Here is a 55,893-nt window from a genome sequence, read left to right as displayed (position 1 = left end):
GTGATTCCGCTCAGCCAGACCGTCTTCGCGCCGTTCGTCTTCATTCCCACCGTGCTCGTGGTGGTCGTGATGACGTTCATCTTCATCCGCATGCATCCGAAGCCCGAGCACGTGGCGCCGTTCAGCGAGGCGGCCGAAGCCGAAGCGAACGACGCCGGCGCCAGCGACGACCCGCACGCGCGCGTCGGCAACGGCACGCCTTCGTTCGCATCGCGCCTCGAGCAGTCGATGCTCGGCACGCTGCTGCTGATCGTGCTCGGCGCAGGTTATCTGGCGATGGAATGGAGCGAAAAAGGTTTCGATCTCGACATCAACACGACAATCCTGATCTTCCTGCTGATCGGCCTCGCACTGCAGCGCACGCCTATCGCCTACGCGAACGCCATTCGCCGCGCCGCGCGCCAGACCGGCTCCATGCTGCTGCAGTACCCCGTGTACGGCGGCATCATGGGCGTAATGAAGGGCACCGGCCTCGCCTCGATGATCGCCAAGGCCTTCGTCACGATCGCCACGCCGCTTTCGCTGCCGCTCTGGAGCTATCTGAGCTCGCTCATCATCACGCTGCTCGTGCCGAGCGCCGGCGGCCACTGGGCCGTGCAAGGGCCGTTCGTGCTGCCCGCCGCGCTGAGCCTGCACGCCTCGGTGCCGCGCACTGCCATGGGCGTGGCGATGGCCGAAAACGTCTCGAACATGCTGCAGCCGTTCTGGGCCGTGCCGATCGTCGCGATCGCGGGCATTCGCATCCAGCGCGTGATGGGCTATACCGCCGTGACGTTCGCCGTGTCGCTCGTGATCTACGCCGTGGCGCTCTGGCTCGTGCCCTGAGCGTCGAGCGGTTCCGCCGCGAAAGAAGGCGCTGCGCCGGCCGCTTTGCAGCGGTTCGGCAGCGCCTTTTTTCATGCGGCGCGCGTGAGCCGCGCTGGCCTCGCGGCGCGCAAAGATCGGCGACAATGGGCAAGCCTCGACGGCGGCACGCCGCCCCGAATCGATCTGCGATCCGAACCAGGAGACTGCCATGACCGCCAGCGCGCCGCCTACCCCACCCTCATCGTCTTCGTCAGGCTCCGGCGAAGACGGCGGCGAGCTCGATCCGCGTTTCGTCGAGTTCGCGCGCCAGGTATTCGACACCGCGCGCCGCGGCGAATCCAACACGCTCGCCACGCTCATCGAACAGGGCCTGCCGCCGAATCTGCGCAACGAAAAAGGCGACAGCCTCGTGATGCTCGCGAGCTATCACGGCCACGCCGCCGCCGTGCGCACGCTCGTGCAGCACGGCGCCGACCCCAACCTGCGCAACGACAACGGGCAAACGCCGATCGCGGGCGCGGCCTTCAAGGGCTTTGCCGACGTGATCAGCGCCCTGCTGGAAAACGGCGCCGACGTGGAAGGCGCCTCTCCCGACGGCCGCACGGCGCTGATGATCGCCGCCATGTTCAACCGCTCCGATATCGTCGACCTGCTGCTCGCGCGCGGCGCGAACCCGGCGGCGCACGACGCCGCGGGCAACACCGCGCTCGACGTGGCGAACGCGATGGGCGCGGTGGCCACGGCCACCCTGCTCGCCGGGAAAGCCGGCGGCAAAAGCGCGTGAAAAGAACGCGTGAATCATGGGGCGCGATGGGCAGGCACGCGAAACGCTGCAAAGCGCATAACGGCACGCAGCGCCCTGGTGTCACTCCTGGTTTGCATACAACGCGCCGCCAGGCGACGCTATCCATGTAACACCCGTGCGTGCAGCGCCAGTGCGGGGCAGGCGATTTTCCACGAGCCGTGATATCGTTTTGTCATCGGATTCGAAGTCTGCACGCACCCGTCAATCGAACTCTGTTACTTTCGCGAGCGTCGCCATGAGTGATGTACGCCACCATCTGAGTCCGCGCGATCGCGTGGAGCTGCTCTGCTGGCTCACCTGCGGGAGCCTCGGGGCCTACTATCTCAACGAATCCTGGCCCAATGCGGCCTTTCACGTCCAGGCGGCGCACAAGTGGCTCGACCGTCACGCGCGCGAGGCCGACTGGCTCGCGATCGCGCGCCTCGCCGCCATGGCGCAGGATATCGCGCAGCAGCACGCGTGGTTCGTGGACGCGGTCTGGGCGCGCGACGCCGTCGAGGAAATTCTCGACACCGACGACCTGAACTACCAGGCCAAGCTCGTCCTGCAAGTGCTCAAGGACTGCGAACGAGCGCTCGCCGACCGTCGCCCCGCCGACTAGGGATCAAACCGGAACTCCATAAGCGGGGTTCCCCACACAGGCCACGCGTTTCTCCATCAAATGATGGACGCGTGGTGGTTATCCTCAGAACATACTCCCGCTTGCAGCGTCGGCCCTTTCCCCTTCGCCGGCCGCTCGCCCACGCGGGAGAACCCAAATGACTCGCCCCCTCGCCCCGATATTCGCCGCCGCGCTCTTCGCGTTGGCGTCGGCGAGCCCCGCTGCGCTCGCGCAAACCAGCGGCCACGCAACCGCCGTCAACGCCGCCCGACCCCTCCAGCTGCAAAAAGTCGCGAAGCCGGCGCCCAAAGCCCCGCCAACCGCAAAAGCCACCAAGCCCGCTCCGCAATCGCTGCGCTGGCTGATGTCTGAATCTCCATGAAACGAACCGGCGCGCCCGCGCCAGGTTCGCGCTTCGCCCCCCGCCTCGAAGCGCAGCCGTCGCGGCTCAGGACTGCGACGGCTTCGCGCTGTCTGCCGCCGGCGGCGGCGCCGCCGGCGTCCAGCCATAACCGAGCGCCTTGTACAGGCTCACGATCTGCGCGAGTTCCTGGTCCTGCAGCGACGACTGCTGCAACTGCGCGTTGAAGAGACTGCGCTCGGCGTCGAGCACCTCCAGATAGCTCGTATAGCCGCCTTCGAACAGATCGCGCGCGACTGACGTGTATTCCGTGAGCGCGGCCACCTGGCGCGTCGTCGAATCCAGTTGATCGCGTGTGCGCGCGACGCCCACGAGCGCATTTTCGACATCGGCGAAGGCCTGCTGGATCGTCTGCTCGTAAGTGAAAAGCGCTTCCTGCTGCACGGCTTCGGCCTGATGCACGCCACCCGCGATCGCACCGCCCTCGAAAATCGGCTGCGTGACCGCGCCCGCGAACGACCAAACGCGCGCGGGGCCAGTCCAAAGCCCCGAAAGCGCCGTGCTCGCGGCGCCGAACAGTCCCGTGAGCGAAATCTGCGGGAAATACAACGCACGCGCTGCGCCGATCGATGCATTCGCCGAAATGAGCGTTTGTTCGGCCTGCAGAATATCGGGCCGGCGCTCCAGCAGCGTCGACGGCAGGCCGGCGGGAATGGCGGGCGCCGTGAGCTCGGTGATCGACTTGCCGCGCGCAATCGGCCCCGGATTCTGCCCCAGCAGCAGCGAGATGGCGTCTTCCTGCGTTGCGATCTGCTGCTGGATCGAGTACACGGAGGTCTGCGCCGATTGGTACTCCGACTGCGCCTGGCTCACCTGCAACCGCGAAACGACACCGCCCGCATAGCGCTCGTTGAAGAGATCGAGCGCGCCCTTGCGGCTTTCGAGCGTGTCCTGCGCGATGACGAGCTGATTGTCGAAGTCGCGCAGCTGCAAATACGACGTGGCCACGTTCGCGATGATGGCGATGCGCGTGGCCTGCTGCGCAGACTGCGTACTCAGATAATCGGCGCGCGCGGCTTCGGTGAGCCTGCGCAAGTGGCCGAATAAATCGAGTTCCCAGGATACCGTGCCGTTCAGCTCCACCTGGTTGCCGACCACAGGCGGGAAGCCGGGCGCCGGCACGCCACGGCTACGCGACGCACCGAAGTTCGCCGAAACCTGCGGGAACAGGCCCGCGCGCGTCACGACGTAGCGTCCGTAGAACTCCTCGACGCGTGCCGCAGCAATCCGCAGATCCTTATTCTGCGTAAGCGCCCTGGCGACGAGGTCGTTGAGCACCGGGTCGTTGAACTGCGTCCACCAGTCGAGCGTCGTATCGACGGCTTCCGCCTGCGGCGAGGCGTAGCGAAACGTCGACGGCGTCTCGACCGCCGGACGATGATAGTCGGGCCCGACCGCGCAGGCGCCAAGGCAAGCCGTCGCGATGGCGAGCCCAAGCGGACGCAGCGCGCGATTCGTCAAATTCGAACGGGTCTTCATCGCTCAGCCCTCCTGCGAAGGCGGCGCCACGGGGGGCGTGCCGGGATGCGGCGCGGCGTTCGCTTTCTTGCGCGACGAGAGCGTTTCCAGTCCCCAGAAGAACATCGGAATGAAGAAGAGCGCGATCACCGTGGCGCCGAGCATGCCCGCGATCACGCCGGTGCCGAGCGAGCGCCGGCTCGCGGCCGATGCGCCGCTGGCGATGGCGAGCGGCACGCAACCGAGGATGAACGCGAGCGAAGTCATGATGATCGGCCGCAGACGCAGCTTGGCGGCGTGCAGCGCGGCGGCGTACGGCGACATGTTCTCTTTCTCGCGCATTTCGACGGCGAACTCGAAGATCAGGATGGCGTTCTTCGCCGCGAGCGCGATCAGCACCGTCAAGCCGATCTGGAAGTACACGTCGTTCTCCATGCCGCGCAACAAGATGCCCACTAATGCCCCGAAGATCGCGAACGGCACGGCCAGCAGCACGCCGACCGGCAGCGACCACTTCTCGTACTGCGCCGCGAGAATGAGGAACACCATCAGCAGTGCGAAGCCGAACACGAGCGCGGCCGTCGAGCCGGCCTTCTTCTCTTCGTACGCCTGGCCGCTCCATTCAAAGCTGTAGCCTTCGCCCAGCACTTCGTTGGCAATCTGCTCCATCGCCGCGATCGCCTCGCCCGAGCTGTGGCCCGGCGCCGCGTCGCCGGTGATCTTCGCCGCCGGAAAGTTGTTGAAGCGGTTGACGATGTCAGGCCCGGGCACGAAACGCGATGTCGTCACGGCCTTGATCGGCACCATGTCGTTGTTGCGGTTGCGCACATAGAGCTGCTGGATATCGTCCGGGCTCAAGCGGTATTGCGGCTCGGCCTGGATGATCACCTGGAAGAGACGACTGCCCTTCGGGAACTGGCTCACGTACAAGGAACCGAACATCGTCTGGAGTGCAGAGTAGATGTCCTGAACCGGAACGCCGAGCGTTTCCGCCCGCTCCCGATCCACTTCCACGAGCAATTGGCGCGAATTCGTGTTGATGGTCGAATTCACGCCGCGCAGCGCCGGATTCTGGCGTGCCTTCGCAATCACCTGGCGCACCTTTTCCTCGAGCTGCTGATAGCTGCCGTCGCCGGTGCTCTGCAGCCAGAACTCGAAGCCGCCCGTCGTTCCGAGGCCCGGAATCGACGGTGGATTGAGCGGTACGACCACGCCGTCCTTGAAGGTGGAGAACGCCTTGGTGGCATCGCGGATCAAGTCCTGCGCCGTGCCGTTTTCGCCTCGATCCTTGAAGCCCTTGAGCGTCACGAACAGCGTGCCCGCGTTCGACTTGTACTGCGAGTCGATCAGGCTGTAGCCGATCGGCGCCGCCACCGAACTCACGGCAGGCTGTTTCGCGAACCAGTCCTCCGCCTTTTTCGACAGGTCGCCGGTGCGGTCCAGACTCGCCGCGTCGGGCATCACGACCGCGCCGAACAGATAGCCCTGATCCTCCACGGGCAGGAACGACGATGGAATATGTTTGAACAGGCCGACGGTCGCGATCAGCATCACGACGATCAGGCCGATGGAGAGGATCACGCGGCGTATCGCGGTCTGCACCCAGCTGCCATAGCCCTCGGTCAGGCGCTCGAACTTCTCGTTGAACCAGCGGAAAAAGCGGTTCTTCTTGTGCTCGCCCGGCTTGAGCAGGATGGCCGCGAGCGCGGGCGACAGCGTGAGCGCGACGATACCCGAAAGCACCACCGAGACCGCGATCGTCACCGCGAACTGCTTGTAGAGCTGCCCCGTGATGCCCGAGAGGAACGCCACCGGTATGAACACCGCGAGCAGCACCAGGACGATCGCCACCACCGGGCCGCTCACTTCGTCCATCGCGCGCTTGGCCGCTTCCTTTGGAGGCAGCTTGAATTCGGTCATGTTGCGCTCGACGTTTTCGATCACCACGATCGCGTCGTCCACCACGATGCCGATGGCCAGCACCATGCCGAACAACGTGAGCATGTTGATCGAGAAGCCGAACGCCTCCATGCCGATGAACGCGCCGATGATCGACACGGGCACCGCGAGCAGCGGCACGAGCGTCGCCCGGAAACTTTGCAGGAAGATGTACACCACGATGATCACGAGAATCACCGCATCGCGCAGCGTATGGACCACCTCGTTGATGGATTCATGCACGAACTCGGTCGTATCGAGCGCGATTTCATACTTGAGGCCAGGCGGAAAGCTCTTGTTCAGCAGTTCGAGTGTCTGACGCACCTGCTTGGCCACCTGCAGCGCATTCGCGCCCGGCTGCTGATACACGGCGAGCAGTGTGGCCGTCTTGCCGTTGTAGCGGCCGCGCAGCGAATAGTCCTTGGCGCCCAGATCCGCGTGGCCGATGTCCTTGAGGCGCACGATCGCCGCATCGCCCGATGCCGCGCGCAGGATGATGTTGTCGAAATCGGCGGGCTCCGTGAGGCGGCCCTTCGTCGTCACCGGGAAGGTCTGGTTCACCGGTTTGCTGGTCGGCGCCTGGCCGAGCCGCCCCGCAGAGAACTGCTGGTTCTGCTGCGCAATCGCGTTCTGCACGTCGGCCACGGTAATGCCGAGCTTGGCCATGCGGTCCGGCTTGAGCCACACGCGCATCGCATAATCAGCAGAACCGAAGATCGACGCCTGGTTCGCGCCCGGAATACGCTTGAGCGCGTCGAGCACGTAGACGTTCGCGTAGTTCGCCACATAGGCCGCATCGTAGGCGTTATCGGGCGAATAGATTGCGATCACCATCATGAACGCCGACGAGCGCTTCTGGACCGACACGCCTTGCGCGGTCACCGAGTCGGGCAGGAAAGGCAGCGCGAGGTTCACGCGGTTTTGCACGTCCACCTGGGCGAGCGACGGATCGGTGCCGATATTGAAGTACACCGTGAGCGTCATGTTGCCCGTCGACGAGCTCGACGAGTTCATGTACATCATGTTGTCCGCGCCGTTCACCTGCTGTTCGATCGGCGCGGCCACGTTCTGCGCGACGATATCGGCGCTCGCGCCCGGATACGTGGCGCTCACCGTGATGGTAGGCGGCGCGATGTCGGGAAACTGCGCGATCGGCAGGTTGAACATCGACACCAGTCCCGCGACGACGAGCACGATCGAGAGGACCGACGCGAAAATTGGCCGGTCAATAAAGAAGTGGGAGAACTTCATCGTTCAGCCTCCCGCAGCGGGCGAGAACGTGACGTCCACGCGGCGGGATTTGTCGGGCGGATCGTTGGCGACGATCCGCGCCGGTTTGCGCATCTCGATGCGCTCGGATTTCACGCCGGCCACGACCAGCGCGGCACGCACCGTCCCTGCGCGGGCGGCGGCGAGACGCTCATTCGCGGCTTGCGAGCCGCTCGAATCGGTGTAGCCGGAAATCACCACGCGCATGCCCGGCTCCGCGACGAGACGGCGCGCCACGGCTGCGAGCGCGTCGGCGGACTGGGCGTCGAGGCTCGCACTGCCCGACGCGAAGTAAAGCGCGGTGTGTTCGCCCAGCACGTCGGCAGCGCCGGATGCGGCGGCCGGTTGAGCGACGCTCGTGCCAGCGTTGGCTTGAGCGTTGGTATTCGCGTTCGCAGCCGCCGGGCCCGAAGCTCCGGCCGCGCCCGCCTGCGCCCCGCCGCCTGCACCGGCGTCGGGCCCGCCAATATTGACGGTTGCGGGCGGCGTGGCCACGAGGTTCGCCTTGACCGGCGCACCGGGCATGAGCCGCAGCGTATTGTCGATGACGACATGATCGCCCGGATGCAAACCCGACTTGATCACCCAGTCGTTGCCGTTCCACTCACCCGTTTCGACCACGCGCTGCTGCGCCTTGCCGTCCTTGTCGACGGTCCACACATACGCGCCGCGCGGCCCCTGCTGCACCGCCGCCTGCGGCACCGCCACCGCGGAAGTCCGCAGCGCGCCCAGCAGCTTGATACGCACGAACTGACCGGGCCGCAGCGACCCCGTGGGGTTTGGCATGGCGGCGCGAATCAGGTAGGTGCCGGTTTCCGAGCTGAGCGAGGCATCGGTAAACGCGATGTGGCCGCGTTCGGGATAGATGCTGCCGTCGGCGAGCACGATTACCGCTTCGAGCTTGCCGACGGGCGGCAGCTTGAGCGTGCCGTTCTGCGTTTGCGTGCGCAGATCGAGCATCTCGTTCTCGGAGAGCGAGAAGTTGATCCACATGGGATCGAGCTTCGCCACATAGGTGAGCAGGCTGTTGCTCGCATCGATATACGAACCGTCCTGCTTCTTTGCAAAGCTCGAAAGACCGGTGACTGGCGCAACGATCTTCGTATAGCCGAGATTGAGCGTCGCGCTGATGACATTCGCCCGCGCGCCTTCGACCGCGGCGGCGGCCGCCTGCTCCTGGCCGACCGAGTCGTCGAGATCCTTCTGGCTCAACGCGTTCTTCGCGGCGAGCGGACGCACGCGATTGAGGTTGGCCTGCGCGGTGACGAGCCGCGCCTTCTGCTGCGCAAGCTCGGCCTGCGCGGCATCGAGCGCGGCCTCGAAGGGTTTGCGGTCCATGACGAACATCACGTCGCCCGCGTGGACCAGCGAGCCTTCCGTATACACGCGCTTTTCGAGGAAGCCGTTCACGCGCGCGCGAATTTCGACCTGTTGCGAGCTTTCTGTCTGCCCTACGTATTCGAAGACCACCGGCACGTCGCGCAGCGCAACATTGATCACGTCGACGTTTGCGGCAGGTCGTGTTTCAGCAGCAGGTTTATTGTCATGACATGCAACGACGCTTACCAGCAATCCCAGCGACAGGCACAAGCTGGCTACCCGAAATCCGTGAGTCATGCTGTTCTCCGTTGTTATCGACGATCTGCGCTGGACCGACGAACCCCAAATCAGGCGCGCGCGGGCGATCGAATCGAACCAAATCGCCAAACTGACTTTGGTGCTCGAGCGAATACTACTGTTTTTCGGGAGAACGCAGGATCAGGACGGCCAAAAAGTCGCACTCGATGAAAAGACCGGCACTCGCGGAGCAATAGTGTCCGGATTCATTTCGAAATCCGAAATGACGGAATCGTTCGCTAACGTTCGCGTGAAAATGCGCAACGCTTGCGTAGGAACAAAGGGAGAGCGCGGAAAGCGGAGATTGCGGACGCACGGAACGTGCGTCGCGTGGAGGGCGGGCGGGAGAACATCAAGGCATGTCGCAGCCGTCGCAGCAGCGGTTGCGACACGCGCTGCGAATCAGGCGGCGCGATCGAGCCGGCGCACCGAGCCGAACTCCGCACACGAAAGCGTGCGCATCAACAGCGCCATGGCCTCGGCGACACGGCGGCGATCGAGTTCGACGTGCAGACAAGCGAGATCGCTGCGGCGATCGATATCGATTGTATGCACGCCGAGCGCGCTGCCAACCAGACCATGCAGCGTGCAGCGAGCGAGTTGCGCTTCGCTCGTGGGCACGCGCACGACCAGTTGCACTGTCGTGCGATGGGTTGCCGGGTGAAGGGGCTTGCCCGGATTGTGCAGCGAGAGAACGGGCCGCAGCGCGGCGGCGGAGCGGGAACCGCGGGAATTCGGACCCTGCGAGACGATAGACGGCATACGTGTCGTGCGCACGCCGTCGTTCGGGGCGGCGCGCTCGAGTTGAACACGAACCGATTCTAGGCAGCGCCGCGTAAAAGTCGGGTAAACAAACACTGCGCGGCCGCTAAAAGTGCGTAGCGGCAGAAGAGAGAAGCGTTAATCGAGCGGGCGACCCGCCGGCTCGCGAATGAGCGGCAGCGCGAGCAGCGAGACCGCGCCGCAGCCGATCAGATACCAGGCGGGCGCGAGCGGATTGTCGAGCAGCTTGATGAGCCAGGTCGCGAAGAACTGCGCGAAGCCGCCGAAGATCGAAACGCCCACGCAATACACCACCGACATGCCCGTCACGCGAATCGACTGAGGAAAGAGCTCGGGCAGCATCACGATATTGGGGACCGCCGTGAACGCGACGATCGCGCCCAGCACGGCCACGACCGCGAGCACGGTTGGGATGGTCGGCATGGCGTGAATGACCATGAAGGCCGGATAGATCACCGCGATCAGCAGCACACGCGAAACACCCATCACCCACTTGCGGCCCAGGCGGTCGGAGAGCGAGCCGGCGAACGGCGAGCAGACTGCCGTGACCAGCGCCGCGACGAGGGCCGCGCTCATGCCGACCGACATCGGCAGGCCGAGAATCTTGATCGCATAGGTCGACATGTAAAACAGCACGATGTAGTTCGCCGCCGTGCCGCCGATGGTCGTGACGACACCCGCCACGAGCGCCGTGCGATGACGCCCGAAAATCTCGCGCAGCGGCCGCGCCACGTCGGCCACGGGTTCGGCGTCTTCGACTTCGACGGGGTTCGCGAGCGTTTCGTCGAGATGACGGCGGATATATACGCCCACCGGCACGACGAGCATGCCGATCACGAACGGCACGCGCCAGCCCCAGCTTTCGAGCGCGGCCTGCGAGAGCATGGTGGACAGCGCCACGCCGATGAGCGCGCCGCACACCGTGTTCAGGCCCTGGCTCACGAATTGCCAGCTGCCGTAAAAACCGCGCGAACGGTCGTCGGCGTATTCGAGCAGGAGTGATGTCGAGGCGCCCACTTCGCCGCCCACCGCGAAGCCTTGCACGAGACGCGCGAGCAGGATCAGTGCGGGCGCCGCGAGCCCGATCTGCGCATAAGTGGGCGCGAACGCGATGAGCGCCGAGCCGAGCGCCATGAGCCAGAGCGTGAGCGTCATGGCGGCCTTGCGGCCGACGCGGTCCGCAAACGCACCGATCACGATGCCGCCGATCGGACGCACGACGAAACCCACGCCAAAGCTGCCCACGGCGAGCATCAACTGGTTCAGCGAGCCGTGCACCGGGAAGTACAGCGAGCCGATGATCGACGCAAAGAAGCTGTAGACCGTGAAGTCGAAGAACTCGAGCCCGTTGCCGAGCGTGATCGCGAAGATGGCCTTCGCGCGCGAGCGGCGCGTGGAAGCCGGGGCGGCAGCGGCCGGCGCCTGAATCGACGTGGCGTTCATCGGGTGTCTCCTCGTGTGTCTCGTGTCTCGTATCGTGGTGCGTTTACCCGCCGGCTTTGAGCTTCAGCCGCGCAGGAAGCGTTCGGCGAGCTGCACCCAGTATGCCGCGCCGGTGGCGAGGCAATCGTCGTTGAAGTCGTAGCCGGGGTTGTGCACCATGCAGCCGCCCTCCCCGTCGCCGTTGCCGATGATGAAATAGCTGCCCGCGCAGCGCTCGAGCAGGAACGAGAAGTCCTCGCTGCCGGTGAGCGGCGCCATGTCGTGGATGAGGCCGTCTTCGCCGAGCCAGTCGCGCGCCACATCCTGCGCGAACGCCGTCATCGCCGCGTCGTTCACGAGCACCGGGTAGCGGCGCTGATAGTCGATGCGCGCCGTCGCGCCGTAGGCGCTTGCCTGCGCATGCACGAGCGACGTGATGCGCTCCTGCAGCAAGTCACGCACTTCGGGGCGCAGCGCGCGCACCGAGAGGCGCATCTGCGCGGTTTGCGGAATCACGTTGGGCGCGTCGCCCGAATGGATCGCGCCCACGGTGACGATCGCCATGTCGAGCGGCGGCACGTTGCGCGACACGATGGTCTGCAGCGCGAGCACGACGTTGGCGCACACCACCACCGGGTCGATCGCCTTATGCGGCACCGCGCCATGACCGCCACGCCCGTCGATGTCGATGATGACCGTGTCCGATGAAGCCATGAACGGCCCCGCGCGAAAGCCAAGTGTGCCGGTCGGAAAGCCCGGCATGTTGTGCATGGCGAACACGGCGTCGCAGGGAAAGCGCTCGAAAAGGCCTTCGTCGAGCATACGCTTCGCGCCGCCCAGGCCTTCTTCGGCGGGCTGGAAAATGAGGTGCAGCGTGCCGCTGAAGTTGCGCGACTGCGCGAGATTTTTCGCCGCTGCGAGCAGCATGGCCGTGTGACCGTCGTGGCCGCACGCGTGCATCTTGCCGGGAATGCGGCTCGCGTAATCGAGGCCGGTGTTTTCGTGGATGGGGAGCGCGTCCATGTCGGCGCGCAGACCGAGGCGCTGAGCGCCTTCGCCCACCTTGAGCGTGCCCACGACACCGGTGCCGCCCAGCCCGCGGTGCACCTCGTAGCCCCACTCGGTGAGGCGCTGCGCGACGAGGTCGCTCGTGACGAATTCTTCGAAGCCCAGTTCGGGATGCGCGTGGATCTCGTGGCGCAGCGCGATCATCTCCTCTTCGATCGCGGCGATTGCGGCCGGGATAGCCATCGTGTTCATACGAATTCCCTCCAGGGCGAGCGTGAGTGTGAATTCGCTTGAGAATAATGACGTCTCCTTTTGGCCGACAGCCCTAAAATAGTTGGCCCGCCAACCAGAAGTGCGCACTCGGGTTATCCCTATGAAGTTTCATCAGTTCCGCGCGCTCGTCGCCATGGCCGATACCGGCAGCATTCGTGCGGCCGCGCGTGCGCTTGGCATCTCGCCGGCGGCGGCAACGAAAGCGGTACGCGAGCTCGAAGCCGAGCAGCAAATCGCGCTCGTCACGCGCAATGCGAACGGCATCGCCTTCACGGAGGCGGGACAGGCGCTGCTCGTTCATGCGCGGCTGGTCGTGCACCAGATGTCGCGCGCCCAGGACGAACTCGATGCGCGGCGCGGGCGCGGCGGCGGCAAGCTCGCGATCGGGGTGACGCCGTGGCTCGCCCTGTCCTTTTTGCCCGACGCCGTCACGCTGTTTCGCGAGCGCATGCCCGGCATGCAGCTTGAGTTCTACGAGGGCCTGCTCAATATCGTGATGCCGCGGCTGCGCGACGGGTCGCTCGACTTTTCGCTAGGCAAGCCCGGGCCCGCTTCGCTGCATGCGGAATTCACGCAGACGCCGATCTTCGCCACGGAGTCGGCCGTGGTGGTACGCAAGGACCATCCGCTCTCGCATGCGCAATCGCTGAAAGAACTTCAGGATTGCGAATGGTTGCTCAACTGGGACCCGGCCAGCAAGGAGATGATCGCCGACGATGTTTTCCTGCGTCACGGTCTCCCGATGCCGAACAACGTGCATTTAGCGCACTCGTTCGTGGTGGCGATGGGGCTTATCATGAACACGGATATGGTGAGTATTTTTCCGTGGCCGTTGGTGGAAACGCGGTTTGCGCGCGACAATTTGCGTGCGCTCGCGCTTCAGGAGGAAGTGGATCGCACGGTGGTGAGCGTGGTTGCCCGGCGTGGTGTGCCGCTTTCTGCTGCGGCTGAGTGCTTTCTGGAGTGCCTCAAGGAGGCGATTCATGCTGGTGAGGCTTCTGCTAATCCTGAGCGTAGGCGGCTTTATCACTCGCTTGAGTTGCTGATTTGATTGGCCGCTTTTTTTGTCTTTGTTCTGGGTTCTTTGGCCTTTCCTTGTTTTCGCGTCGGTATGCAGGCGTTGCCCCTGTGCGGGGCGGCACCTACTTTCTTTGCGGCGGCAAAGAAAGTAGGCAAAGAAAGCCGCTCAAACCGCTAATGCCTGCCACAGTTCACATCTCGACGTACATGGTGAATGGCTCCGGAGCGTCTGTCACCTCGCACCACCCAACTTAGTGACAAGGCAGTCATTCATCCCGCTGCTCGCTACGCGCGCTGCGGTCGCGTCTGCATGGGAAACCAGATGGCACGCGTGAGCATTCGCGAGAATGCACGCGTACCAATGGTTTTAGGTTATGCCCTTCGGCGCGCGTAGCGCCGCCGGAAGGAAGAGCGCCTTGTCACTAACTTTGAAGGTGCGAGATGGCGGACGCTCCGGAGCCATTCACCGTGTACGTCGAGATGTGAACCGTGGCAGGCGCAGGCGGTTTGAGCGGCTTTCTTTGCCTACTTTCTTTGCCGCCGCAAAGAAAGTAGGTGCCGCCCCGCACAGGGGAAATTACGAAAAACAACGCTGTATCGCCGGAAGCCTTGTCAGGAAAGACTTTGCGCGACATGAACGCGTGTGGGAAAGACATTTTTATTTGCGTTCAGGACAATATGAGGACAAGTCAGGCGGGATTTCGGCGCGAGCGAGTAGCCACCCCGTGACGGCTTTGGACCCATTGCCGCACCAACCACGCGAGGGACACAGTTCATGCTGGCCCGCCGTCGCCACTTGCGTACTAGTCCGGTCGCTTCAACAGACCAAGGGCGGAGTTGATATCAAGGACAGCCTGAGGCAATACTCCGTCGCCGTATTTCCTGTATTGCTCGATTGCCCTATCCAAAAGGCCCACAGCACTGGCTACGCCGTTCAGATATATCAAGCGCTCTTCCAGCGCTTTTCCATCGATGCCTGGAATATTGTGATTTCGGAGTTGCCCCGCATTCTTTTTTACGTCGAACCATGGCGCCGTAAGGCGAACGTAGCGCTGGTTGTTGTGAAGTATCGTAGAGATGCTGCCATGCGCGACGGAGTTACGGGTCACTTTGATTTTTCTCAGGGCATCCAACACCTTGCGCCAAGGCTCTTTAAGTACTTCCAAGTCGGTGTTTTCGACAATTAGCTGCTCAAGTGCGGCACCGAGTACCGTTAGATGGGATTCGAAGCCGCCGAGCGCGTGATAGATGGCGTAAGCGACATGGCTCTCCTGCGGCGAGCAATGCACGACGTCATAGAACAGTCGGCTGCAGGTGTTTTCAAGGTTTGCCCACTGAGACAGAAAACGCAAAATCGCGTCACCGAGGGCCTTTGTCTCGGTTTCGATGCGAGCGTGCTCAACTGCCTGTTTCTCCATTTCCTCGACCGTCGGCAATCCAGCCGGTAAAGGAGGAAATTGCGCCATGAACGCCACCAGTTCCTCGTCGTTATCGGGTAGCAGTTCTTCGGGCCAATTCGGCTGCTGGCAGGGCGCGACAGATTCAATCTTGCCGCCCAAGTCTCTCTTTACATATGGCATGGCGTGCAACTCTCTAGTGAATAGGTTTTTCTGGATTTACCCGTCAGCAGCCCGACCCGCGCGAGCGGCACGGCGGCCTGATTTCAGGTCCGACAGCGTGTTTCGCGCCATCTTCCCCATGACCCGCGCAGCGAATGACAGAACGTTTCGTTCGCGCGTACGTGGAGCAACGTGACGGTTTGCCGACCTTCGGTTTCGGCTTCCGCCAGCTTGACGAGCAATTGACGGTAGAGCCAGCCAAGGCCAGCCGCATCCGTCTTCACCTTCTCGCCCGCGATAACCGTGTAAAGCGTTCGGAAGGCACGGATACGCCCATAAGCCAGCGCGACCTTTTCGGGTAGTTCAACGCCAAGAAGACCGAGCTTTGGCACGGCGCTTTCATAAATCGAATCGTGCGGCAACTCGATGTCCGCGACGCGGATTTGCTTGCCCGCTTCGGCCTGTTCCGCCAGCGTCGTCACGTTTGCTTTCAATTCCTGTATCGCTATTGCGTATGAGCCAAGCTCGCCAGCGATGGCACTTGCGAGCGCCGACCCGTCACGAAAGCGCCGAAAGTCTTCCGCAATGAAGTTGGCGACGACCGCAACAATGACGCTACCTGTGAAGGTAAAGAATGGCCCCCAAAAACCGCTCCAAAATCCGCCCATTTTCGCCCCCGTTATTGATCTTCGTTTATATTTCCGAGTGAATCCGACGTGGATACTTGCAACTTTAATAAATCATTGAGTTCAGAAGAATTAATTAATGCGCATATATCGCTGATATTCCCGATTTCCAGATTTAGAGGGTTATCGCCCGCAGTTTTGGAATCAATGCAAATCCGGAATTCATTTTGATAGCTAAAATGCTTTTGCTTCCAGAATGGAATTTCCCTTATTGGAATTTCGCCGTTGAACGTTTTGTCGTCGTAATATTCAACCAGCCTTCCCCTGAAATAATCGCCCCTTGTCTGAAGATGGTTTTTCATTCTGTCGAGGAACACGGGCGCGGGCGTGATTACAGCATATTCACCAAATTCGAGATTCCGGCTGTCGATCCTAAGCTGACGTTCCAGTTCGGTAACTTCATCTTCGGCGCAATCAATCTTCCCGTCCGTTAAATCGAATCCCGTTGTGTGTACCGCATACAGGCAAAAGATATGCAGGTGATTATGATAATCAACGGACATCGAAACGGGAGCGGCCAAATCCGCATGCGTAATTTCAGTTTCACCGATGCCCGGAACCGAAAATTTGATGCGAAGCCCGTCAGGCTGAAGCCAATGGGAAAGCGCTTCATTCGCATCGGGTCGCCCGTCGCTTTTACCGCTTTCGAGATTCCTGAAATAGCCGAGCCGCTTAAGGTGAAGTTTTCCCTTTATAAAATCGTCGGCATACTGTTTTTTGTTGAAAAATTTTATTAGATGCCAAATCATTTCGCTCACCTTTCGCCACTCCTTGTCTTGTTAAGTGACTTGCCGAATCAGGAACTTGCCTTCGGTATGGTATCGCGCGCCACCCTCAGTGCGGCCGAGAGGTGCGCGAAACGTTCACCCCTTTGACCTTGCGGGCGTTCAGGCATCGGCGCAGTCAATCGCCTGAAAAATAAGGCGCGAGGGTCATTCACGGCTTGCCGCCGAGCAGTCGCAACAGGACAGGGGCAAGGCGCGGGTTCGCGGTCAGCGCATCATGCCACGCGGCGCGGTTGAAGTCGGAAGCGGTCGGCACTTCCGGGCACGTGCCCGGAAGTTCGGCAGTCGGCGCTTCCAGCGATTGCGCGATCAGCACGGCGGCGACTTCTTCGCGGGTGACCTTGGCGGCGTCGGCGCGGCGGTCGATTTCACGAAGGGCGTCGCGCGTGACCGGGACACGAAGCGAAACGCGGGCGGCGGTCATGGCTTGATGCCGTCGCGCCAGCGCTTCGGGTCATAGCCAGCGGCGGCAAGCGTCGATTCGGCCTGTGCGCGGCGGCGGGCGGTTTCGTGTGCAACCGAATCGGGTTGACAGGTGGGCGGCAGTTCGACGGGTGCGACCTTGCGGCGGTCGAGTGCATCGGCGAGCAGGTCACCCGCGCAACGTTCGATTGATTGCCCGCGACTTTCGGCGAGCGCTTCAAGGCGGGCGCGGTTTTCTCGCGTGACCCATGAAATTGTGGGAATCGCCGACATGTTCGCCACTCCATGAAATGAAAAAAGCCGCGACCGCCATTTTAGGCGGTCACGGCTTCACATGGAGCATTCGAAGATGCGCGGCAATCCTACCGGCCCCACGCGGCCTTTCCCATGCGCGCGTCAGCGCTGGAATGCCTGAAGTCCGCCCACGTCATGACGGGTTCAGGTCGGCTCAATCATACGCGAAGGCGGTCACGGTTTGCGCCGGTTGCCGAACAGCAAACGATGCGCCGTCAGCGTGTCGCGGTTCGCCCGCACAAGGTCGCGAACTGCCGGGTGACTGACCCGCGCACCACGGCAACCGGTCGATAGGATGCCTTCGCGCCGGATCGTTGCCGCCGCCACGTCGGCGCGGTCTGACGCTTCACAGAAAACGGTCAGCAGATTGAGCCAGGCCGGATTGTCGCGTTGGTCGTCGGTCGCGTCGCGACAGATAGCGCGCCATTGACGGCGGGCCGAAGGTGAGAGGATACGGGGACTGCGCATGGTCAGATACCCTTGCGGCGCACAATGATTTGCCCTTTCCGTTGCGCGCCGCGTCGGGAAAAGACCCCCAAAAGTCGAGTTTTATTTTTTTAAAAGAGTCATCGCGGTTTCCGTCGAGCGTCGAGCTTTTTTAAAGACTCCCCCCGCCCTTCGGTCAGCCCCGCGCGTCACGGCTTTTGCGGTTGGGCGCCTTACTTCACGCAAGCCCAATCGCCAACACCAAGCGCCTTGGCAACGAGCGCTTCGCCGCCGCGACCATCAGGCAACGTGGTAACCGCGATGCCTTGACCCTGCTTGCGGGCGAGTTCGACCAGCTTGAACAGCGCCGTTGCGTGACGCTCGCCGAAAATGTCGGCGCAATCCGCAACCGTGCGATACAGGCGCATTTGCGCCGGTTCGATGATAAGAGGGGCGTCCATGTTCTTTCTCTCCATGCCGCGCGCGTGTGTGAAGTGCGCGGGTCGGTCAGTTGCAGGTCGGTAGGCGGGCCGGTCGGGTTGACCCGGCCCATGGGTCAGGGTAGGTATGGGCGGCAGGTTTAAAGGTGTTCCTTCGCCTTGGGTGGAAGCATTAGCGCATAGCCGTTCGACAAGCGGACAATCAGGCTTTGCGCCGGAACGCCTTCGTCGTTGTCGACAAACCCCATTCCCGCGATTGCCGCGCCGCCGAGCTTGTCGAGGTGATCGCGCATGTACTTCACGACGTAGTCAAGGCTCGCCGCCTTCACTTCGGACGGCGTGAGTTCGCCGACACTACCGGACAGTTGCCGCGCGATAACTTTTGCCGCTGACTTCATGAAAACTGCCGGGTCGAGTTCAATCACCCGCAGTCGAGTCATTTTCATGCGTTCGGTCATGACGTTCCCCTGTGTCATTGAAGCTTCGGCGACGCCAGCGCAATGCGAACGCGCGCGCCGTCATCGAACAGCACGCTCAGGCGCGCGGTTGCCCGGTCGGCGTCGTCATGGTCAAGCGTCACGTCAACGACGTTGCTGTTCGGGTGAACGACAAGCGCGCTGACGATGGCACGCACGCACGACACAAGCGCGCCCAATTCGCCATCATCTGGCATGCGTTCGTGCGTCGCGACGAATTCGGCGACGGCAACGCGCACACCTTCGGCGAGCGCTTCGGCAATTGCGCCTTCGTTCACGTTCAGGTCTTCGATATCCATGTTCGCCCCTTAGTCGATTGCGCCCGTGACAAGCTTCGCCGCGTCGTCGCGACCGACCCGCCAGTTCGTGAAATGAAGCACACGCAACGCGGTCAAGTTTTCGGCCCACAGCGAACGAATCGTGACTTCACCCGTGTCAGCGTCAACGACTTCGACCGTCGATTGCGTCGCCGCTTCGACGTTCGCGCCGCCGTCGCTCATTGCAATTAGGGGCGGGCACACATAGCCGACCGAGCCACGCGGCACGGGAGCCGTCACGGTCGGAAGACCCGCGCAATAACCGCCTTCGACCGTCAGCGCGCCGTCGCGGCCATAGCCCGCCGCGATCAAAGCGCCCACGTCAAGCGGGTTCACGCAAAGCACGCTTTCCGCAATCACGTCTTCGTCAGCGTCTTCGAACAGGCTTGCGATTGCGTCGGCGACGTTACCGTCTCCGGCGACCGTGCGACCCGCGAACGGGCTTGCGGGCGATGCGCCAACGACGCCATCGTTCGCCGGGTTGAAGAACGTCGCGTCTTCGACCTTCGCGAGTGCGCGGGACAGGTCGCGACGAATTGCGGCGTCAAGGTTCACATCGCTCGCGCGCAGGAATTCCATCGAATAAACGCACATGCCCGCGACCTTCAGAATGTCCATTTCGAACGTCTTGAATGCCTGACCCGACGCGGTGATTTTTTGTGTTTCGGGCGTCCAACCGGCTTGTGCTTCGGTCGTCATTTCGAGAATCGGCGCACTGAACGGCACGTTCAGGAACGGCACGACGGCGGCGACACGACCGAGCGCACTACGGCGACGGGTCAGTTGCAACAGGAACGCGCCCAAGTCGCGAAGAACCGCGCCGTTCGGTTGAACCGAATCCGTATCGACAATGCCGCGCTTCAGAAAATCGCTAACGTCATTGCCCGGACCCCATTGCGCCGCCGCGAAGCGTTGCGCCGCTACCGGGTCGCCCTTCAGTACGGCGGTCGCGCGAGCGGCACGAATCAAAATAAGACTTTTGTCATTCATGTCACACCCCTTCTTCGATTAAGAGAAGACCGGCGACGCTCGCCGGTCTAGGGTGTCATGCTCCACATGAAACAGTTCGGACACCAACGCGTTTTGCGCGTCTTGCGCGAACGCCCCTTCAAATTTCGCCCGGGTCGCGACAGAGATACTCAGCAATGCGACGCAATGCATACACACGCCGCACGCCGACCAGGGTGAACGGCACGCATGACCGACCTTCGTTGGCTTGCATGCGAAGCGCGCTAGGTCCGCTATAGCGCAACAGTGCCGCCGCCGTCGATTCGGACACTTCGCCGGTCGGGAAAACGCGATAGCCGTTGCGCTCGCACCAATCGCGAAGCGTGCGTTCGGTCGCGTCAATGCGGTCGTTCATGCGGTTGCCGCGTTGTCGCCTTCGCGTTGCGCGGTCATTGCTTCGCACGGGTAAACGCGAGTCACGCTCCCATTGCGCGAAACGTAAAACAGGATTGCGAGCGGTCGCGCGTTCTCGTCAACGAGACTCACCCAATATTCTCCGCGCCCGCTTTGCGATTGCACCAGATCGCCACCGCGCGCCTTCACGGCGCGGACAAATGCGGCAACGTCAGCGTCAAGCGCGTTTTCGGCACAGCACATAATCGCGTTGTTGTGCCGTTGCGCCGGTTCAAGATGGTCGTCGTTCATGCGTTGTCCAAAAAGTGATTGACGAGGTTGACTAGTTGTATGTATTGACAAGATTGACCATCCATACAACCCTGTAAGAACAGTCAACCAAGTCAATGCAATCAATCCAATCAATCAAGTTAAATAAGTAAAGCGAGTAAAGAGAAAAGACTCTCTCTCTCTCTCTCTCTCTCTCTAGAGTCCCTTACGGGTTTCTTTCGAGCGCTTCGACCATCTGACGCGCGACAGGCGTCAGGCTTGGCAAACCGCCCGGAAGGGTTATCAGGCGGGTTTCAACAAGGCGGCGAACCATCTGGCTTACCGCCTGTTTCGATACGCCGAGCGTTGCCGCCAGTTCAGAAGGCATGCGATGCCCGCTATGGATCGCGGTCAGATAGCGCATCTGGTCATCGCTTGCCATGTTGTCGCCTTCGCACACGTAACGAAAACGAAGGTCGTCGCCCAGGCGCAAGACGTGGCACGCGTCGCCGCTATCGCGGCCCCGCTGATAAAGCTTCGTCACGTCGCCCTCACGACGAAGAAGAAACAGAACGTCGGCGTTGCCGGTCACGGCTTGCGACCCGCTGATTGCGCTGAACGGGTCACCGTCAAGCGGCGGCGTCTTGACCGTGTGCATGACGATCAGAATCACGATTGCGCGGGCGTTCGCCTGATTCGCGAGCCACTGCAATTCGTCGGTTTCGAAGTCGTACTGTTCGACGCCGCGCGGTTGCATGCCGGAAAACTTCTTCCAGATATCGATGACGACCATCGCAACGTCGGGGCGCGTGTCAAGCAAGTGTTCGAACGCCGCGCGGTTGCCGCGCTTCCATTCGAGAATCCAGCCCATGTCAGGAACGTCGGCAAGGTCAGGATTCAGCTTCAGATAGCGGTCGTAAATACGGCGCTTCGAATTTTCGAGGTCCAGATACAACACGCCGCCGCGAACCGTTTCACGGCCCCAAACCGCGCGACCTGAAGCCTTCGAAAGCCCCCAATCGGCGGCAATCAGCGACTTGCCGCCCTTCGGCTTGCCAGCGATAACGGCGAGTCCGGGCGGCAACAGTCCGGGCACGATATAGCGGATCGGTTCAGGCGGCGACGCGAGCAGTTCGGCGGCGCTAATCACTTTGGGCTCCCAAATTTCAATGTCTTTCGTTTTGCCGTTCGCGTGACGCGCTTGCGCGCGTTCGCGACCGCCTTTCACAAACCCGTCACGCGCGAAAGCGGCTTCATATTCGTCGTCGGCGATATAGGCGTTCACAGTCCCCCCTTCGCTGATTGCGAGCGAAGCCAGTCGCGGGCACTTTCAACGACCAAGGCGCGAACCCAATCGCCGTGTTCGCGCCATTGCGGGGGCGTCATCTTGCGTTCGGCGTCGTGCAACTTCAGCGCAATCGCACGTTCGACGCGTTCACGCAAATGTTGCGCGCTGACGGGCGGCGGTTTAACGTGCGCGTCACAGGTCGTTTTCTCAACGTCGCCCGCCGCCGCGCGGGCGTCTTTTTTCGGGGCGTTCATGACCGCCCCCTACGCAACGTCGGCTTCTTCTTCGATAGCGTCGCGCGTGACGGTCTTGCGCTTCAGGTAGGCGCGCCAGTCGCTCGCTTCAACAAGCGTCTTGTCGCCGAGCTTGACGCACACGGGACCATCGGGCGACTTCAAAATCTTGTAGATCAGACCGCGCGAGCAGTTGTTAGCCTTCGCAAGTTGCGAGACGGTGAACATGACGGGAAGCGCGTCATTGTTTTGTTCGGTATCCTGATTTTCTGCCTTATTACGATTCGTCATTTCTTCCTCGCTATCCGGTTTACAGAAATGCGCATGTGGCGCATGAAGAATCGTCGTGCATGTCGGCGAACCATACAAGCAATGCGGGCGACGCGAGTTCGTTGGAACTTTTTATGTTTTGCGACGATTTTTCGGTAGGGTTTTCCCGTAGAAAATCCCTCCGACGCCCTGACGACGGGCCGACGTGTCGGCAACACGTTCATCGCTTTTTTTTATGTTTTCGATTCGATCTTTTTGTTATGCCAATGTCGATTTCGATAACCGGCGACAGTAGTGACGCAAAAAAGCCCGCCGAAGCGGGCTTGTGCGATACGGGACGGAAGGGGTTTTCCCCTATGCCGCCTTCGACGCGACGGTGGGCGCACCAATTTCGTTCGGCGTGTCAAGTGCCGCCATTACGTCGCGCATGTGTTCGGGCGACAGGTGGCTGTATCGGGCGGTCATGCGCGTGTCGGCATGGCCCAGCACGCGGCTGACGCTGAACAGGTCAACGCCCGCCATGACAAGGCGGCTTGCTGCGTGGTGCCGTGCGTCGTGAAGCCGGAAGCGAAGGCGCGCAATGTTCGCGGCGTCGCGGACTTTGGGCCATGCCTTGAGTTCACGCAGGGGAGCCTTGCCGGTTTCGTTCGGGAACACGAACACGGCTTCGTCAGGACACTGTGCGCGCCACGCGCCCAGCACGGCGAGCGCCTCGCGGTTCAGTGCCAGCACACGGGATTTCGCGTTCTTCGTGTTCGCGCCGGGAAAGGTCACGCGCGCGCCGTCGAGGTCAACGTGACGCCATTGAAGCTTCAGGACTTCGCCGCGACGCGCGCCCGTGTTCAGGCAAAGCAGAACGGCGGGTTTCGTGGCGTCGCCATAGGTGCGCGCGGCTTCGATACGGTGAAGACGGCGGGCGAGCTTGCGCCGTTCGTCGCGAACGGTTTCGTCGTAGGCGTCGAGGGCGTCGCGAAGACGCCGTTCTTCGTCGGGCAGAAGGTAACGGTCGCCGTCCGGTTCCGGCTCGCGTTGCTTCTTCACGGTGCGCATGGGGTGCGCCTCGATGATCTCCCATTCGACGGCACGGCTGAACGCGCCGCGCAGTGCGTTAATGATCCGGTTGCAGGTCGCGGGCTTCGTGCCCGCGTTCAGGCGTTCGGCGCGCCATTTTTCGATATCCCACGCCGTGATCGCGGTCAGGTCGGTGTCGAGCATGTCGGGGAACGCCGCGCGGATCATGTCGGCGTTGCGCGTGCCGCTTCGGCCATGCGTTCGAAGGTGACCGTCATAGCGCTGCGTCAGGAATTCGCCGAGCGTCAGCGTGCCGACCTTTTTCTGTGCGGCGGCGCGGGCTTCGGACTTCGCCAGTCGCACGGCGAGCGGATCGTTTTTCAGGTCGGTCAGCGCGGCGTGCCCCTTCGCCTTCTCGCGGGCGTCGCCGGGTTCAATGTCGGGGTAACGCCCGACCGTGACGCGCTTGGGCTTGCCGGTCGCGTCCAGATAGCGATAGGTGAACGTGACCGTGCCGTTGACCGCGACGCGCACGCCGAAGCCCTTCAGCACGGCGCACGCATATTCGCGCGGAAGCGCGCGGTCGAGTGCGCGCATGAACGCGCGGTCAATCTTGAATTTTTCGTGGTTTGCCATCTGCGTATCCCTTTGGACAATTTCAGGACAATGTACGCATGTGAACTCACACGCGCTAGGCGCGCATAATGCGCACTAAATCCTTGATTTTCAATGGGTTTGTGTCTTACATGATACGCTAGAACACGAAGTAAACAAGACGATTTACCCGCACAGGGGCAACGCCTGCATACCGCCACGAAAACAAGGAAAGGCCAAAGCCGCAAAAAAAACTCAGAACGAAGTCCCAATCTGAAACTGAAACTTCTGATACTGATCACCGGCGTGCCTGACGATCGGGAACCCCAGATCAAGCTTGAGCGGCCCGATCGGCGAGATCCATTCAAGCCCCGCGCCATAGCTGTAACGCAAGCCGTTCGCCCCGGTGCTGCTGCCTTCGGTACCCCACACATTACCGCCATCCACGAAAGTGAATACACGCAGCGTGCGGTCATACCCCGTGCCCGGCAGCGGAAACGTCAACTCGATATTCCCCACCACCATCTTCGATCCGCCGATAGGATCGTTCGTCGTAGTGTCGCGCGGCCCGAGCGAACCCGACTCATAGCCGCGCACCGAACCGATACCGCCCGCGTAGTAGTTCTTGAAGATCGGATACGGCTTGCCACCCAAACCATTGCCGTAGCCACCCTGGAAGTTCAACCCCAGCACGAAGCCGCGCGCAAATGAGTAGTAATACTGCATTTGCGCATCGCCCTTGTAGTACTGCGTGCCCGCCGGCGTGCCGTATTCGGCATTGGCCTGCGCGTAGTAGCCGCGGCTCGGCACCAGCGCGCTGTCGCGGTTGTCGCGCGACCAGCCCACGGTAAGCGGCACCGTGTTCGAGACGCGGCCAAAATCGTTCACGTAGTCCTTATAGGTCTGCGGCGTGTTGGCATCGACATCGAGGCGGTCCTGCTCGACGCCGAGGCCGAAATACACCATGTCGGTCTCGGAGAACGGAATGCCGAACTTCATGTCCGCTCCATAGGAAATGATGCGAAAGCTCGTGTCGTTCGTGCTCGAGTAGTAAAGCGGCTCGGTCGTGCGGTAGTAGACGTCAGTAATGCGTTTGATGCCGTCCACCGTGAAATACGGATCGACCTGCGTGACCGAGAGCGTACGGTATGTCGTGGCCGTATTCACGTTTAGCGAGAGGCTGTTGCCCGAGCCGAACACATTGTCCTGCGAAATGCCCGCCGAGATGATCGGCCCTTCGCCCGAACCATAGCCGAGGCCCAGCGAAAGCGTGCCGGTGGGCTTCTCGGTCACTTTCACGTTCACGTCCACCTCGTCCGGCGTGCCTTCCACCGGCACCGTGGTCACGTCCACGTCGGTGAAGTAGCCAAGGCGGTTGACGCGATCCTTCGAGAGCGCGAGGCGGTTCGAATCGAACCACGAGCTTTCGAGCTGGCGCATTTCGCGGCGCACGACTTCGTCGCGCGTGCGTGTGTTGCCGGTGACGTTCACGCGCCGCACGTACACGCGTCGGCTCGGATCGACCTGCAGCGTGAGCGCAACCGTGTGGTCCTTCTGGTCGATTTCCGGCAGCGCGTTCACGGTCGCGAATGCGTAGCCGTATTCGCCGAGCTTGTCGACGATCGCCTTGGTCGTGTCCTTGAGCTTTTGCGCCGAAAAGCGCTGCCCCGGCTTGACGCCCACGAGCTTCTTCAACTCGGCCTCGCGGTCAAGCAGATTGCCGGCCATCTTCACGCTCGAGATCGTATAGGGCTCACCCTCGTGAATCCCGATCGTCAGGTACATGTCCTTCCTGTCGGGTGACAGCGAAACCTGCGTCGAATCGATATTGAACTCCAGATAGCCACGATCGAGATAGTACGAGCGCACGTTGTCGAGGTCACCCGTGAGCTTTTCCTTCGAGTACAGGTCGTTCTTCGTGTACCACGAGAACCAGTTCGGCGTGGAAAGCTGCATTTCATCGAGCAGCGTGCCGCCGCTGAACGTGTTGTTGCCGATGAAATTGATCTGGCGAATCTTCGCGCTCGGCCCTTCGACCACGGAGAACAGCAACCCGACGCGATTGCGGTCGATCGGCGTGACCGTCGTCGTGACTTCGGCCGCATAGTAGCCGCGCGTGAGGTACTGGCGCTTGAGCTCCTGCTCCGCCTTGTCGACGAGCGCCTTGTCGTAGCTCTGGCCCGGCGCGAGCCCGACCGACTTGAGCGCCTTCGTCAAGTTATCCTTATCGAATTCCTTGATCCCCGCGAAATCGATCGTGCCGATGGCGGCCCGCTCCTGCACCTGCACGATCACGGTGCCGCCCTGCGTGGAAATGCGCACGTCGCTGAAGAGGCTCGTCGCGTAGAGCGCGCGAATGGCGTCGGAGGCCTTGTCGTCGGTGAAGGGCTCGCCCTGCTTGATCGGCAGATAGGCGAACACGGTGCCCGGCTCGATGCGCGTCAGCCCGTCGATGCGGATGTCCTGGACCACGAAGGGCTCGGTGGCGTGCGCCGCAGCGGTCACGCCGATGCCGAAGCCGGCGAGAGTCAGTGCGCGTGCATAGCGCGCCGTGGTAGTTGATGCCGTCATGCGGGAGGTCGAATGTGAAGCCAACGAAGGAGCCGTGAGAGTGCCGAATGCGCCATGACCGGCGCGAGACGCGCGCGGCCGGCATCCACGGATGCGGGGTGTACAACGAGTGCGCCAGGCGAGGCCGGCGCGCCACGCCTATTGCATGCTCGCGCGGCCAGGCAGGCGCATCTTCGCGAGCCCTGTTGCGAGCGAGAGCACCTCGGTCATGTGTACGGCCTGCGCAGGCTGCAGACGGAACGACAGTTCGGCGCCGCCAGGCAGACGAAAACTCACAACGAGATGCTGCACGTCGCCCGACTCACGCCCGACCTCCCAGGCCTCGCAAGGCATGGTGAATTTCACGCTAGCGGTCTTGTGGCGAATGCGCTCGGAGCGGCCAATCGCGTTGGAAAGTGCGGCGAGCAGTTCATGCATCACCGAGCAATGCAGCGCGACGCTATCCGGCTGATTGCCGTTCACCATCAGGTACTGGCCGTCCGCAGTCAGCTCGAAATCGCGCAGGGAATGAATGGCAAGAGCCGGGGACGAGGACATGTGCGTCGCTCCGTTACGAAAGCATCGGCGGAGTCTAGTGCGCTGGGCGCGGTGTGCGCGTTACCCCTGCATTACAGGGATTACTTTCATCAATATTGCGCTGCGGCCCTGTACGGTCGTTTCGCACGCATCCATTTCCGCGCTACGCCAATACCCTGCGTACATGCAGCGGCTTTCGATCTCCTCTCTCTCGCACACTGTCACGGTCACCTTGAAGAATTTTTGGTAACCGTACCGGTTACGTTCGCTTTCTATCGGCAAACACCTCGACGCTCGCCTGTACCGCGAGTGCCTGTAAGGGAAAGCAAGACAAGAGATCGGCGAAGGCACCTGCGCGTTCGATACGCGCGAGCAGCATCGTGGCTGCGCCGTTGCGCACGCAGCCGTTACGGTCGAGAAATTGGCCCCAAAGCGAAAGCGCACGCAGGCGGGCGACGGGCTGCGCGCTTGCGATATAGGCCGCGGGAAAGATCCGCCGGTAAGCGGGCACGTTGTACAGCCAGGAAGTGCCGTGGACGAGCACGTCGCTCGACCCGCGACCGCTTTCGCGCAGTTGCCCGCACAACTGGTCGATCAAGGTCCGCAACTCGCCTTGCCGCTCGGCAAGTTGCCGGGAATTGAGCGGCGACATGCCGTTGTCGGTTCGAGTATTGAAATGCAGGCGCACCCCGCCATGCGGTTCCTGCGCGTAAGAGAAACAGCCAGCCGTCTGGTCGACCGCAGGCGCCGCCTGATGCGTTGGGCAGCGCTGCAGGTAACGCCACGTCCACTCGCACTGCTCAGCAACGCTTGCGTGCTCATCGAGACCATCGAGATAGCCGGCCCACAGCGGGTGCGTGCGATCGAAGGTGCGTCCCGCGCCGAAGCGCACATAAAGATTCGTGCAGTCGAGCAACGCCGCCGCGAGCGGGATGTCCGCGAGGCGCGCCGCCGTGCGCGCGAAACGCACCTGGAGGTCGTAAAACGCGCGTTCGGGTCTCAACGGGCCTAGTCTCCTTCGTCCACGATACAATGCGGCTGCGTTCGATCCGTCCCCCGCTGCCCCTATCCGACATGCAGAATACTACCCGGGCCTTCCTGTTGGGCCCGTTGCTCAAAGGCGTTTCCCGTTCGTTCTACCTCACGATGCGCGTGCTGCCCGCCGGCATGCGCGACCCCGTGGGCGAAGCCTATCTGCTCGCGCGCGCCGCCGACACCATTGCCGACACCGCGCTGATCCCGCCCGAGCGGCGGCTCGCCCTGCTGCTCGCGCTGCGCGAGCGCGTGAACGGCGCGACGAACCATGACACCCTGCTCGCCGATCTCGCGGGAGAGGTCGCGGGCCAGCAAACGCAATCGGACGAGAAGCTGCTGCTCGAATCGCTGGGCAGCGCGCTCGACGTGCTCGCGCAACTCGACCAAGCCGACCGCCAGGCCGTGCGCGGGATCGTCACGACGCTCACCGAAGGCATGGAATTCGATCTACGCACGTTCCCCGACGAGCGCTCGGGCCAGGTGGCCGCGCTCAACACGTGGGACGAACTCGACCGCTACACCTATCTCGTGGCGGGCTGCGTAGGCGAGTTCTGGACGAAGATGACCTACATGCACTTGCCCGGCACGCTCGCGCCCTCGCTGGAACAAACCATGTACACGCGCGGCATCCGCTTCGGCAAGGCGTTGCAGATGGTGAACGTGCTGCGGGACTGCGGCAAGGATCTGCGCATTGGCCGCTGCTATCTGCCCGCTTCGATGCTGGCCCAGGCGGGGCTCACCGCGCAGGACCTGATGCAGCCCGGCGCCTCGGCGCGCGCACGGCCGATCATGCTCGAACTCGTGCGTATCTCGCTCGATCATTTCCGCGCGGCCATCGACTATACGTTCGCGCTGCCGCGCTTTTCGGTGCGTCTGCGGCTCGCCTGCCTGTGGCCCATTCTCATCGGCCTCGAAACGCTCGAACGCCTCGTCGACAACGACGACTGGCTCGATCCCGCGAAGACCTCGAAGGTCACGCGCAACGATGTCTATCGCATTCTTGCCTGCTCCACCGCGCTCGCGCCTTCGAACGCGCTGCTCCGTGTCTGGTTCAAGCGGCTCTTCGCGCGTGTCGAGGCGCGCATCAAGGCCTGAAAAGTACGGTCAAAAAAAAGCGCGCTTCGCAGCGCGCCTTTCGCGACTCGAAACAACGCGCCTCAACTTTTCTCCGCGCGATACAGCTTGATGATCGCCGAGAAGTCGAGCTTGCCGTCGCCGTGGCTGCTCATCGCCTGATACAGTTGCTGCGCAAGCGCCCCCATGTACGCGGGCTGATGCACACCTTTGGCAGCGTCGGTGGCGAGACCCAGGTCCTTGAGCATGAGGTCCGTGCCGAAACCGCCTGTGTAGCCGCGCGAAGAAGGCGCCGTCTCGATCACGCCCGGATACGGGTTGTACGTATCCGAACTCCAGCAGCGGCCTGTGGACGTGTTCATGATGCCGCCCAGCACTTTCGGATCGATGCCGAGCGCCTCGCCTAGCGCCATCGCTTCGGCCACCCCGGCCATCGTGACGCCCAGCACGAGGTTGTTGCAGATCTTCGCCACCTGCCCCGTGCCCGTCTCGCCGCAATGGACGATGTTCTTGCCCATGCCCAGGAGCACCGGCTTCACGCTCTCGTAGTGCGCGGCGCTGCCGCCCACCATGAAGGTGAGCGTGCCCGCCTCCGCGCCGCCCGTGCCGCCCGACACCGGCGCATCGACGAACGCGTTCCCCTGCGCCTGCGCCAGCTTCGCGAACTCCTTGACGCTCGCGGGATCGATCGTGCTCGAATCGATGATCGTCACGCCCTTCCCAACGCCCGCCAGCACGCCGTCTTCCGCAGTGAGCACGCTTCGCACGTGTGCCGCAGCGGGCAGCATCGTGATGACCCACTCCGCGCCGCTTGCCGCCGCCTTCGCCGATGCGGCCTTCTGCGCACCGGCCTCGGCGAGCGCTTGCATCGCGCTCGCGCTCAAGTCGAACACCGTCACCGTATGTCCCGCCTTGAGCAGGTTGAGCGCCATCGGCGCGCCCATGTGGCCCAGCCCGACAAATCCGATTTTCATGAGCCTTTCTCCCTTATTGTTCAGTACTCCATGTTTATCGCGGGCAGCGCTTCAGCGCAGGCTGATCGTCGTGTTCACGCCGTCGCTCACGGTCGCGTCGTCGAACCAGCGCGCGGTGACCGTCTTGGTCTGCGTGTAGAACTGCACGACCTGCTTGCCGTACGGGCCCAGGTCGCCGAGCTTCGAGCCGCGCGAACCCGTGAAGCTGAAATACGGCACCGGCACCGGAATCGGAATGTTGATGCCGACCTGGCCAATGTCGATCTCGCTCTGGAACTTGCGCGCCGCCGCGCCGCTCTGCGTGAAGAGGCCCACGCCGTTGCCGAACGGATTCGCATTGACGATGGCGATCGCTTCATCGAGTGTCCTGGCCGTGAGCACCACGAGCACCGGCCCGAAGATCTCGTTCGTGTAGATGTCCATGTCGGTCTTCACGTTCGTGAACACCGTGGGGCCGACGAAGTTGCCGTTCTCGTAGCCGGGCACCTTCACGTCGCGGCCATCCAGTGCGAGCGTTGCGCCTTGCTTCACGCCCGAGTCGATCAGGCCGAGAATGCGCGTTTTTGCGGTGCGCGAAACGACCGGTCCGACGTCGGTCTTCGCCTCATGGCCCGCATTGACCTTGAGGGTCTTCGCCTTTTCCACCAGCTCGTCCACCCATTGCTGCGCGGCGCCCACGAACACGGCCACCGAAGTCGCCATGCAGCGCTGACCGGCCGCGCCGAACGCCGCGCCGACCAGCGCATTGAGCGCCTGCTCGCGATTCGCATCGGGCAGCACGACAGCGTGATTCTTCGCGCCCATCATCGACTGCACGCGCTTGCCGTGCTCGCTGCCCAGACGATAAACGTGCGTACCCACGGCCGTCGAGCCGACGAACGAAATCGCCTTCACGAGTTCGTGCGTGCAGATCGCGTCGACGACTTCCTTGCCGCCGTGCACGACGTTGAGCACGCCCTTCGGAATACCCGCTTCGATGGCGAGTTCGACGAGCTGCATGGTCGAGAGCGGGTCCTGCTCCGAAGGCTTGAGCACGAACGTATTGCCGCAGACGATCGCCATCGGGAACATCCACAGCGGAATCATCGCAGGGAAGTTGAACGGCGTGATGCCGGCACACACGCCTAGCGGCTGCTGCAGCGTATAGGTGTCCACGCCGCCTGCGACGTTCTCTGCGAAGCCGCCTTGCTGCAGCGTGCCGATCGAGCAGGCGTGCTCGACCACTTCGAGGCCGCGGAAGATGTCGCCCTCGGCGTCGGGCAGCGTCTTGCCCTGCTCGGCGGTGAGCGTCTGCGCGATGCGCGGCATATGCTCGCGAATCAAGGCCTGCAGTTTGAGCATGATGCGCAGGCGCGCGCCGAGCGGCGTGTTCTTCCACGTGGCGAACGCGGCGTGCGCGGCCTTCACGGCCCGATCCACTTCCTCGACGGTCGCGAACGGCACGCGCGCGAGCACTTCCTGCGTGGCCGGATTGACGATGTCGCGCCATTCCTTCGTTTTCGATTCGACGAACTCGCCGTCGATGAGCAGCTTGACGGTGGAAACTTGCGCGTTGGATGCCTGGGTCACTGCGTTCATCTTGAACTCTCCCTGATGGATTCGAACGGGCCGGCCGTGGCCGGATATAGCGAAATATGCGGAGTCGGTGAAATCTTCAATCGCAGCACGCACTCAAGCACGCTGTGCAAATGCATGCGGAGATATCGAGCGTGCCGGGAATGGAACTGGGCGAGGTAAAGGAGAGTCCTGCTGAGCACGGACGCGCCTGTGTGCATGCCTGCGGCGCCCGCGCGGGGAACGACTGCATTTGCATCGTCTGTCTCCATCCTTGTTGTCCTGCGACCGTGTCTGTTTCAGTCGCCTTGTCCAACGAGTATAGTTATTCGAATATCCACGGCATAGAGATGAAAAAGCCCATCCGATATGCAAAAAAACACAACGAGCAGCATGGAGACACTGAACTGGGACGATCTGCGCTACTTCCTGGAAGTCGCTCGCACGCAGCGTGCGAGCGGCGCCGCGAAGCGCCTGGGCGTCGACCACACCACGGTTGCACGCCGGGTGCGCGAGCTGGAGGCAGCGCTAGGCACTGTCCTGTTCGACAAATCGCGTTCGGGCGGCTTCGTGCTGACGGCTGAAGGCCAGCGGCTGCTGGCCTACGCGGATGCGGTGGAAACCACGGTGCAATCGGCCAGCGAGCAGTTCGCGATCGGCGCGCAATCGCTCTCTGGCCATGTGCGCGTGGGTTCGACGGAGGGTTTCGGCTGCTTCTTTCTTGCCCCGCAGTTGGCGCGCTTCACGGGCCAGCATCCCGACATGTCGATCGACCTCTTGCCGGTGCCGCATTTCGTGAGCCTTTCGAAGCGCGAGGCCGACCTCGCGATCATGCTGGAACGCCCCGAGCGCGGACAGTACGTCTACACGAAGCTATGCGACTACCGGTTGCGCCTGTACGGCACGCCGGCCTATCTCGAGCGCCACGCGCGCATACGCACACCCGCCGATCTGCGCAATCACGCCTTCATCAGCTATGTCGCCGATCTGGCGTTCAGCCACGAACTGCTCTATCTCGAACGCACAGCGCCGAACGTGAGCGCAAACCTGTGCAGCACCAGCGTGATCGCGCAATACCATGCTGCGCTGCAGGGCAGCGCGCTCGCCATCCTGCCTTGCTTCATGGCCGAACCGGACCCACGCCTCGTGTCGATCCTGCCCGACGAAGTCGTGGTGACGCGGCGCTTCTGGCTGTGCAGCCGCGAGGACTTGCGCAAGCTCCGGCGCATCACGTCGCTCTGGGACTATCTGCGCGCAGCCGCCGACGCCAATCGCCCGCTGCTGATGGGCGAATCGCCGGAAATGCATTACGTCGAGCCGTGAGCGCAAAGCGCTTTACAGTGTCGATAAGCAATTAAAAAGCCGCACATGCAGTCCACGAACGGGACTGCATGTGCGGCCTTCAGGAAGGAAGACACCCGCTCCGGCGTCGCCGCCCGCACCTCGAAGGGCGATGGGCGCGCGCCGGCTAGCCAATGCTCAGGTCCCAACCGGGCGGATGGTCAGCGCGTTGCGCACCGACGTCACGCCTTCGACGCCCTTGGCGACATCGCCAGCGCGCTGGATCTGCGACGCATCGGGCACGGTGCCTTGCAGCGTGACGGCGCCGTCTTTCGCACGCACGGTGATGTTGGAGACGCTCACGTTCTTTTCACGCGCCAGCGCCGCACGGACCTTGCGGCCGAGCGCGCGGTTCGCTGCACGTGCCTGACGCAATGCTGCCTTCGATTGATTGACGTTGTGCTGGGCTGCGGCCGTCGGACCGCTGGCAGGGGTTTCTGCGGCCGCCGGGGCCGAAGCGTCCTGCGCGTAGACCTGGAACGAGGCCGCCACGAGTGCCGTGGCTGCGGCAAGCTTGAACATCTGAATAGCCTTCATGCAGTTTCTCCTGTTGTCAGTCTTATTGCAGGCCCAGGAATGGGCCGTTAACTACACCATTGACTACAAAACATTCACGCGCCAAACGGCGATGGGGAGTAACAATACCGCAACTATTTCATTCTTGACACGAAGCGTGCCCAACCTGTGATTCCACGCCACACTTCCTGGCGCTTTCCGCAGACGAATACAGTTGATAGTCCAAATAGTGAAGCCATTGCGCAAGCCGGCAATTGAATCGCTTCAAAGCCCGCTTTACGGTCCATTCACCGGCGTTTCATTGCCGTTTTTAAACGTCCGGCGCAATGCTTTCAGCCATGATCCGCTTTGGTGCATGCGATATGAATACAATGACTAATCGCGTAATCCAGAGCGGGATTGAGCCGCTTTATTCAAACAGCAACGCGCATCACTCAAGTAGCGTTGACAATACGATCAGCGGTTAACCCGAATACCCATTGCGCAATACGAGAGGCCGGTATCAATTGGCCAATTGCGCCTTTATCCATCGATAGAACTGCTGGATCGCCGCTTCGCGCGGATGCCCTTCTCGCCACGTGAAGTAATAGTCGAGCGAGGCCGGAATGCGGACCTGCCCCAACTGCACCAGCTCACCGCGCTCGATGAAACCGCGTGCGAGCTGCAGGCGCGCCGTAGCCACCCCTTGCCCGGCCACCGTTGCCTGCAGCAGCAGGCCCGCGTCGTCGAACACCGGTCCGCGCTCTGGCTCGTCGCCGGCCACGCCCGCGGCTTCGAAGAAGTCGCGCCACGAGCGGCGCGAAAAACGCAGGAGCGGCATGCTCGCGAGACCTTCCATGCGAAAGTCGGGATGACGTGCGAGCAAGGCCGGACTGCATACCGCAACGACCTGGTCGTCCAGCAGCTTGCGGATCTGGAAGCCGGGCTCGTCGACCCGCCGATGCCAGATGCCGATGTCGAAAGGATAGGGGTCGGGCGGCGTCACGTCGGCGTGCATGCGCAGCGAGAGGTCGACCATGGGGTGGCGATCGTAGAAGTCGCCCAGGCGCGGAATCAGCCAGACAGATGCGAAATCGGACATTACGCTCAGTTCCAGCCGCGTGACGCCGCTCACGCCGGGGCGCGTGGCGTCGAGCGCATCGCGCAGGTCGTCCAGACTGCGGCGCACGCGCTCGGCCAGCTGCGCGCCCGCCGCCGTGGGGATCATGCGGCTGCCCGCGCGGCGGAACAGCTCGACGCCCAGTTCCGTTTCAAGCGCGCGCAGGTGATGGCTCACGGCGCTGTGCGTCAAATGTAATTCTTCCGCGGCACGGCTGAAACTGCGGCGCCGCGCAGCGGCTTCAAGGGCGCGCAGCGCCTGCAAAGGAGGGAGAGGTCGGGCCATGACGTCAAATTCTACTCACAATGCCGTCTGAAATCTCTCGCTGGCCTCCCAAACGGCAATCGCCAATAATCGACAGCCAGGCATTCAATCCGCTTTCGCCCCCAACATGACCTCACTCAGACTGCGCGTATTCGCCGTATTCGCGCTCGGCTACTTCATTTCGTATCTGTTTCGCGGCGTCAATCTCGGCTTCGCGCCGTTTCTCTCGCGTGAAATGGGCTTCACGGCGACCGATCTCGGCACGCTCACGAGCCTTTATTTCCTCGGCTTCGCGGGCGCGCAAATTCCGGGCGGCGTGCTGCTCGACCATTACGGCCCGCGCCGCGTCACCGCGTGCGTCATGCTCGTGGCGGCGGCGGGTGCGTTGATCTTCGGCGTCTCGCACAACATGGCCGCGATGATGGTGGGCCGGCTGCTGATCGGCGTGGGCGTGTCGGTGTGCCTCGGCGGCGCGTTCAAAGCCACCGCGCAGCACTTTCCCGTGGCGCAGCTCACGCTCGTGAACGGCCTCGTGATGGCCGTGGGCGGCCTGGGCGGCGTGGCCGTGGGCGCCCCGCTCTCGTGGCTGCTCTCGATCGCGCCCTGGCGCGCGGTGAGCATCGGGCTCGCGGTGCTCACGGTGCTCGTGGCCGCCATCATCTGGATTGGCGGGCCGCGTACGCGCGACACCCACCACCAGGCGAGCGTGCTCGAGCAGTTCAAGGGTACCGCGCATATCCTGTGCAGCCATGCATTCTGGAAGACCGCAACGTTCTCGGGCCTCACCCAGGCCGTGTTTTACGCCATGCAGTCGTTGTGGGTCGGCGCGTTTCTGCGCGACGTCGTGCCGGCCGGCACCGCCGATGTCGGCGCGCGCGCGGCCTCGCTCGTTTCCGTGCTGGGCGGCGCTTTCATTGTCGGTAACATCGGCTTTGGCGCGCTCGCGCGCAGCTTCGAGCGGCGCGGCGTGAGCGTCCAGCTCTTTTCCGGCGTCACGATGCTTGTGTTCGTGCTCGTGCAAGCCTTGCTCGCGGCGCGCGTGCCGCTTCCCGCGTCGCTGCTTTGGGCGGCTTACGGCGCGTTCGGGGGCACCGGCATCCTCACGTATGCCGTGCTCGCCGAATATTTCCCGCCGCGTCTGATCGGCCGCGTGAACACCACGTTCACGCTCGTCATCTTCATCGGCATCTTCCTGCTGCAGATCGCGATCGGCGCCGCGCTCGCACACTGGCCCGCACTCGACGGCCACTACCCCGCGGTCGCGCATCAGACCGTGTGGGCCGTACTCGTCGGTCTGCAAGTGCTCTGCGCCGTGTGGTACTTCATGCCGTCGCGGCGTGCCGCTGCACCGCGCCACGCGGTCGAAACACCTTAAGGCGCGCTTTCACACACCGCACCGCGCCCCGACGCGCGGTGCGGCTTTTCGCTCCTGCTCACATCGATAGCACGATTTCTTCCTACTGCACGGGCCACGATCCACTACCATGAATGCGCCCTGCCGTTCACCTTCCCCATAAAACGCAGCGCCTTTGTCGAGAAATGCAAATCTCGAATCATTGGTTGTCCTCATCGGCAAACCCGGAAAAGAATGACCCAACGGCAACGACAGCGAAGCAAGCTCGCCAGTCCGCGCACCCCGTTTCGTCACCCAGATCCGACCTGCCCATGCGTTCACATCGCGTACTGCAGTACCTGCCGCAGTTTCTGATTTTTGCTGCGCTTTCGTTCGTCTCCCTGCATGCTGCGGCCGAGAAGCCCGCCGTGATCCGCATCGGCGTCGCGCAGCAAGGCGCGGGCGACCCGCCCACTTTCGGCGGTTCGACCGCTGCCACAGTGCGCGGCCAGCAGTTGCTCGAAAAGGAATTCGCCGCCGACGGCATCAAGGTCGAGTGGCTCTTCTTCAAAGGCGCGGGTCCGGCAGTGAACGAGGCCATTGCCAACAATGCACTCGACTTCGCGTATCAAGGCGACCTGCCCTCGGTGCTCGCGCGCGCCAACGGCCTCAAGACCCGCATCCTGCTGGAGTCGGGCGTGCGCTCCGGCGTGAAAGTGGGTGTGCCCGCCGATTCCGACATCAAATCGATCAAGGACCTCAAGGACCGGCGCGTCGCCATTTTTCGCGGCACGAATCTGCAACTCGTGGCCGACAACGCGCTCGCGGAGAACCAGCTCGACGAGCGCGCGCTACGGGTGATCAACCTCGACAACGCAAGTTCGCTCGCGGCGCTCGCATCGAAAGGCATCGACGCCTCGGTGAACGACTATCACCTTTACCGGCTGCGCGATCAGGGGCTCGTTCGCATCGTCTACGAATCGCAGCATGACGGCCCGCAATTGACGCGCCAGGCGCATCTGCTCGTGCTCGACGGCTTCGAGAAGGCACACCCCGACATCGTGCAACGCGTGGTCAATGTCTTCGTGCAGGCGGCGCAATGGTCGTCCGATGAAGCAAACCGCGACGCGCTCTTCAAGCTCTGGGCGAAGAGCGGCGTGAGCTATTCGTCCTGGCAAGCCGAATTCGGCGACCAGCCGCTGAAGTACCGCAATTCGCCGCTGATCGATCCGTTCATCGTGGCGCGCTACAAAGCCGTTGCGCAGGACGCGTTGCGCCTGAAGCTGATCCGCCAGCCCGTGGACGTCGATTCGTGGTTCGAGCCGCGCTATCTCGACAACGCGCTGCGTGCGCAAAAGCTCGAACACTACTGGACCCGCTACGACGCCGCCGGCAAGCCGCTGGGCTGAGCACGCGAGAGGAGCCGCATCATGACGGAAACCGCGATCACGATTGCTTCGGACGCGCCGCGTGCAGCAACACCACGTTTCGACACGACGAGCGCGCACGTGCGCTGGCGCAGCGTACTGCGCGCATGCACCTGGCATCTCGCGCCCTGGCTGCTGCCTGCGATGCTGTATCTGCTGTGGAGCGTCGGCTGCGCGCGTGGCTGGATCGCGCCGCAAATCCTGCCTGCGCCGCAGCGCGTTTATGAAACCTTCGTCGACCTCGCCCAGAGTGGCGAGCTTGCGCGCAATACGCTGATCAGCCTGCAACGCGTGCTGCTGGGCTTCGCCGGCGGCACCGCGCTCGGGTTCCTGATCGGTGGTGCGCTCGGGCTCTCCCGCACACTCGAAGCGTGGGTGCTGCCCAGCTTCAACGCGATCGTGCAGATTCCCGTGCTCGGCTGGCTGCCGTTTCTGCTGTTGCTCGTCGGCGTGGGCGAGCCGCTCAAGTATTTGCTCATCGCTCACGCGGCGCTCGTGCCCGTCACGCTCAGCACCATGCAGGGCTTTCGGCAAACACCCGCTGCACTCGATGAAGTCGCTCGCGTGTTCGCCTACACCCGCTGGCAACGCATCGTGAGGCTCGTGCTGCCCGCGGCGATTCCGACGCTCGCCACCGGCGTGCGCCTGGCCTTCACGAAGGCGTGGCTCGCGCTCGTCGTCGTCGAACTCGTGGCGTCCTCGGAAGGCCTCGGCTATCTGATCGTGTATGGCCGCCAGCTCTTTCAGCTCGATCTCGTGATGGCGTCAGTGGTCGTCGTGGGCGCGGTCGGCCTCGTCATCAATCGTCTGCTCGATGTGCTCGAGCGACGTTTGCGGCGCGGCACGCCTTCGGCGTTTCGCGGCTGACGCTGACGATGAATAACTGCCGCCATTGAGGACAAGGGAGAATTCGCCATGAAGATATCGCTTGCACGAGCATCCGCGCGTCCCGATTGCGCCTGTGACGCGGCCACCGAAGCGAGGCCGCGCCGCACTGTCGATTTACGTGGCGCCGCCCTGCCCCTCGTCGCCATCGCGCTGTGGTGGGCCTTGAGCGCCTCGCATCTCGTGAAAAGCGGCCTGCTCGTGAGTCCCGGCGATGTGATTCGCACCGCTTATGAACAAATCGAAAGCGGTGCATTGTTCCGCGCGCTTTCGGCGTCGCTTGCCCGCGAAGCCTGCGGCTTTGCCATCGGCGCGACGGCGGGGTTCCTGCTGGGCGGCGCGCTGGGTCTTTCACGCATCGCCGCACGCGTCGTGGGGCCGAGCTTCGACACCTTCAAGCAGATCTCGCTGTTCGCATGGATTCCGCTCATTTCCGTATGGTTCGGGCTCGGCGACGCCGCCAAGGTGGTCTTCCTTTCGCTCGCGGCGCTGCTCCCGGTTGCCGCCCATACGTGTGACGGCATTCACGCCGTGCCACGCAAATACGTCGAACTCGCGCGGGCGTTGCGCTATTCGCGCCTGCAGCTTGTCCGCTACGTGCTGTTGCCCGCCGCGCTGCCCTCTATTTTTACGGGCCTTTATCTCGCGCTCATCTATTCGTGGCTCGCCACGCTCGGCGCGGAGTATCTGCTCGTGGCGGGCAGCGGCATCGGCAATCTTCTGATCGACGGCAGCGAGCAGTTCCGCATGGACCTCGTGCTGTGCGGCATCGTCGTCGTGGGCGCGATCGGCTGGGCGCTCAATGCGCTCGCTCGGCGCGTGGAGCGAACGGTGCTGGCGCGGCTGCACATCACCGCCCAATGATCCGGACTACCAATCAACAGAAACTGGAGAAAAGCCGATGAGCGCCACTGAACCCGCCGGACTCGACATTCTGCATGTGAGCAAGCGTTACGGCACGGGCGAGTCCACGCTCGTCGTGCTCGACGACGTGACGCTGCATGTGCGCCCCGGCGAATTCGTGAGCGTGCTGGGCGCGAGCGGATGCGGAAAATCCACGCTGCTGCGCCTGATCGCCGGCCTCGACGCGGGCTATAGCGGCGCCATCATGATGCGCGGCGAACGTGTTGGCGACACCTCGCTCGAGCGCGGCATCGTGTTCCAGGATCATCGTCTGTTTCCCTGGCTCACGGCAGAACAGAACATCCTGGCGGCACTGCGCAACGCCCCGCTGTCGGCACGCGAAAAACACGACGCGGTGGCCGAGCACATCGCACTCGTGGGCCTCACGGGCTTCGAGCGGACGTATCCGCATCAGCTCTCGGGCGGCATGGCGCAGCGCGTGGCGATCGCGCGCGGCCTCGTCAATCGCCCGCGCGTGCTGCTGCTCGACGAACCCTTCGGCGCACTCGACGCCCTCACGCGCAGCCGTCTGCAAAACGAACTGCTGCGCATCTGGGAACGCGAACGCATCACGATGATCCTCGTCACGCACGATGTCGACGAGGCGATCTACCTGGGCGAGCGCGTCGTGACGATGGCGCCGCGCCCCGGCCGCATTCGTCGCATCGTCGACGTGGCATTGCCGCGCCCGCGCGATCGCGCGGATCCGCGCTTCGTGCGGCTGCGCGACGAGATTCTCTCCGACTTCTCGGACGCCACGACACCGCCCGGCGACACGCTGTTGCCCGACACCCCTGGCCAATCATCAGGTCAATGGCGCATGGCGTGGTGAGCGCGCCGACCGACTGGTCGGTCGCGGCTCCTCCTTCCTCATGATCCCGACATCGCCGGCGACACCGCGGGTGGGCCAATTGCGCCCGGCGTGAGAAAATCTCCTTTCGAACGGAAACGCACGACGCGTCAGCGCCTTCGCAGCAGCACGCTTTCCGGTAATTAGCCGTCTTTTCTGCCGGTTTATCGGCATATCCCGCGGGTTCGACGATTGAGTACCGGGGGAAACGGCTGTCCGGGGCAACGTGACGCGAAGTTTTCCGATCCGCAAGGGGTCGGCTCAGCGTAAACTCCCGCTGTTGCCATTAGATAGTGTCGATTCATGATAAAGAGAGAAACATCCATGCCAGACAACACCCACTCGCACGACGGTCACTCCGATTCGTGCGGCTGCGACCTGTTACACCTGCTCGACGGCGTGGAAGAATTCACTCATCACGTTTTCCCGGGCAACAAGGAGCTGTTCCGCAGCCTCGCCCACAGCCAGGCGCCGCACACGCTCTTCATCACCTGCGCCGACTCGCGCGTTTCGCCGGAAATGATCACGCAGGCCAAGCCCGGTGATCTGTTCGTGTGCCGCAACATCGGCAATATCGTGCCGGCGTACGGCGAAATGCTCGGCGGCGTTTCCGCCGTCGTGGAGTTCGCGGTGCTCGCGCTCAACGTGAAGCAGATCGTGCTGTGCGGCCATACCGATTGCGGCGCGATGAAGGGGCTCGCCTCGGGCGCGGAAGCCACGGCCGACATGCCCACCGTGCACGCGTGGCTGCGCAACGCGGAAGCCGCGCGCAGCGTGGTCAAGACCCGCGGTCTGGACGACGACCAGATCGTTCAGGCGCTCGTGGAAGAAAACGTCCGCCTGCAACTCACGCACCTGCGCACGCACCCCGCCGTGGCGGCGCGCGTGGCCCAGGGCCAGCTCGAACTGCAGGGCTGGGTCTATGACATCGGCCACGGCAAGGTCACTGTGCTGGACGAAGCACACGGCAAGTTCCTGTCGCTCGGCGAAGCGCGTGCGCGCCTGCGCAAGCGCGTCGAGGAATAATGGCCGGGCGCTGATGCGCCCACGCCTTCACGCTGGCTGCCAGGCTCACTTCTGGCCAGCGCCGGGGCGGCGACTCACGCCGCCCCATTCACACTCCCCTTATGCATTCCGCATGAATTGAAGTGCGTCCACAGCGCATTTCCGGGTCTTGTCGGGCGATTTTCTCAATCTGCGCAATAATTCTTTTCGAATTAGGGGTTTACCCTAGGACAAAACCCGACTACACTCTGGCCCGTACTACATGCGGCGCCCTGCCGCACAAGAAGAAGAATTCCGGAGGTTGGTCGCTATGCAGCACGTTGCCCCGCCGTCGCATCACCTGTCTCATCCCGGCTTCAATCGCACTACCGGCGCATTGCGTCGTCCCACGCTTCGCTAGTTCAGCGCGCGTGTCCTGCCGTCGCGCACGCGCCGCGGCAGGCGAACTTGAAAGGCCCACTCCGCGTCATCGCCGTTTTCATGCTGCTATTCACGTCGCGGCAAACGGCGCGCGCTTTTGCGCGTATGGACGCCCGGTAATGGGCTTCGCACCCGTCACGGGCCGAGCGCCCGGTTACCGAAGGAGAAGCATCCATGGAGTCCGCGCAGAACCGTCAGTCGAAAGTCGAAGTGAAGTTGTTCCTGCACCCGGAAGATCATTACCGCGCGATGGCCGCCGCGAAGACCCTCAATCTCGCGGAGCGCGAGTTCTTCGCGCTGGCGCTGCATCTGGGCGCGACCCAGATCCTGCGCCAGACCGAAGCGGCTTGATGAAGCCTCACCGGGCGAGGCGACTCGTCACACCGGTGATGGATTGCGCTCGGCAAAACCCTCCTGGTGCCAGTAGGGGTAGACAGGCCGCACAGCACTCGCGGCGTCGAGCTTCGCCACCTGCTCGGGCGTGAGGTTCCAGCCGACCGCGCCGAGGTTCTGGCGCAACTGCGCCTCGTCGCGCGCGCCGATCAGCACCGTCGCGACCGTCGGCCGCTGCAGCAGCCAGTTCAGCGCGATCTGCGGCACGGTCTTGCCGGTTTCCTGCGCGATCTCGTCGATGGCGTCGAGCACGCGAAAGAGGTATTCGTCCGGCACCGGCGGCCCCTGCTCCGCCGTCTTGTGCAGACGGCTCTTCTCCGGCAGCGGCTGGCCGCGCCGGATCTTGCCCGTCAACCGTCCCCAGCCCAGCGGACTCCACACCACCGCGCCCACACCCTGGTCGAGCCCGAGCGGCATCAGCTCCCACTCGTAGTCGCGGCCGATCAGCGAGTAGTACGTCTGGTTCGCGACGTAACGCGGATAGCCGTAGCGATCGGCCACGGCCAGAGACTTCATCAGGTGCCAGCCCGAGAAGTTCGACACGCCCGTGTAGAGAACCTTGCCTGCGCGTACCAGTTCGTCGAGCGTGGACAGCACCTCTTCGGCCGGTGTGCGCGCATCGAATCCATGCAACTGGAACAGGTCGATATGGTCGGTCTGCAGGCGCTTGAGCGCCGCGTCGACCGCGCGCTTCAGGTGGAAGCGCGATGAGCCCACGTTGTTGGGTTCGTCGTCGAAGCGGAAGGTCGCCTTGGTCGAGATGATCGCCTTGTCGCGGCGCCCCTTGAGCGCCTCGCCGAGCACCGACTCGGACGCGCCGCTCGAATAGATATCGGCCGTATCGAACATCGTGACCCCAGCGTCGAGGCAAATGTCGATGAGCTTGCGCGCTTCGGCGACATCGGTTGCGCCCCAGGCCTCGAAGAACTCGCCTTTGCCGCCGAACGTGCCGGTGCCTAAGCTCAGCACCGGCACCTTCATTCCGGACGCACCCAGAAAACGGTATTCCATTTCCGACTCTCCATTAATCAACGGGTTGACGATGTGATGCCGACAGCGGACGAGTCTACGCGCTTCGATTCGGGCTTGCCGCGCGGGTCACACGGCGAACGGCTCGCCGCGCCGCGGACCGCCGCGCGGCTGTACAGATGCTTTTGCCTGATGGAAACTGTCGCCTTTCGCCGCGGGCTTTGTGCTTCACTATCCGGTCCGCAACGTACCGATCGGCAATATCTCCGCTGGCCGCCCATGCTCCGTACCAAGATCGCATTGATTCTCCGCTGCTGCGTGGAGGCGCAATGACCGCTCCCGCACAACGTTCCGCCGGCGTCGGCTGGCTGCCGTACCTCGTCGCCGCCACGTTCTTCATGGAGTACCTCGACACGACCGTGATCGCCACGGCGCTGCCGCAGATGGCGCGCTCGTTCGGCATCGGCCCGAACAGCCTGAGTCTTGGCGTGACCGCCTACATGCTCGCGCTCGCCATCTTCATTCCGGCCAGCGGCTGGGTGGCGGACCGCTGCGGCGCGCGCACCGTGTTCTTCAGCGCCGTGGTCACGTTCACGGTGGCGTCCGTGCTGTGCGGGATCTCGCAGAACGTCGACGAGTTCGTGGCAGCGCGCATTCTGCAAGGCATTGGCGGCGCGATGATGGTGCCGGTCGGGCGCATGATCGTCGTGCGCAGCACCGAGAAAAGCAAGCTCATGCAGGCGATCTCGACGATCACCTGGCCCGCTATCGCCGCGCCCGTGGTGGGACCGCCCATCGGCGGCTTCATCACGACCTACGCGTCCTGGCGCTGGATCTTTTTGCTGAACGTGCCGTTCGGCATCGCCGTGCTCGCGGCCATCGCCGCCATCGTGCCGAACCTGCGCGGCGAACAGCGCCGGCCGCTCGACGTTGCGGGGCTCGTGCTGAGCGGCGCCGCGCTGACCGCCATCCTTTACGGCGCGGAACTCGCGAGCCAGGTCGGCCAGAATCCGTGGCGCGCAATGGCGCTCGTGGCGGCAGGCGTCGCGATCGGGGTCGTCGCGTTCGTGCATGCGAAACGTCATCCGCACCCGCTCGTTGACGTTTCCACACTGAAGGTTCCGACCTTTTCCGTCACGATCGTGACCGGCTCGATCACGCGTATCGGCATCGGCGCGGCGCCGTATCTGATGCCGCTGATGTTCCAGATCGGCTTCGGTCTTTCCGCGTTCAAGTCCGGCCTGCTGCTGCTCGCGAGCGCGCTCGGCAATCTCGGCATGAAGGCGCTCACGACGCGCATTCTCGAACGCTGGGGCTTCCGGCTCGTTTCCGTCGTCGACGTCAGCGTTGCCGGTGTCTCGTTGATTGCGTGCGGGCTGCTCACGCCCGGCACGCCGCTCGTTATCGTGTTGATCGTCGTGTTCGTCTACGGCATGGCGCGCTCGATGCAGTTTTCCACCCTCGCCACGTTGGCCTACGCCGACGTCGCGCAGCCGCAAATGAGCGCGGCCAGCACGCTCTGGAGCGCCGCGGCGCAGATGACGATCGGCCTTGGCATTGCGTTCGGCGCGCTCGCGCTGCGCGTGGCCGCGAACCTGAACGGCGAAACCACGGGCCATGTGTTCACGCTCGACGACTTCCGGCTCGCCTTCCTCGCGGCCGGCGTGCTCACGCTGATTTCGGTGTGGGGTTATGCGCAGATGGCGCGCGATGCGGGACAGAACGTGGGCGGCGGCTCGCGCAGGCAGCGCGCGTAGGTCCCGCCGCGCGCCTGACAACGCGCGGCGGCAGGACCACCGTTATTTGGAAAGACTTGCCCGCACGGTGTATTCGGCTTCCTCGCCCGCTTCGAGCTCATCGGCATGGGCATGGGCCGCGTGGAACTCGTTGGACAGCGGCTCGACCGGATAACCGTGGCGCTCCCACGCGTCGAGCCCGCCCTTGAGCGCGCGCGCGTGATAGATGTGCTTGTTGCGCAACTGATCGACGATGCGCTTGGCCGTCGCCTCGTTCGGGCACACGCAGTACACGACGATCGGACGCCCGATCAGCTCGGGCGAGAGTTCTTCGCTCGATTCGAGATTCAGCGGCCGCGCGCCGGGAATGCGGTAAGCCTCCTTCTGACGCACGGCTTGCGGACGCGCGTCGAGCACGATGGGCGGTGCACTCGACTTCATCATCTCGTCGAGCTGATCGGGCGAAATGCGGTGCGTCGCCAGCCAGTGGCGGAACTGCATGCGCCGCAGCCAGCGCCAGGCGAGGAACAGCACGCCCGCCACGGCGAGCACGTCGAAAATCGTCATGCCGTTCGCGCGCACGAACGCCGCGAATCGCACGATTTCCGCATGCAGCGCCGCGCCGCCGAGCAGCCAGGTGCCCGCCCACAACGCCGCGCCGACCGTGTCCCACAGCAGGAAGACGTGAACCGCCACCGTCGTCGTGCCGAGCAGCGGCGCGGAAATCAGGCCGAGCCCCGGAACGAACTTCGCCACCGCGAGAATGGGCGCGCCGTAGCGCTCGAATACGTTGCGCGCGATGCGGATCGTCGTGTCCAGCGACAGCGAAAAACGCACGAGCCCATTGAGCAGACGCCGCCCGCGCTTGCGGCCTGCGGCGAACCACAGCGAATCCGCGAGCAGCGTCGCGATCACGGCCGCCGCCAGCAGGCTCCCGTAGGACGTCTCGCCGCTCGCCGCCATCGTGCCCGCGAGAATCAACACCGGCGCGGCCGGGACGGGCACGCCCAGTTGCGTGACGAGTACGCTGAGAAAGACCGCTCCGGCGCCGAAATCGGGTGGAATCGCGGTGGGGAGCGTCAACATTTCGAGATAACCTGCGCGCAGGGATATTCAGGTAAGGAAACGTGGCGCGCATACCGCGCCGGCCGAGGGTGGAGATTACCCCAACGTGCCATTCCTTGCTCTCGTTGACGCAGGCTTCGCGGCGGCATCGGGCGGGCGATCCGGCCCCGCTGCCGGCGCTTTCGCGGCGATGCGAAACGGTGCTAATCTCGTAAAAGTTGCTTTTTCCAGCCGTTTTCCGTCAAGACACATGCGTTACTGGCATCTCGATCGACCGAGGCAGGCAGGTCAGTTAGACCTCTCGCGCGTCACCAGCCTCGTTTCGGCCATCGGCCGCGACGACGCCAACGCACTCGCCGCCGAAGTGCTGAACATGCTCGGCCCGGCGACGTCGGTCACGCAGTGCACCGTGTTCGCCTACGAATTCGGCAACCGGCCGCGCACGGTTTCCGTGGCCGATCATCGCGGCGGGCGCTTTTTGCGCGACGTCGCCGACACCTACGCGCGCCTCTTCTACGCGCTCGACGGCAATCAGCAGATCGTTTCCGGCGCCTCGGCCGACAAGCCCGGCTCGTCGCTCGTGCTGCACTGGCAAAGCAGCGCGGACATCGCGCACGATGGTTATCGCACCGCGTGTTACGCCACGCCCAACGTATCCGACCGGCTCTCGCTGCTGCTGCAGCCCGCCGCCGACATCTGGCTCTCCGTGAACCTGTACCGCGAAAGCGACGCCGGCAATTTTCAGCCGGGCGAAGTGGAACTGGTCGAATCGCTCGCGCCGCTGATCGGCGAGTCGGCCCGGCATCACTACACGATTCGCGGCCAGAGCCAGCTCGGCATTCCTCAGATGATGCTCGCGCGCCTGCGCGGGCTCTGCCCCACGCTCTCCAAACGCGAACTCGACGCCCTGCGCGGGGTGCTCGAAGGGCGTAGCGCGGTTGAAATTGCCGAGTGCATGGGCGTGAAGCCCAGCAGTGTGGTGACGTATCAGAAACGCGCGTATCAGCGGCTGGGCATTTCGAGCCAGCGGCAGCTGTTTGCGCTTTGTCTCGCGACGGATCACGGTTAAACACCGCCGCAAGCGCGCGCACAAAACCACTGCGCAAAATATCCCCCCGTAAGCCCCCTGTACCCAAATTGAGGACAGCGGGCCGCGCCTCGCGCTCCATACTGCCTTCATCGCCAGCGCCCCGCTCGGGGCATGCCGGCAAGCACAAGACTTACGTATCGGAGACGCAATCCCCATGAGCGCCGGATTCAAACCCTATCCGTTCGAGGCCAGGCAGTACGCCGCCCGCCTGCCCGAACTCGAAGGCGGCCGTGAAGCGCAACGCCACGCCGTGACGATCGTCGGCGGCGGTCCAGTGGGCCTCGCCATCGCGCTCGGCCTCGCGAAGCACGGCGTGCGCTCGGTGCTGATCGAAGCCGACGCATCGATCTGCTACGGCAGCCGCGCGATCTGCATCTCGCGCCGCAGCCTCGAAATCATCGAGCGCCTCGGCGCGCTCGACGGCTTTCTCGCCAAAGGTCTGCCGTGGACCGGTGGGCGCAGCTTCTATCGCAACGACGAAGTGCTGCACTTCACGATGCCGCAGGACGAAAACCAGAAGCTTCCGCCGATGGTCAACCTCGCGCAGTACCACATCGAGCAGTTCCTGCTCGACGCAGCGGAGCGGCACGCCGATCTCATCGACATTCGCTGGTGCACGAAGGTGACGGCCCTGCACGAAGACGCGCATGGCGCCATGCTCTCGCTCTCCACGCCCGCAGGCGATTACACCGCGCAGACCGACTGGCTCGTCGCCGCCGACGGCGGCCGCAGCACGGTGCGCGAGTCGCTCGGCCTGAAGCTTCAGGGCACGAGCTATGAGGGCCGCTATGTGATCGTCGACATCCTGCTCGACAGCGCGCGGCCGACGGAACGGCTCGCGTATTTCGACCCGGCGTCGAATCCCGGCTCGACCGTGCTCGTCCACAAGCAGCCCGACAACGTCTGGCGCATCGACTATCAGCTGCGCGACGGCGAGGACGCCGACGAAGCGATCAAGCCCGAAAACGTCATGCCGCGCGTGCAGAGCCTGCTCGACATGATGGGCGAGAAGGCATCGTGGTCGCCGGTCTGGATCACGATCTACAAGGCCAATGCGCTCACGCTCGAGCGCTATCGCCACGGCCGCGTGCTGTTCGCGGGCGACGCGGCGCATCTCGTGCCGATCTTCGGCGTACGCGGCGCGAACTCCGGCATCGACGACGCCGACAACCTGGCGTGGAAACTCGCGTATGTCGTGAAGGGGCTCGGGAGCGACGCGTTACTCGACAGCTACTCCGATGAGCGCGTCTACGCCGCGCACGAAAACCTGAGCTATGGCACGAAGAGCACAGAATTCATGGCGCCGCCGTCGTTCGCCTTCGACCTGATGCGCACCGCCGTGCTGAGCCTCGCGCGCGAGCACGCCGCCGTGCGCTCGCTGATCAATCCGCGCCAGACTTCGGCCATCGCCTACGCGGCCTCGCCGCTCAACGCGGCCTCCGACGCATTCGCGAGCGGTCCGGTGCCGGGCACGGTGCTGCCCGAATGCCCGCTCACGATCGTCGATCAGGCTGGCGTGCGTGAAGGGAACATGACCGACTTGATCGCGCCATGCTTTACGGCGTTCTACTTCAGCCAGGATGGCGCGACGCCCGCCCCGATCGCCGCGCTCGAAACGACGCTGGCCGCCCGCGCGCTGCCGTTCGCGCTGGTGCCGCTCGCACAGCGCCAGCCCGACGACGCATCACGCCGCAGCGGCTGGGACCGAACGGGACGCCTGTTCCCGATGTACGGCGCCAAGCCCGGCACGCTCTACCTCGTGCGCCCGGACGGCCACGTGCTCGGCCGCTGGCACGGCGAAGCCGGCACAGTCGCCACGCAGGCGCTCGCCGCCCTTGACCATGCGCTGTGCGCCTGAGCGCTGGCGGAATCAAGTACAGATGGAGAAAGCCATGACCGACAGCGAACTCGACACCGTCTACACGCAGCTGTGCAAGACCATGACCAATCTGGGCGAAGTCAACGGCCCGCTCTTTCTTGCGCGCTTCGCGCTGCTCGCGATCGAGCGGATCGGCAACGCGCAAACCTGCCTCGGGTTGATCGACGCCGCAGGCAAGAACGTTTCGGCAGCCGTGCCGGAATAAGCGGAAGCGCGGCACGCCTCAGCGCTGCGTCGACTGCACGAGTCGCGCGAGGCGCGAGCGGTTGCTGACGCCGAGTTTCTGAAACGAACGATCGAGATGGGTGCGCACGGTCGTATAGGAAATGCCTAGCCGCTCGGCGATCTCCTTGTCGAGCAGCCCTTCCACCACGAGCGCGACCACGTCGCGCTCGCGCCGCGTCAAGCGGTTGATCGCTTCGTTATCCGCAGTGGATGGGTCGGCTGGCGGCGGCTGAACGTGGCCCGTCTGCGCGCGCGAGCGCGCCAGCGCGGCGATGAAAGCCGGGCGCACCAGATCGAACAGCGCCAGCTCCCGATCGGAAAGATGCTCGCGCCGCTTGCCGCGCCCGATGCGCAGATGATCGAGATACTCTTCGCCCGACCAGACGAACAGGTCCGCGCCCGCATGCAGGCCGTCGGCGCGCAGCAGTTCGAGCAGGCGCCGCCCCACTTCGAGACGCAAGGCACCCTCGGGCAAGATAAGGTCGGCCAGCAGCTTGAAGACGTCGGCGATCAACGCGAGTTCGCGGCTCGTCAGGTCCATGCTCGGGTGCGATGAGAAGTGGGCGCGCGCCCCGCTTGCGCGGCGACGCAAACATCAGAGCTTAATGTTCTCGCCTGACGTATTCAATATGCAGTGCGACTGTGAAGCGTGAAGCGTGCATGCCGAAAAGAAAATGGGGCGGCAAATGCCGCCCCAAGAAAAACACACGCCGGCAAAGGGCTGTCTTCCGCCGGAGGTTGCATAGTACGCGATGAATTACGGAGCGGCATCCCCAGATTTGAGGACAAACGCTCACGTCATGCAAACTTTTGCCGCCTCGTGCCAGCTTGCCGATGCGAAATGGTTTGCTTTCATGCGCAGCGCATCGTTTCGCATCGGCGTCGCGGTTTTACTGGATCAGACGCGAGACGCCACGGCCGCGCGGATCGGAAACCGCGTCGGGCGTATCGCCGTTGATACGGATCGCCTGGATGTCGCCGTTGAAGTCCTGCGCCTTCAGCACGTAGCCCTTCGCCTCGACCTGCCTGGCGAGTTCGCCGTCGATCGGCGCATACGGCTCCCAGAAAATCGTGTTGGGCGGCAGCAACTGGTGGTGGAAGCGCATCGCCGCCACCGCGTCCTTCAACGGCATGTCGAAGTCGTAGTTGTTGTTGATGACCTGGAACACCGACGTGAAGATGCGCGAGCCACCCGGCGTACCGATCACGAGCGCCACCTTGCCGTCCTTCGTGAGGATGGTCGGCGTCATCGACGAAAGCGGACGCTTCTTCGGCGCAATCGCGTTCGCGTCGCTGCCCACCACGCCGAACATGTTAGGCACGCCGGGCTTGGACGCGAAATCGTCCATCTCGTCGTTGAGCACGATGCCGGCGCCCGGCACGACCACGCCCGAACCGAAGTAGCCATTGACCGTGTACGTGTTCGAAACGGCGTTGCCCCACTTGTCGACCACCGAGAAGTGCGTCGTCTCCGCCTTCTCAGGCATCGAGGTGCCGAGGCCCGGTTGTACGCTCTTGGTGTCGGATGGCTTGTCGGGGTCGACTTCGGCAGCGCGCTTCGCGAGGTACGCGTCGTCGGTGAGCTGCGCGACCGGCACCTTGTAGAAGTCGGGGTCACCGAGATATTGCGCGCGATCCGCGAACACGCGCTTCTCGATCTCCGCGATCAGATGGATGTACTGCGGCGAATTGAGCTGCACGTCCTTGAATTGCGGCGCCAGCATCGACTTCATCTTGAGCAGCTGCACGAGGCCCACGCCACCCGAGCTCGGGGGCGGCGCAGTGATGATCTCGTAGCCGTTCCACTTCGCCTCCACGGGCTGGCGCCACACTGCCTTGTACTCCTGCAGGTCGCGCTTCGTGATGAGGCCGTGACCCTTCATCGAAGCGGCGATCAGATCCGCGGTCTTGCCGTCATAGAAGTCCTTCGCGCCCTGGTTCGCAATGCGCGTGAGCACATTGGCGAGATCGGGCTGCTTGAACGTGACGCCCTCCTTCAGGTTGCCGAAGTAGTCGTCGAAATTGGTCTTGCCGGCGAAGTCCTTTTCCGCGGCCTCACGGCGCTTCGCGAGCTGCTCGTCCACGACGAAGCCGTCGCGCGCATATTTGATCGCCGGCGCGAGCACCTGCTTCCATTGCAGCCTGCCGAAGCGCTTTTGCGCCTCCCACATGCCCTCGACCGTCCCCGGCACGCCCACGGCGTCGTAGCCGTAAAGGCTCTTGCCCGGGATCACGTTGCCGTTGTCGTCGAGGTACATCGTGCGCGTGGCGGCGAGCGGCGCGCGCTCGCGATAGTCGAGGAAGTACGGCTTGCCGTTCACGTAGAGCGTCATGAACCCGCCGCCGCCGATGTTGCCGGCTTCGGGGTACGTCACGGCGAGCGAGAAGGCGATGGCGACCGCCGCGTCGACGGCGTTACCACCCTCCTTGAGGATCTGCTCGGCGGCGTCGGCCGCGTACTTGTCGGCAACGGCCACGGCGGATGCATTGAGGACCGCAGGGCGTTGCTGCGTATCCTTCGCAAAGGCCGGCGTGGCTTCGAGGAAGCCCGTGGACAAGGCGGATAGCGAAAGCAGTGCGAGAGCGGCAGCGGAAATTTTCGTTTTTTCAACCAGCTTCATCGAGTTCACCCCATGATTCGGTTTGTTGGCCTACCAGAAACCTGCCTTGGCCTTATAGCACGCCAGGAAAACGATTGCGATCCGGCGATCCGCTGATTCCGCTGCCGTGCAAGACGGCGTCCGTTCTGGACTGGATCAGGCCTCGCCGCGCCGGCCGCGCGCAATTTCGTCGCCCGCATTCGCGGGCAAACGCATCGTCACCGGAATGGACGCTGCCGAAAAGAGCCCGACCACGAGAAACGCGGGCCAGAAATCGGACCAGACAATGGCCGAATGCCCTTGCACCCGGTGCGAGATCTGCAGCACGAGGCCCGCGATCGTCACGCCGAGGCCGAGCGACACCTGCTGGATCACGCTTGCCACGCTCGTGGCGCGGCCGATGTCGCGCGTCGGAATATCGGCGTAGGCGAGCGAATTGAGGCCGGTGAATTGCAGCGAAGGAAAGATCCCGCCCGCGAGCACGATGACCCAGATGAGCCACACGGGCATGCCCGGCGAAAACGAGCCGCATATCGCGATGGCCGTGCCCGCGAGGACCGCGTTGACCATCAGCGTGCGGCGAAAGCCAAAGCGCCCGAGCACGCGCGAGACGATCGCCTTCATGAAGATCGAGCCGAACGCCGAAGCGCAAGTGATGGCGCCTGAAGCGAACGCCGTCATGCCGAGCCCTTCCTGCAGCGTGAGCGGTAACAAAAATGGCACGGCGCCGAGGCCGATGCGAAACAGCGACCCGCCCGCCACGCTCGCATTGAAGGTGGGGATGCGCAGAAATTTCAGATCGAGCACGGGTCGCTCGACACGTTGCGCATACAACCAATAGGTCACCAGCAGCAACGCGCCGATCACGCACATCGTCACCGCGGTGCCGGTGGCGACGATCTCGCCGCCCACGAGCGAGAGGCCGAGCATGAACAGCGACGCCCCACCCGCGGAGAGCACGAAGCCGACCCAGTCGAGCCGCCCAGGATGCTCCTCGTGCATGTTCTCGATATGCCGGTTCGCGAGCCAGATGCCGAGCACGCCAATCGGAATGTTGATGAAGAAAATCAGCCGCCAGTGCAGATACGTGGTGATGAACCCGCCGAGCGGCGGCCCGACGACCGGGCCGAGCAGCGCGGGCACCGTGAGATAGTTGACCGCGCGAATGAAGTCCGATTTGGGCAGCGAGCGGAAAATGATGATCCGGCCCACCGGCACCATCATCGCGCCGCCGATACCCTGCACGAAGCGGGCGGCCACGAACATCTCGAGCGAGCGCGAAGCCGCGCACAACAGCGACCCTGCCATGAAGATGCCGATGGCAGTGCGAAACACATTGCGCGAGCCGAAGCGATCGGCCACCCAGCCGCAGATCGGGATGAACACGCCAAGGCCGATCACGTAGCTCGTGACGGCCAGCTTGAGTGTGATGGGGTCCTGGCCGAGATCGCGGGCCAGTGCGGGGAGCGCGGTGACGATGACCGTCCCGTCCACGTTCTCCATGAACATCGAGCACGCGACAATGAGCGGAACGATGAATGTGCCGAGGGCTAATGGCATGGGCAGGAACGACGATCAGCGTGGCTGATGGCGTAAAGCTGCCATTATGGCCCTTGTTGCGGAAAACGGGAACCCGGCAACAGATGAAGCGGCGCCCTTTGCGTGTGCGCCACGCAGCAAACGCGCGCGCAAAAAATAAAAGCCGCGAAGCCCGCCTCCGCCTTCATGCGGAGACAGACCTCGCGGCCTGATTCAAGCAATCTGCGTGAGGCAATCCACGCAGATGCGCTCTAGATAGCGGCCTGCTTCACGCGGCTCACCACGGGACGCAGTTGCGGCAGCACCTGCTGCGCGGCGCGCGTGACGTCGTTGGGAAAGTCGATCTCGATCCACGGCGCGCCGGTGACGTCCGCGGTTTCGAACTCGCTGCCGCGTTCGAGCAGCAGGTCGCGCAGCGCTTCTTCGTGCGGCAGGTTCGCGCGGCCCGTATCGACATAGCCTTCGACGATCTGCGCAAAGCGGCGCGCCGTCGCTTCGTTCAGGCGGAAGAATCCCACCGACTCGCCGATCGTGTCGTATTTCAGACCGACCGCCAGCTGCTTGCGCAGTTCGACGGGCGCGCCGTCGCGCAGACACAGCTTCACGGGCTCGTCGCCGGCTTCGAAGTCGCGGTCGATCAAGAGACGGTTGGCAGGCGCCTCGCCCGCCACGAGCGGTGCGAACACGCGCTCGTCGTAGAGCACGTCGGCGTCCATGAGCAGCACATCGCCGCCGCGCGTAAGCGCCTCTGCCGAGCGATGTACCGTGAGCACGCTCCCCAGGTCGAAGCGCGGATTCATCACGACCTCGACCTTGTGCGGCCAGCCGATGCGCTTGAGTTCGGCCTCGACCAGCTCAGGCTGGAAACCGAGCGCGAGCACGACTTCCGTGACACCCGCCTCTTCCAGGAATTGCAGATGGCGTTCGAGCAGCGTCACGCCCTCGAACTGCAGCAGACATTTCGGAAACTGTTCTCCAGCGGGTTGCTGAAGGCGCAGGCCGAGGCCTGCCGCGAGAATGATGGCGCGCATGCGCAAACGTTCCTTGGAAGAAAAAGGTCAATCGGCGACTTCGACAGCGGGGACGCGCAAGGCGCGTCGGCGTTGCCAGCTACGTTCGCTGAAATGCAGATACAGAAGGCCCGGCAAGCCGAGCAGGATTTCTCGCGCGCGCTTGGCAAGCGAGAGCGCGAGCGCCGCCTCGGGCGGCAGGCCGACGAGCGGCGCGAGCAGCAGATAACCGCCCTCTTGCACGCCCAGCGAGCCAGGAATGGCGAAGGCCGCACCGCGAATCGCCTGGCCGATGCTCTCGAGCAGCAGCGCATCGATCCAGCCTGTGGGATGGCCGAGAAAGCGCAGCGCGAGCCACACTTCCACCGTGCCCACGAGCCAGCCCGCGAGGCTCAGCGCGAAGCTGGCCGCCACGCGGCCGCGCCGGGCATAAAGCGACTTCACGGCTTCGTCGATCGCGTCGGCGCGCGTGGCAAGCGCCGACCAGTCGCGCTGGCCGAACACTTTCGATGCCAGACGCAGCAGGCGGCCGAACAGACCGCGACGCTGCGCGACATAAAACAGCGCGATCAGGCCGCCGAGCACGGCGGTCGCGATCAGCGCGGCGACGCCGAGGTCGCGCGGCGCGCCATTCGCGGCGTAGGCCGAAAAAAGCACGATGCCGAATACGGCGAAGACGATCTGCGCGACGGCTTGCAGCGTCGTGCTCACGGTGATGGCCGCAGCCGCATTGCGCATCGACATGCCGCGTTGACCGAGCTGGCGCACCATCGCCACGGGGCCGCCGATCTGGCCCGCGGGCAACAGGCTGTTCACCGATTCGCCGGTCCACCGCGCGAGCAATGCATCGCGCTGATCGACGCGCTCGTCCCGGCCGAAGAGCACGGCGATCGCACCCGCGTCGAGTGCGAGCGGCACGACGTGGAACGCCGCGACGAGGACGAGGCCCCAGCCCGCGGCCGCAAGTGCGCCCGTGACCGAGCCGAGCCCCTGCCAGGCGAGCAGCGCAATGAAGAGCGCCGTGCCGATCGACAGCAGCAGGATGGCAGCACGGCTCACGCCTTGCCTCCGAATGCCTTGCGGAACACCTGGCGGAAACCGAAGTACGCAATCGCGTCCTTCATGTTCGAAATGAAACGCCGCCACGGGCGCATATTCGGGTTCGTCACGTATTCGAGCGTGAGCGAAACGCGCACTTCGCCTTCGAGACTCGGCGTGACGCGATGGCGAAGCTTGTCGCCGTCGAACACGATGAGCGCGCCCGGCGGGTATTGCACCGAACCCGGCTCATCCGCCTTGTTCGGGTCTTTCGTGTGCAGTTCGTAGTCGAGCTTGCACGACGACTCGTCGATTACCCCGAGCAGCACCGTATAGCGGCGGCCGTCGTAATAGGACGTGTCGCAATGCCAGCCGATGTGATCGCCGGCGCGCGTGTAGTAATAGAGAGCGTAAGCGTGCGGGTCGTCTTCGGGCGAAAGCTGCAGGCGGTCGCCCGTGATCTTTTCGAGCCACGCGATGAGCTGCGGCGAGCGGTAAAGCTCGGCGATGTACGGCGCGAGGCGGTCGATGGTGTGACGGCTCACGCTTCCGCCCGCCTTGTGGCCCGGCAGATAGTTGCGGTTGACTTCGGGAAGCAGCGCGTTGGCCGCGTCGATCAACTGTTGCGTGGCGTCGGCGGGCAGAAAATCGGCGAGATACAGGAACGAGCCCTGGCTCTGATAGTCCTCGCGCAGGCGCGCGGTGTTCAGCGGTTGCAGCGCGCGGCCGATCGCGCCGTCCGGCTCG

General features: G+C 63.6%; 55 protein-coding genes (2 of these 55 cut by a window edge). 18 read left to right on the top strand and 37 right to left on the bottom strand.

Annotated features, from left to right (window positions below):
- From AB4Y43_RS18385 to AB4Y43_RS18370, 4 genes are all read left to right on the top strand, one after another.
- Positions 1–825: the 3' portion of a short-chain fatty acid transporter gene (locus AB4Y43_RS18385; protein ID WP_368728470.1), read on the top strand. It extends 567 nt beyond the left edge of the window; 825 of the gene's 1,392 nt are visible here — the last part of the coding sequence; its start codon lies off the left edge, out of view; the stop codon is at positions 823–825.
- Between the two features lie 190 nt (positions 826–1,015).
- Positions 1,016–1,591 (top strand): ankyrin repeat domain-containing protein, encoded by a 576-nt coding sequence (locus AB4Y43_RS18380; RefSeq protein WP_069269303.1) that lies wholly within the window; start codon positions 1,016–1,018, stop codon positions 1,589–1,591.
- Between the two features lie 256 nt (positions 1,592–1,847).
- The gene (locus tag AB4Y43_RS18375; protein WP_028205078.1) at positions 1,848–2,213 is read left to right on the top strand and encodes a hypothetical protein; all 366 of its coding nucleotides are present in this window, start codon (positions 1,848–1,850) and stop codon (positions 2,211–2,213) included.
- A gap of 157 nt (positions 2,214–2,370) precedes the next feature.
- Complete coding sequence (locus tag AB4Y43_RS18370) at positions 2,371–2,595, top strand: hypothetical protein (protein WP_368728469.1); 225 nt, start codon at positions 2,371–2,373, stop codon at positions 2,593–2,595.
- A gap of 66 nt (positions 2,596–2,661) precedes the next feature.
- Here the strand turns inward: AB4Y43_RS18370 and AB4Y43_RS18365 are convergent, their stop codons facing one another.
- The 6 genes from AB4Y43_RS18365 to AB4Y43_RS18340 form a co-directional block, all read right to left on the bottom strand.
- Positions 2,662–4,113 carry an efflux transporter outer membrane subunit gene (locus tag AB4Y43_RS18365; protein WP_368728468.1) on the bottom strand — a complete coding sequence of 484 codons (1,452 nt, stop codon included), beginning with the start codon at positions 4,111–4,113 and terminating at the stop codon, positions 2,662–2,664.
- Positions 4,114–4,116: 3 nt separating this feature from the next.
- Positions 4,117–7,281, bottom strand: a complete 3,165-nt coding sequence (locus AB4Y43_RS18360) for an efflux RND transporter permease subunit (RefSeq protein ID WP_368728467.1) — start codon at positions 7,279–7,281, stop codon at positions 4,117–4,119.
- Between the two features lie 3 nt (positions 7,282–7,284).
- Complete coding sequence (locus tag AB4Y43_RS18355) at positions 7,285–8,799, bottom strand: efflux RND transporter periplasmic adaptor subunit (RefSeq protein ID WP_368728466.1); 1,515 nt, start codon at positions 8,797–8,799, stop codon at positions 7,285–7,287.
- 519 nt (positions 8,800–9,318) lie between these two features.
- Complete coding sequence (locus AB4Y43_RS18350; protein ID WP_141710956.1) at positions 9,319–9,693, bottom strand: hypothetical protein; 375 nt, start codon at positions 9,691–9,693, stop codon at positions 9,319–9,321.
- A gap of 123 nt (positions 9,694–9,816) precedes the next feature.
- A complete protein-coding gene (locus AB4Y43_RS18345; RefSeq protein WP_069269307.1) occupies positions 9,817–11,142 on the bottom strand; it encodes an MFS transporter in 1,326 nt (441 codons plus the stop codon).
- Between the two features lie 63 nt (positions 11,143–11,205).
- The gene (locus AB4Y43_RS18340) at positions 11,206–12,381 is read right to left on the bottom strand and encodes a M20 aminoacylase family protein (RefSeq protein ID WP_368728465.1); all 1,176 of its coding nucleotides are present in this window, start codon (positions 12,379–12,381) and stop codon (positions 11,206–11,208) included.
- 121 nt (positions 12,382–12,502) lie between these two features.
- Between AB4Y43_RS18340 and AB4Y43_RS18335 the strand changes: the two genes are divergently transcribed.
- Positions 12,503–13,453 (top strand): LysR substrate-binding domain-containing protein, encoded by a 951-nt coding sequence (locus AB4Y43_RS18335; RefSeq protein WP_028205070.1) that lies wholly within the window; start codon positions 12,503–12,505, stop codon positions 13,451–13,453.
- A 772-nt stretch (positions 13,454–14,225) separates the two neighbouring features.
- Here the strand turns inward: AB4Y43_RS18335 and AB4Y43_RS18330 are convergent.
- The 19 genes from AB4Y43_RS18330 to AB4Y43_RS18240 all read right to left on the bottom strand — a co-directional run bounded on the left by AB4Y43_RS18330 (position 14,226) and on the right by AB4Y43_RS18240 (position 27,925).
- A complete protein-coding gene (locus AB4Y43_RS18330; protein ID WP_368728464.1) occupies positions 14,226–14,981 on the bottom strand; it encodes a hypothetical protein in 756 nt (251 codons plus the stop codon).
- 104 nt (positions 14,982–15,085) lie between these two features.
- Positions 15,086–15,649 (bottom strand): hypothetical protein, encoded by a 564-nt coding sequence (locus AB4Y43_RS18325; protein WP_368728463.1) that lies wholly within the window; start codon positions 15,647–15,649, stop codon positions 15,086–15,088.
- Between the two features lie 11 nt (positions 15,650–15,660).
- Entirely contained in the window at positions 15,661–16,425 is a 765-nt protein-coding gene (locus AB4Y43_RS18320; protein ID WP_368728462.1) for a hypothetical protein, read from the bottom strand.
- Positions 16,426–16,603: 178 nt separating this feature from the next.
- Positions 16,604–16,876: a hypothetical protein gene (locus AB4Y43_RS18315; protein ID WP_368728461.1), complete on the bottom strand. Its 273-nt coding sequence runs from the start codon at positions 16,874–16,876 to the stop codon at positions 16,604–16,606.
- Positions 16,873–17,148 carry a hypothetical protein gene (locus tag AB4Y43_RS18310; protein WP_368728460.1) on the bottom strand — a complete coding sequence of 92 codons (276 nt, stop codon included), beginning with the start codon at positions 17,146–17,148 and terminating at the stop codon, positions 16,873–16,875. Before AB4Y43_RS18310 ends, AB4Y43_RS18315 begins: the two co-directional genes overlap by 4 nt.
- A 195-nt stretch (positions 17,149–17,343) precedes the next feature.
- Positions 17,344–17,637 carry a hypothetical protein gene (locus AB4Y43_RS18305; protein ID WP_368728459.1) on the bottom strand — a complete coding sequence of 98 codons (294 nt, stop codon included), beginning with the start codon at positions 17,635–17,637 and terminating at the stop codon, positions 17,344–17,346.
- Between the two features lie 191 nt (positions 17,638–17,828).
- The gene (locus AB4Y43_RS18300) at positions 17,829–18,056 is read right to left on the bottom strand and encodes a hypothetical protein (protein WP_368728458.1); all 228 of its coding nucleotides are present in this window, start codon (positions 18,054–18,056) and stop codon (positions 17,829–17,831) included.
- Positions 18,057–18,175: 119 nt separating this feature from the next.
- On the bottom strand, positions 18,176–18,493 hold the full coding sequence (locus AB4Y43_RS18295) for a hypothetical protein (protein ID WP_368728457.1): 318 nt from the start codon (positions 18,491–18,493) through the stop codon (positions 18,176–18,178).
- A 14-nt stretch (positions 18,494–18,507) separates the two neighbouring features.
- Positions 18,508–18,810: a hypothetical protein gene (locus tag AB4Y43_RS18290; protein ID WP_368728456.1), complete on the bottom strand. Its 303-nt coding sequence runs from the start codon at positions 18,808–18,810 to the stop codon at positions 18,508–18,510.
- A gap of 9 nt (positions 18,811–18,819) precedes the next feature.
- Positions 18,820–19,818 (bottom strand): phage major capsid protein, encoded by a 999-nt coding sequence (locus AB4Y43_RS18285; RefSeq protein WP_368728455.1) that lies wholly within the window; start codon positions 19,816–19,818, stop codon positions 18,820–18,822.
- Positions 19,819–19,936: 118 nt separating this feature from the next.
- Positions 19,937–20,191 carry a hypothetical protein gene (locus AB4Y43_RS18280; protein ID WP_368728454.1) on the bottom strand — a complete coding sequence of 85 codons (255 nt, stop codon included), beginning with the start codon at positions 20,189–20,191 and terminating at the stop codon, positions 19,937–19,939.
- Complete coding sequence (locus AB4Y43_RS18275) at positions 20,188–20,577, bottom strand: hypothetical protein (protein ID WP_368728453.1); 390 nt, start codon at positions 20,575–20,577, stop codon at positions 20,188–20,190. Before AB4Y43_RS18275 ends, AB4Y43_RS18280 begins: the two co-directional genes overlap by 4 nt.
- A gap of 88 nt (positions 20,578–20,665) precedes the next feature.
- On the bottom strand, positions 20,666–21,724 hold the full coding sequence (locus AB4Y43_RS18270; protein WP_368728452.1) for an AAA family ATPase: 1,059 nt from the start codon (positions 21,722–21,724) through the stop codon (positions 20,666–20,668).
- Entirely contained in the window at positions 21,721–21,981 is a 261-nt protein-coding gene (locus tag AB4Y43_RS18265; protein WP_368728451.1) for a hypothetical protein, read from the bottom strand. The genes AB4Y43_RS18270 and AB4Y43_RS18265 overlap by 4 nt, the downstream gene beginning before the upstream one ends.
- A gap of 9 nt (positions 21,982–21,990) precedes the next feature.
- Positions 21,991–22,251, bottom strand: coding sequence for a hypothetical protein (locus tag AB4Y43_RS18260; protein WP_368728450.1), 261 nt, complete (start codon positions 22,249–22,251; stop codon positions 21,991–21,993).
- Between the two features lie 333 nt (positions 22,252–22,584).
- Complete coding sequence (locus tag AB4Y43_RS18255; RefSeq protein ID WP_368728449.1) at positions 22,585–23,877, bottom strand: tyrosine-type recombinase/integrase; 1,293 nt, start codon at positions 23,875–23,877, stop codon at positions 22,585–22,587.
- A gap of 213 nt (positions 23,878–24,090) precedes the next feature.
- Positions 24,091–26,406: an outer membrane protein assembly factor BamA gene (bamA, locus tag AB4Y43_RS18250; protein WP_083245500.1), complete on the bottom strand. Its 2,316-nt coding sequence runs from the start codon at positions 26,404–26,406 to the stop codon at positions 24,091–24,093.
- Positions 26,407–26,544: 138 nt separating this feature from the next.
- Positions 26,545–26,943: a hypothetical protein gene (locus tag AB4Y43_RS18245; protein ID WP_342946313.1), complete on the bottom strand. Its 399-nt coding sequence runs from the start codon at positions 26,941–26,943 to the stop codon at positions 26,545–26,547.
- A gap of 238 nt (positions 26,944–27,181) precedes the next feature.
- Positions 27,182–27,925 (bottom strand): hypothetical protein, encoded by a 744-nt coding sequence (locus AB4Y43_RS18240; RefSeq protein WP_368728448.1) that lies wholly within the window; start codon positions 27,923–27,925, stop codon positions 27,182–27,184.
- Positions 27,926–27,996: 71 nt separating this feature from the next.
- Here AB4Y43_RS18240 and AB4Y43_RS18235 point away from each other — a divergent pair, with 71 nt between their 5' ends.
- Positions 27,997–29,052, top strand: a complete 1,056-nt coding sequence (locus AB4Y43_RS18235) for a phytoene/squalene synthase family protein (protein ID WP_368618480.1) — start codon at positions 27,997–27,999, stop codon at positions 29,050–29,052.
- A gap of 62 nt (positions 29,053–29,114) precedes the next feature.
- Here the strand turns inward: AB4Y43_RS18235 and mmsB are convergent, their stop codons facing one another.
- Together mmsB and AB4Y43_RS18225 are read right to left on the bottom strand one after the other, a co-directional pair.
- The gene (gene mmsB, locus AB4Y43_RS18230) at positions 29,115–30,005 is read right to left on the bottom strand and encodes a 3-hydroxyisobutyrate dehydrogenase (RefSeq protein WP_368728447.1); all 891 of its coding nucleotides are present in this window, start codon (positions 30,003–30,005) and stop codon (positions 29,115–29,117) included.
- A 51-nt stretch (positions 30,006–30,056) separates the two neighbouring features.
- Entirely contained in the window at positions 30,057–31,583 is a 1,527-nt protein-coding gene (locus AB4Y43_RS18225) for a CoA-acylating methylmalonate-semialdehyde dehydrogenase (protein WP_342946317.1), read from the bottom strand.
- Positions 31,584–31,928: 345 nt separating this feature from the next.
- Here AB4Y43_RS18225 and AB4Y43_RS18220 point away from each other — a divergent pair, with 345 nt between their 5' ends.
- Positions 31,929–32,882, top strand: a complete 954-nt coding sequence (locus AB4Y43_RS18220) for a LysR family transcriptional regulator (protein ID WP_069267472.1) — start codon at positions 31,929–31,931, stop codon at positions 32,880–32,882.
- 156 nt (positions 32,883–33,038) lie between these two features.
- Here AB4Y43_RS18220 and AB4Y43_RS18215 read toward each other — a convergent pair whose 3' ends face one another.
- On the bottom strand, positions 33,039–33,437 hold the full coding sequence (locus AB4Y43_RS18215; protein ID WP_069267471.1) for a BON domain-containing protein: 399 nt from the start codon (positions 33,435–33,437) through the stop codon (positions 33,039–33,041).
- A 481-nt stretch (positions 33,438–33,918) separates the two neighbouring features.
- On the bottom strand, positions 33,919–34,800 hold the full coding sequence (locus AB4Y43_RS18210) for a LysR substrate-binding domain-containing protein (RefSeq protein ID WP_069267470.1): 882 nt from the start codon (positions 34,798–34,800) through the stop codon (positions 33,919–33,921).
- Between the two features lie 106 nt (positions 34,801–34,906).
- Here AB4Y43_RS18210 and AB4Y43_RS18205 point away from each other — a divergent pair, with 106 nt between their 5' ends.
- From AB4Y43_RS18205 to AB4Y43_RS18175, 7 genes are all read left to right on the top strand, one after another.
- The gene (locus AB4Y43_RS18205) at positions 34,907–36,154 is read left to right on the top strand and encodes an MFS transporter (RefSeq protein ID WP_342946318.1); all 1,248 of its coding nucleotides are present in this window, start codon (positions 34,907–34,909) and stop codon (positions 36,152–36,154) included.
- A gap of 290 nt (positions 36,155–36,444) precedes the next feature.
- Positions 36,445–37,521: an ABC transporter substrate-binding protein gene (locus AB4Y43_RS18200; protein WP_069267468.1), complete on the top strand. Its 1,077-nt coding sequence runs from the start codon at positions 36,445–36,447 to the stop codon at positions 37,519–37,521.
- 21 nt (positions 37,522–37,542) lie between these two features.
- On the top strand, positions 37,543–38,406 hold the full coding sequence (locus tag AB4Y43_RS18195) for an ABC transporter permease (RefSeq protein WP_069267467.1): 864 nt from the start codon (positions 37,543–37,545) through the stop codon (positions 38,404–38,406).
- Between the two features lie 48 nt (positions 38,407–38,454).
- Positions 38,455–39,288, top strand: coding sequence for an ABC transporter permease (locus AB4Y43_RS18190; protein ID WP_368728446.1), 834 nt, complete (start codon positions 38,455–38,457; stop codon positions 39,286–39,288).
- Between the two features lie 37 nt (positions 39,289–39,325).
- On the top strand, positions 39,326–40,159 hold the full coding sequence (locus tag AB4Y43_RS18185) for an ABC transporter ATP-binding protein (RefSeq protein ID WP_368618478.1): 834 nt from the start codon (positions 39,326–39,328) through the stop codon (positions 40,157–40,159).
- 342 nt (positions 40,160–40,501) lie between these two features.
- Complete coding sequence (locus AB4Y43_RS18180; RefSeq protein ID WP_069267464.1) at positions 40,502–41,203, top strand: carbonic anhydrase; 702 nt, start codon at positions 40,502–40,504, stop codon at positions 41,201–41,203.
- A 573-nt stretch (positions 41,204–41,776) separates the two neighbouring features.
- A complete protein-coding gene (locus tag AB4Y43_RS18175; RefSeq protein WP_154677984.1) occupies positions 41,777–41,953 on the top strand; it encodes a hypothetical protein in 177 nt (58 codons plus the stop codon).
- 27 nt (positions 41,954–41,980) lie between these two features.
- On the opposite strand, the gene AB4Y43_RS18170 is transcribed toward AB4Y43_RS18175, so the two are convergent.
- Positions 41,981–43,006: an aldo/keto reductase gene (locus AB4Y43_RS18170; RefSeq protein WP_368728445.1), complete on the bottom strand. Its 1,026-nt coding sequence runs from the start codon at positions 43,004–43,006 to the stop codon at positions 41,981–41,983.
- A gap of 287 nt (positions 43,007–43,293) precedes the next feature.
- Between AB4Y43_RS18170 and AB4Y43_RS18165 the strand changes: the two genes are divergently transcribed.
- Positions 43,294–44,721: an MFS transporter gene (locus tag AB4Y43_RS18165; RefSeq protein WP_368728444.1), complete on the top strand. Its 1,428-nt coding sequence runs from the start codon at positions 43,294–43,296 to the stop codon at positions 44,719–44,721.
- Between the two features lie 42 nt (positions 44,722–44,763).
- Here the strand turns inward: AB4Y43_RS18165 and AB4Y43_RS18160 are convergent, their stop codons facing one another.
- Positions 44,764–45,786 (bottom strand): VTT domain-containing protein, encoded by a 1,023-nt coding sequence (locus AB4Y43_RS18160; RefSeq protein ID WP_069267461.1) that lies wholly within the window; start codon positions 45,784–45,786, stop codon positions 44,764–44,766.
- 229 nt (positions 45,787–46,015) lie between these two features.
- On the opposite strand from AB4Y43_RS18160, the gene AB4Y43_RS18155 reads away from it, so the two are divergent.
- From AB4Y43_RS18155 to AB4Y43_RS18145, 3 genes are all read left to right on the top strand, one after another.
- Entirely contained in the window at positions 46,016–46,834 is an 819-nt protein-coding gene (locus AB4Y43_RS18155; RefSeq protein ID WP_368728443.1) for a helix-turn-helix transcriptional regulator, read from the top strand.
- Between the two features lie 175 nt (positions 46,835–47,009).
- Complete coding sequence (locus tag AB4Y43_RS18150; protein WP_368728442.1) at positions 47,010–48,713, top strand: FAD-dependent oxidoreductase; 1,704 nt, start codon at positions 47,010–47,012, stop codon at positions 48,711–48,713.
- Between the two features lie 34 nt (positions 48,714–48,747).
- Positions 48,748–48,939, top strand: coding sequence for a hypothetical protein (locus AB4Y43_RS18145; RefSeq protein WP_069267458.1), 192 nt, complete (start codon positions 48,748–48,750; stop codon positions 48,937–48,939).
- 18 nt (positions 48,940–48,957) lie between these two features.
- Here the strand turns inward: AB4Y43_RS18145 and AB4Y43_RS18140 are convergent, their stop codons facing one another.
- The 6 genes from AB4Y43_RS18140 to AB4Y43_RS18115 all read right to left on the bottom strand — a co-directional run.
- Positions 48,958–49,500, bottom strand: coding sequence for a LuxR C-terminal-related transcriptional regulator (locus AB4Y43_RS18140; protein WP_368728441.1), 543 nt, complete (start codon positions 49,498–49,500; stop codon positions 48,958–48,960).
- Positions 49,501–49,849: 349 nt separating this feature from the next.
- The gene (gene ggt, locus AB4Y43_RS18135; protein WP_368728440.1) at positions 49,850–51,580 is read right to left on the bottom strand and encodes a gamma-glutamyltransferase; all 1,731 of its coding nucleotides are present in this window, start codon (positions 51,578–51,580) and stop codon (positions 49,850–49,852) included.
- Positions 51,581–51,715: 135 nt separating this feature from the next.
- A complete protein-coding gene (locus tag AB4Y43_RS18130; protein ID WP_069267456.1) occupies positions 51,716–53,119 on the bottom strand; it encodes an MFS transporter in 1,404 nt (467 codons plus the stop codon).
- Positions 53,120–53,349: 230 nt separating this feature from the next.
- Positions 53,350–54,129, bottom strand: a complete 780-nt coding sequence (locus tag AB4Y43_RS18125; RefSeq protein ID WP_368728439.1) for an NTP transferase domain-containing protein — start codon at positions 54,127–54,129, stop codon at positions 53,350–53,352.
- A gap of 27 nt (positions 54,130–54,156) precedes the next feature.
- Positions 54,157–55,167, bottom strand: coding sequence for a flippase-like domain-containing protein (locus AB4Y43_RS18120; protein WP_368728438.1), 1,011 nt, complete (start codon positions 55,165–55,167; stop codon positions 54,157–54,159).
- Positions 55,164–55,893 carry the 3' portion of a 2OG-Fe(II) oxygenase gene (locus AB4Y43_RS18115; protein ID WP_368728437.1) on the bottom strand. The gene runs 80 nt beyond the window's last position, so 730 of the gene's 810 nt are visible here — the last part of the coding sequence; the start codon falls outside the window, past its right edge; the stop codon is at positions 55,164–55,166. The genes AB4Y43_RS18120 and AB4Y43_RS18115 overlap by 4 nt, the downstream gene beginning before the upstream one ends.

Source organism: Paraburkholderia sp. BR10872 (assembly GCF_040965835.1).
Lineage (GTDB): Bacteria > Pseudomonadota > Gammaproteobacteria > Burkholderiales > Burkholderiaceae > Paraburkholderia > Paraburkholderia nodosa_A.
Note: the sequence above shows the minus strand (reverse complement) of the source record. Positions and strands in the feature narration are given on the sequence as shown.

Excerpts from the sequence above, each read along its gene's own strand:
- AB4Y43_RS18380 (WP_069269303.1), top strand. The coding sequence starts at position 1,016 with ATGACCGCCAGCGCGCCGCCTACCCCACCCTCATCGTCTTCGTCAGGC.
- AB4Y43_RS18375 (WP_028205078.1), top strand. The coding sequence starts at position 1,848 with ATGAGTGATGTACGCCACCATCTGAGTCCGCGCGATCGCGTGGAGCTG.
- AB4Y43_RS18370 (WP_368728469.1), top strand. The coding sequence starts at position 2,371 with ATGACTCGCCCCCTCGCCCCGATATTCGCCGCCGCGCTCTTCGCGTTG.
- AB4Y43_RS18365 (WP_368728468.1), bottom strand. The coding sequence starts at position 4,113 with ATGAAGACCCGTTCGAATTTGACGAATCGCGCGCTGCGTCCGCTTGGG.
- AB4Y43_RS18360 (WP_368728467.1), bottom strand. The coding sequence starts at position 7,281 with ATGAAGTTCTCCCACTTCTTTATTGACCGGCCAATTTTCGCGTCGGTC.
- AB4Y43_RS18345 (WP_069269307.1), bottom strand. The coding sequence starts at position 11,142 with ATGAACGCCACGTCGATTCAGGCGCCGGCCGCTGCCGCCCCGGCTTCC.
- AB4Y43_RS18340 (WP_368728465.1), bottom strand. The coding sequence starts at position 12,381 with ATGAACACGATGGCTATCCCGGCCGCAATCGCCGCGATCGAAGAGGAG.
- AB4Y43_RS18335 (WP_028205070.1), top strand. The coding sequence starts at position 12,503 with ATGAAGTTTCATCAGTTCCGCGCGCTCGTCGCCATGGCCGATACCGGC.
- AB4Y43_RS18325 (WP_368728463.1), bottom strand. The coding sequence starts at position 15,649 with ATGGGCGGATTTTGGAGCGGTTTTTGGGGGCCATTCTTTACCTTCACA.
- AB4Y43_RS18315 (WP_368728461.1), bottom strand. The coding sequence starts at position 16,876 with ATGACCGCCGCCCGCGTTTCGCTTCGTGTCCCGGTCACGCGCGACGCC.
- AB4Y43_RS18310 (WP_368728460.1), bottom strand. The coding sequence starts at position 17,148 with ATGTCGGCGATTCCCACAATTTCATGGGTCACGCGAGAAAACCGCGCC.
- AB4Y43_RS18305 (WP_368728459.1), bottom strand. The coding sequence starts at position 17,637 with ATGCGCAGTCCCCGTATCCTCTCACCTTCGGCCCGCCGTCAATGGCGC.
- AB4Y43_RS18300 (WP_368728458.1), bottom strand. The coding sequence starts at position 18,056 with ATGGACGCCCCTCTTATCATCGAACCGGCGCAAATGCGCCTGTATCGC.
- AB4Y43_RS18295 (WP_368728457.1), bottom strand. The coding sequence starts at position 18,493 with ATGACCGAACGCATGAAAATGACTCGACTGCGGGTGATTGAACTCGAC.
- AB4Y43_RS18290 (WP_368728456.1), bottom strand. The coding sequence starts at position 18,810 with ATGGATATCGAAGACCTGAACGTGAACGAAGGCGCAATTGCCGAAGCG.
- AB4Y43_RS18285 (WP_368728455.1), bottom strand. The coding sequence starts at position 19,818 with ATGAATGACAAAAGTCTTATTTTGATTCGTGCCGCTCGCGCGACCGCC.
- AB4Y43_RS18280 (WP_368728454.1), bottom strand. The coding sequence starts at position 20,191 with ATGAACGACCGCATTGACGCGACCGAACGCACGCTTCGCGATTGGTGC.
- AB4Y43_RS18265 (WP_368728451.1), bottom strand. The coding sequence starts at position 21,981 with ATGAACGCCCCGAAAAAAGACGCCCGCGCGGCGGCGGGCGACGTTGAG.
- AB4Y43_RS18260 (WP_368728450.1), bottom strand. The coding sequence starts at position 22,251 with ATGACGAATCGTAATAAGGCAGAAAATCAGGATACCGAACAAAACAAT.
- AB4Y43_RS18255 (WP_368728449.1), bottom strand. The coding sequence starts at position 23,877 with ATGGCAAACCACGAAAAATTCAAGATTGACCGCGCGTTCATGCGCGCA.
- bamA (WP_083245500.1), bottom strand. The coding sequence starts at position 26,406 with ATGACGGCATCAACTACCACGGCGCGCTATGCACGCGCACTGACTCTC.
- AB4Y43_RS18245 (WP_342946313.1), bottom strand. The coding sequence starts at position 26,943 with ATGTCCTCGTCCCCGGCTCTTGCCATTCATTCCCTGCGCGATTTCGAG.
- AB4Y43_RS18235 (WP_368618480.1), top strand. The coding sequence starts at position 27,997 with ATGCAGAATACTACCCGGGCCTTCCTGTTGGGCCCGTTGCTCAAAGGC.
- mmsB (WP_368728447.1), bottom strand. The coding sequence starts at position 30,005 with ATGAAAATCGGATTTGTCGGGCTGGGCCACATGGGCGCGCCGATGGCG.
- AB4Y43_RS18225 (WP_342946317.1), bottom strand. The coding sequence starts at position 31,583 with ATGAACGCAGTGACCCAGGCATCCAACGCGCAAGTTTCCACCGTCAAG.
- AB4Y43_RS18220 (WP_069267472.1), top strand. The coding sequence starts at position 31,929 with ATGCAAAAAAACACAACGAGCAGCATGGAGACACTGAACTGGGACGAT.
- AB4Y43_RS18215 (WP_069267471.1), bottom strand. The coding sequence starts at position 33,437 with ATGAAGGCTATTCAGATGTTCAAGCTTGCCGCAGCCACGGCACTCGTG.
- AB4Y43_RS18210 (WP_069267470.1), bottom strand. The coding sequence starts at position 34,800 with ATGGCCCGACCTCTCCCTCCTTTGCAGGCGCTGCGCGCCCTTGAAGCC.
- AB4Y43_RS18205 (WP_342946318.1), top strand. The coding sequence starts at position 34,907 with ATGACCTCACTCAGACTGCGCGTATTCGCCGTATTCGCGCTCGGCTAC.
- AB4Y43_RS18200 (WP_069267468.1), top strand. The coding sequence starts at position 36,445 with ATGCGTTCACATCGCGTACTGCAGTACCTGCCGCAGTTTCTGATTTTT.
- AB4Y43_RS18195 (WP_069267467.1), top strand. The coding sequence starts at position 37,543 with ATGACGGAAACCGCGATCACGATTGCTTCGGACGCGCCGCGTGCAGCA.
- AB4Y43_RS18190 (WP_368728446.1), top strand. The coding sequence starts at position 38,455 with ATGAAGATATCGCTTGCACGAGCATCCGCGCGTCCCGATTGCGCCTGT.
- AB4Y43_RS18185 (WP_368618478.1), top strand. The coding sequence starts at position 39,326 with ATGAGCGCCACTGAACCCGCCGGACTCGACATTCTGCATGTGAGCAAG.
- AB4Y43_RS18180 (WP_069267464.1), top strand. The coding sequence starts at position 40,502 with ATGCCAGACAACACCCACTCGCACGACGGTCACTCCGATTCGTGCGGC.
- AB4Y43_RS18175 (WP_154677984.1), top strand. The coding sequence starts at position 41,777 with ATGGAGTCCGCGCAGAACCGTCAGTCGAAAGTCGAAGTGAAGTTGTTC.
- AB4Y43_RS18170 (WP_368728445.1), bottom strand. The coding sequence starts at position 43,006 with ATGGAATACCGTTTTCTGGGTGCGTCCGGAATGAAGGTGCCGGTGCTG.
- AB4Y43_RS18165 (WP_368728444.1), top strand. The coding sequence starts at position 43,294 with ATGACCGCTCCCGCACAACGTTCCGCCGGCGTCGGCTGGCTGCCGTAC.
- AB4Y43_RS18160 (WP_069267461.1), bottom strand. The coding sequence starts at position 45,786 with ATGTTGACGCTCCCCACCGCGATTCCACCCGATTTCGGCGCCGGAGCG.
- AB4Y43_RS18155 (WP_368728443.1), top strand. The coding sequence starts at position 46,016 with ATGCGTTACTGGCATCTCGATCGACCGAGGCAGGCAGGTCAGTTAGAC.
- AB4Y43_RS18150 (WP_368728442.1), top strand. The coding sequence starts at position 47,010 with ATGAGCGCCGGATTCAAACCCTATCCGTTCGAGGCCAGGCAGTACGCC.
- AB4Y43_RS18145 (WP_069267458.1), top strand. The coding sequence starts at position 48,748 with ATGACCGACAGCGAACTCGACACCGTCTACACGCAGCTGTGCAAGACC.
- AB4Y43_RS18140 (WP_368728441.1), bottom strand. The coding sequence starts at position 49,500 with ATGGACCTGACGAGCCGCGAACTCGCGTTGATCGCCGACGTCTTCAAG.
- ggt (WP_368728440.1), bottom strand. The coding sequence starts at position 51,580 with ATGAAGCTGGTTGAAAAAACGAAAATTTCCGCTGCCGCTCTCGCACTG.
- AB4Y43_RS18130 (WP_069267456.1), bottom strand. The coding sequence starts at position 53,119 with ATGCCATTAGCCCTCGGCACATTCATCGTTCCGCTCATTGTCGCGTGC.
- AB4Y43_RS18125 (WP_368728439.1), bottom strand. The coding sequence starts at position 54,129 with ATGCGCGCCATCATTCTCGCGGCAGGCCTCGGCCTGCGCCTTCAGCAA.